Annotated in this window: 42 protein-coding genes; 29 read left to right on the forward strand and 13 right to left on the reverse strand. The window is 41.7% G+C overall.

The features are described from left to right. Nucleotides 1–1,227 (forward strand): BCCT family transporter (locus TY15_RS14885; RefSeq protein WP_042374925.1); only part of this gene is annotated, 1,227 nt, incomplete at its 5' end. A 179-nt stretch (nt 1,228–1,406) separates the two neighbouring features. Here the strand turns inward: TY15_RS14885 and ahpF are convergent. Both ahpF and ahpC read right to left on the reverse strand, forming a co-directional pair. Continuing rightward, complete coding sequence (ahpF, locus tag TY15_RS14890; RefSeq protein ID WP_040206753.1) at nt 1,407–2,936, reverse strand: alkyl hydroperoxide reductase subunit F; 1,530 nt, start codon at nt 2,934–2,936, stop codon at nt 1,407–1,409. Nucleotides 2,937–2,948: 12 nt separating this feature from the next. Continuing rightward, nucleotides 2,949–3,512 (reverse strand): alkyl hydroperoxide reductase subunit C, encoded by a 564-nt coding sequence (ahpC, locus tag TY15_RS14895; RefSeq protein WP_040206754.1) that lies wholly within the window; start codon nt 3,510–3,512, stop codon nt 2,949–2,951. Between the two features lie 518 nt (nt 3,513–4,030). Here ahpC and TY15_RS14900 point away from each other — a divergent pair. The 9 genes from TY15_RS14900 (at nt 4,031) to TY15_RS14940 (ending at nt 13,323) form a co-directional block, all read left to right on the forward strand. Beyond that, the gene (locus tag TY15_RS14900; RefSeq protein ID WP_040206756.1) at nt 4,031–5,605 is read left to right on the forward strand and encodes a histidine kinase N-terminal 7TM domain-containing diguanylate cyclase; all 1,575 of its coding nucleotides are present in this window, start codon (nt 4,031–4,033) and stop codon (nt 5,603–5,605) included. A gap of 190 nt (nt 5,606–5,795) precedes the next feature. Next, a complete protein-coding gene (locus TY15_RS24350) occupies nt 5,796–6,122 on the forward strand; it encodes a hypothetical protein (RefSeq protein ID WP_040206758.1) in 327 nt (108 codons plus the stop codon). Continuing rightward, nucleotides 6,068–6,883, forward strand: a complete 816-nt coding sequence (locus TY15_RS14910; protein WP_074432823.1) for a GerAB/ArcD/ProY family transporter — start codon at nt 6,068–6,070, stop codon at nt 6,881–6,883. Before TY15_RS24350 ends, TY15_RS14910 begins: the two co-directional genes overlap by 55 nt. Next, complete coding sequence (locus TY15_RS14915; RefSeq protein ID WP_040206760.1) at nt 6,880–8,301, forward strand: spore germination protein; 1,422 nt, start codon at nt 6,880–6,882, stop codon at nt 8,299–8,301. The genes TY15_RS14910 and TY15_RS14915 overlap by 4 nt, the downstream gene beginning before the upstream one ends. Nucleotides 8,302–8,313: 12 nt before the next feature. Then, complete coding sequence (locus TY15_RS14920; RefSeq protein WP_244440941.1) at nt 8,314–9,465, forward strand: Ger(x)C family spore germination protein; 1,152 nt, start codon at nt 8,314–8,316, stop codon at nt 9,463–9,465. Nucleotides 9,466–9,532: 67 nt separating this feature from the next. Continuing rightward, a complete protein-coding gene (locus TY15_RS14925; protein WP_040206763.1) occupies nt 9,533–10,543 on the forward strand; it encodes a glycosyltransferase in 1,011 nt (336 codons plus the stop codon). 354 nt (nt 10,544–10,897) lie between these two features. Next, nucleotides 10,898–11,449 (forward strand): CcdC protein domain-containing protein, encoded by a 552-nt coding sequence (locus TY15_RS23240; RefSeq protein ID WP_052353799.1) that lies wholly within the window; start codon nt 10,898–10,900, stop codon nt 11,447–11,449. A gap of 18 nt (nt 11,450–11,467) precedes the next feature. Beyond that, nucleotides 11,468–12,646: a sensor histidine kinase gene (locus tag TY15_RS14935; protein ID WP_052353800.1), complete on the forward strand. Its 1,179-nt coding sequence runs from the start codon at nt 11,468–11,470 to the stop codon at nt 12,644–12,646. A gap of 2 nt (nt 12,647–12,648) precedes the next feature. After that, nucleotides 12,649–13,323 (forward strand): response regulator, encoded by a 675-nt coding sequence (locus tag TY15_RS14940; protein ID WP_040206765.1) that lies wholly within the window; start codon nt 12,649–12,651, stop codon nt 13,321–13,323. Nucleotides 13,324–13,364: 41 nt separating this feature from the next. Here the strand turns inward: TY15_RS14940 and TY15_RS14945 are convergent, their stop codons facing one another. The 6 genes from TY15_RS14945 to TY15_RS14970 form a co-directional block, all read right to left on the reverse strand. Then, entirely contained in the window at nt 13,365–14,372 is a 1,008-nt protein-coding gene (locus TY15_RS14945; RefSeq protein ID WP_040206766.1) for an NAD-dependent epimerase, read from the reverse strand. Beyond that, a complete protein-coding gene (locus tag TY15_RS14950) occupies nt 14,369–15,847 on the reverse strand; it encodes a hypothetical protein (RefSeq protein ID WP_244440940.1) in 1,479 nt (492 codons plus the stop codon). The genes TY15_RS14945 and TY15_RS14950 overlap by 4 nt, the downstream gene beginning before the upstream one ends. After that, entirely contained in the window at nt 15,844–16,914 is a 1,071-nt protein-coding gene (locus TY15_RS14955) for a glycosyltransferase (RefSeq protein ID WP_040206769.1), read from the reverse strand. Before TY15_RS14955 ends, TY15_RS14950 begins: the two co-directional genes overlap by 4 nt. Before the next feature lie 178 nt (nt 16,915–17,092). Continuing rightward, on the reverse strand, nt 17,093–18,157 hold the full coding sequence (locus TY15_RS14960) for a Ger(x)C family spore germination protein (protein WP_040206771.1): 1,065 nt from the start codon (nt 18,155–18,157) through the stop codon (nt 17,093–17,095). After that, nucleotides 18,154–19,242 carry a GerAB/ArcD/ProY family transporter gene (locus TY15_RS14965; protein ID WP_040206772.1) on the reverse strand — a complete coding sequence of 363 codons (1,089 nt, stop codon included), beginning with the start codon at nt 19,240–19,242 and terminating at the stop codon, nt 18,154–18,156. Before TY15_RS14965 ends, TY15_RS14960 begins: the two co-directional genes overlap by 4 nt. Before the next feature lie 18 nt (nt 19,243–19,260). Further along, nucleotides 19,261–20,748 carry a spore germination protein gene (locus TY15_RS14970; RefSeq protein ID WP_040206774.1) on the reverse strand — a complete coding sequence of 496 codons (1,488 nt, stop codon included), beginning with the start codon at nt 20,746–20,748 and terminating at the stop codon, nt 19,261–19,263. Between the two features lie 223 nt (nt 20,749–20,971). Between TY15_RS14970 and TY15_RS14975 the strand changes: the two genes are divergently transcribed. Next, nucleotides 20,972–21,283, forward strand: a complete 312-nt coding sequence (locus TY15_RS14975) for an aspartyl-phosphate phosphatase Spo0E family protein (RefSeq protein ID WP_040206775.1) — start codon at nt 20,972–20,974, stop codon at nt 21,281–21,283. Next, complete coding sequence (locus tag TY15_RS14980; protein ID WP_052353801.1) at nt 21,273–23,090, forward strand: putative bifunctional diguanylate cyclase/phosphodiesterase; 1,818 nt, start codon at nt 21,273–21,275, stop codon at nt 23,088–23,090. The genes TY15_RS14975 and TY15_RS14980 overlap by 11 nt, the downstream gene beginning before the upstream one ends. 79 nt (nt 23,091–23,169) lie before the next feature. Here TY15_RS14980 and rluF read toward each other — a convergent pair whose 3' ends face one another. Next, complete coding sequence (gene rluF, locus TY15_RS14985; RefSeq protein WP_040206895.1) at nt 23,170–23,877, reverse strand: 23S rRNA pseudouridine(2604) synthase RluF; 708 nt, start codon at nt 23,875–23,877, stop codon at nt 23,170–23,172. Between the two features lie 229 nt (nt 23,878–24,106). Between rluF and TY15_RS14990 the strand changes: the two genes are divergently transcribed. From TY15_RS14990 to TY15_RS15005, 4 genes are all read left to right on the forward strand, one after another. Then, nucleotides 24,107–26,008: an APC family permease gene (locus tag TY15_RS14990; RefSeq protein ID WP_042374929.1), complete on the forward strand. Its 1,902-nt coding sequence runs from the start codon at nt 24,107–24,109 to the stop codon at nt 26,006–26,008. 128 nt (nt 26,009–26,136) lie between these two features. Continuing rightward, entirely contained in the window at nt 26,137–27,477 is a 1,341-nt protein-coding gene (locus tag TY15_RS25360; protein ID WP_052353802.1) for a L,D-transpeptidase family protein, read from the forward strand. Nucleotides 27,478–27,834: 357 nt separating this feature from the next. Further along, entirely contained in the window at nt 27,835–28,992 is a 1,158-nt protein-coding gene (locus TY15_RS15000; protein WP_040206776.1) for a ParM/StbA family protein, read from the forward strand. 8 nt (nt 28,993–29,000) lie between these two features. Then, nucleotides 29,001–29,600 (forward strand): hypothetical protein, encoded by a 600-nt coding sequence (locus TY15_RS15005; RefSeq protein WP_040206777.1) that lies wholly within the window; start codon nt 29,001–29,003, stop codon nt 29,598–29,600. Nucleotides 29,601–29,663: 63 nt separating this feature from the next. Here the strand turns inward: TY15_RS15005 and TY15_RS23250 are convergent, their stop codons facing one another. Continuing rightward, nucleotides 29,664–29,789 (reverse strand): DUF4023 domain-containing protein, encoded by a 126-nt coding sequence (locus tag TY15_RS23250; RefSeq protein WP_052353803.1) that lies wholly within the window; start codon nt 29,787–29,789, stop codon nt 29,664–29,666. 175 nt (nt 29,790–29,964) lie between these two features. Here TY15_RS23250 and TY15_RS15010 point away from each other — a divergent pair, with 175 nt between their 5' ends. Continuing rightward, nucleotides 29,965–30,912 (forward strand): phosphotransferase, encoded by a 948-nt coding sequence (locus tag TY15_RS15010; RefSeq protein ID WP_040206778.1) that lies wholly within the window; start codon nt 29,965–29,967, stop codon nt 30,910–30,912. Nucleotides 30,913–30,956: 44 nt separating this feature from the next. Here the strand turns inward: TY15_RS15010 and pepT are convergent, their stop codons facing one another. Next, complete coding sequence (pepT, locus tag TY15_RS15015) at nt 30,957–32,189, reverse strand: peptidase T (protein ID WP_040206781.1); 1,233 nt, start codon at nt 32,187–32,189, stop codon at nt 30,957–30,959. A 290-nt stretch (nt 32,190–32,479) separates the two neighbouring features. Beyond that, nucleotides 32,480–33,181, reverse strand: a complete 702-nt coding sequence (locus tag TY15_RS15020) for a hypothetical protein (protein ID WP_052353804.1) — start codon at nt 33,179–33,181, stop codon at nt 32,480–32,482. A gap of 134 nt (nt 33,182–33,315) precedes the next feature. On the opposite strand from TY15_RS15020, the gene TY15_RS15025 reads away from it, so the two are divergent. The 11 genes from TY15_RS15025 (at nt 33,316) to TY15_RS15075 (ending at nt 46,370) form a co-directional block, all read left to right on the forward strand. Next, nucleotides 33,316–34,056 (forward strand): gluconate 2-dehydrogenase subunit 3 family protein, encoded by a 741-nt coding sequence (locus TY15_RS15025; RefSeq protein WP_040206784.1) that lies wholly within the window; start codon nt 33,316–33,318, stop codon nt 34,054–34,056. Nucleotides 34,057–34,121: 65 nt separating this feature from the next. After that, entirely contained in the window at nt 34,122–35,837 is a 1,716-nt protein-coding gene (locus TY15_RS15030; RefSeq protein WP_040206786.1) for a GMC family oxidoreductase, read from the forward strand. Between the two features lie 91 nt (nt 35,838–35,928). Beyond that, nucleotides 35,929–36,282 (forward strand): ASCH domain-containing protein, encoded by a 354-nt coding sequence (locus TY15_RS15035; protein ID WP_040206787.1) that lies wholly within the window; start codon nt 35,929–35,931, stop codon nt 36,280–36,282. A 142-nt stretch (nt 36,283–36,424) separates the two neighbouring features. After that, nucleotides 36,425–38,158, forward strand: coding sequence for an ABC transporter ATP-binding protein (locus tag TY15_RS15040; RefSeq protein ID WP_040206788.1), 1,734 nt, complete (start codon nt 36,425–36,427; stop codon nt 38,156–38,158). Then, nucleotides 38,159–40,006: an ABC transporter ATP-binding protein gene (locus tag TY15_RS15045; RefSeq protein ID WP_040206790.1), complete on the forward strand. Its 1,848-nt coding sequence runs from the start codon at nt 38,159–38,161 to the stop codon at nt 40,004–40,006. Nucleotides 40,007–40,191: 185 nt separating this feature from the next. After that, the gene (locus TY15_RS15050; protein WP_040206793.1) at nt 40,192–41,397 is read left to right on the forward strand and encodes an MFS transporter; all 1,206 of its coding nucleotides are present in this window, start codon (nt 40,192–40,194) and stop codon (nt 41,395–41,397) included. Between the two features lie 317 nt (nt 41,398–41,714). Beyond that, a complete protein-coding gene (locus TY15_RS15055; RefSeq protein WP_040206795.1) occupies nt 41,715–42,893 on the forward strand; it encodes an ABC transporter substrate-binding protein in 1,179 nt (392 codons plus the stop codon). Between the two features lie 146 nt (nt 42,894–43,039). Continuing rightward, the gene (locus TY15_RS15060; protein ID WP_040206798.1) at nt 43,040–43,918 is read left to right on the forward strand and encodes a branched-chain amino acid ABC transporter permease; all 879 of its coding nucleotides are present in this window, start codon (nt 43,040–43,042) and stop codon (nt 43,916–43,918) included. 15 nt (nt 43,919–43,933) lie between these two features. Next, nucleotides 43,934–44,908 (forward strand): branched-chain amino acid ABC transporter permease, encoded by a 975-nt coding sequence (locus TY15_RS15065; protein WP_040206800.1) that lies wholly within the window; start codon nt 43,934–43,936, stop codon nt 44,906–44,908. Further along, on the forward strand, nt 44,883–45,662 hold the full coding sequence (locus tag TY15_RS15070) for an ABC transporter ATP-binding protein (RefSeq protein ID WP_040206803.1): 780 nt from the start codon (nt 44,883–44,885) through the stop codon (nt 45,660–45,662). Before TY15_RS15065 ends, TY15_RS15070 begins: the two co-directional genes overlap by 26 nt. Continuing rightward, nucleotides 45,663–46,370 carry an ABC transporter ATP-binding protein gene (locus TY15_RS15075; protein WP_040206806.1) on the forward strand — a complete coding sequence of 236 codons (708 nt, stop codon included), beginning with the start codon at nt 45,663–45,665 and terminating at the stop codon, nt 46,368–46,370. A gap of 37 nt (nt 46,371–46,407) precedes the next feature. Here TY15_RS15075 and TY15_RS15080 read toward each other — a convergent pair whose 3' ends face one another. Further along, nucleotides 46,408–48,216 (reverse strand): TIGR04190 family B12-binding domain/radical SAM domain protein, encoded by a 1,809-nt coding sequence (locus tag TY15_RS15080; protein WP_040206808.1) that lies wholly within the window; start codon nt 48,214–48,216, stop codon nt 46,408–46,410. Nucleotides 48,217–48,493: 277 nt separating this feature from the next. Between TY15_RS15080 and ybaK the strand changes: the two genes are divergently transcribed. Beyond that, nucleotides 48,494–48,970 carry a Cys-tRNA(Pro) deacylase gene (gene ybaK, locus TY15_RS15085; protein ID WP_040206903.1) on the forward strand — a complete coding sequence of 159 codons (477 nt, stop codon included), beginning with the start codon at nt 48,494–48,496 and terminating at the stop codon, nt 48,968–48,970. The last annotated feature ends 131 nt before the right edge of the window (nt 48,971–49,101 follow it).

A 49,101-nucleotide genomic window follows, 5' to 3' on the forward strand; every position in this document is an offset into this window, starting at 1 on the left:
CCGATTTCTCATTATATTGACCCGCCATACGGAGAGGCGAGGACGCCTGAGGCAGCAAGGCTAGCTATTCGCTATTCATTTTTCCATTGGGGATTACATCCTTGGGCTATTTACACTATCATTTCGTTATCCTTAGCCTATTTCCAATATCGCAAAGGATTGACGGGATTAATTAGTTCCACCTTTTATCCACTGTTGAAGGAAAAAGTAAAAGGACCAATAGGAAAAGCGATCGATATCCTGGCCATAATTGCAACTGTTTTTGGGGTAGCTACATCACTGGGGCTGGGCGCTTTACAAATAAATGGCGGTTTATCACATTTATTTGGTATTCCAACGTCAACCTCCTGGCAAATTATTATCATCATGATCGTTACTGTTCTTTATCTGATTTCTGCCACAACAGGGTTAGACAAAGGGATCTTATTATTGAGTAATGGGAATCTCATTTTGGCGATTGGCTTACTAATCGTTACCTTTATCCTTGGCCCAACATCCTTTTTATTAGATACTTTTACGGTAAGTATCGGGTCCTATATCCAAAATCTCCTGCAGATGAGCTTAAGATTAACGCCATTTCAAGACAATCCATGGATTGGGACATGGACACTATTTTATTGGGCTTGGTGGATTGCATGGGCTCCTTTTGTTGGAATGTTCATTGCCAGGGTGTCAAAAGGAAGAACAATTAAGGAATTTGTTCTAGGGGTCCTGATGATACCAAGTTTATTTAGTTTTATCTGGTTTTCTGTATTTGGAGGAAGTGCCCTGCATCTGCAAATGTTTGAAGGAGGAAAAATAGCGGAGGCTGTACAAAATGATGTTACTTCTGCTTTATTCATAACTCTTGAAGGATTGCCGTTTGGAATGATTATGAGTGTGATTGCAACCCTTTTAATCATAACTTTTTTTATAACGTCGGCCGATTCTGCAACCTTTGTTCTAGGAATGCTATCTTCTAATGGTAATCTTAACCCCTCCAATAAGATTAAAATTTCATGGGGGATTCTTCAATCTTCCATTGCCGTTGTATTGTTATTGAGTGGAGGATTAGATAGTCTGCAAACAGCTTCCATTATTACAGCATTGCCGTTTGGAGTTATAATGGTCTTTATGTGTATCTCCATTTACAAAGCTTTAAATCAAGAGGTTAAAGTGGCAAAAAAGCAAGAAAAAATAAGAAGGAAAAAGATAGAGCAATTGATAAAAGAGATAGCCGAACGTTAACAGAGACTTTTTATAAAAGGCTCTGTTCTCAAAGTTTGGGCTGTATTGAAGTTGGGGGGATTTTCGCTCCAATCTATGCGGAACAGCCTTATAAAAAAAGTCGCTGTACTTAGCTAAGGCTAGTACAGCGACTTTTAAGAGATATTGGGATTACTCTAAAGAGATCGTGATAAGATTGATTAATTTCGGATAAGATAGTCGAAAGCACCTAGGGCAGCATTCGCACCTGATCCCATTGAAATAATAATTTGCTTGAATGGGCTGTTGGTACAGTCTCCTGCAGCAAACACACCAGGAATGGTTGTTGCTCCATGGTTATCCACTACAATCTCTCCGATTCTAGTACGTTCAATGGAGTCTCCTAGCCAATCTGTATTTGGTACAAGGCCAATCTGAACAAACACACCTTGTAATTCAACATGATGTTCTTCACCAGTTTCACGGTCCACGTAAGAAATTCCGTTTACTTTGTCAGTACCTGTAATTTCTTTTGTTTGCGCGTTTTTGATGACTGTTGCATTTGGAAGACTATAAAGACGATCTTGTAAGACAGAATCTGCCTTAAGCTCTGAAGCAAACTCAAGAACGGTTACGTGCTTTACAATTCCAGCAAGGTCAATGGCTGCTTCAATTCCAGAGTTTCCGCCGCCAATAACAGCTACGTGTTTTCCAGCAAATAAAGGACCATCACAATGTGGGCAGTAAGCTACACCCTTATTCTTGAATTCGGCTTCGCCAGGAACGCCAACATTACGCCAGCGAGCTCCAGTTGAAAGGATAACGGTTTTGCTCTTTAAAACAGCACCATTTTCTAGTTCAATTTCGATAAGATCTTTCTTCTCTAAACGTTTCGCACGCTGAAGATTCATGACGTCCACTTCGTACTCTTTTACGTGTTCTTCAAGACTCGCTGCGAGCTTAGGACCTTCAGTATATTTCGTACCGATAAAGTTCTCAATCCCCATGGTGTCCATAATTTGACCACCAAAGCGTTCAGCCACAATACCAGTCCGAATGCCTTTACGTGCCGCATAGATGGCTGCACTGGCACCGGCAGGACCGCCCCCAACAACAAGCACATCATATGGATCCTTATCAGAAAGCTCTGAAGCATCTGGAACATTGCCCATCTTAGCAAGGATTTCTTCTAGTGTCATGCGTCCGCTCCCAAATGCTTCCCCATTAAGGATAACAGTTGGAACAGCCATGATACCTTTGCTTTCTACTTCTTCCTTGAAAGCCGCACCGTCAATCATAGTATGTGTAATACCGGGATTAAGAACGCTCATGACGTTCAATGCCTGTACCACATCAGGACAGTTATGGCAGGTTAGGCTCACATAGGTTTCAAAGTGATAGTCACCCTTGATGCTTTTCACTTGATCGATAACCTTCTGATCCACCTTTGGGGCCCTTCCACTCACTTGTAGCAATGCTAATACAAGTGAAGTGAACTCATGTCCAAGCGGAATTCCAGCAAACGTGATCCCCATATCTTCACCGATACGATTCACACTAAAGCTTGGTGTTCTCTCTAGAGCAGCTGTTTCTACTTTAATTTTTAGTGACATGGTTGCTAGCTCATCAACTAGAGCTAGCATATCTTTTGAAACTCCATCAGAGCCTGCGCTGACTTTAAGCAGGATATCATTTTCCATCAGTTGAAGATATTGATCGAGTTGAGCTTTAATATCTGCATCTAGAATCATTGGTGACACTCCTTAAATTTTTCCAACTAGATCAAGGCTTGGCTTAAGTGTAGTGGAACCTTCTTTCCATTTTGCTGGGCAAACTTCACCAGGATTGTTACGGACATATTGTGCTGCTTTAATTTTGTTAATTAATGTGCTAGCATCACGGCCAATGCCATCTGCATTAATTTCAACGGCTTGGATAATTCCATCCGGATCAATGATAAAAGTACCACGGTCTGCTTGACCTAATTCTTCAACTAATACATCGAAGTTGCGTGAAAGAACATGTGCAGGGTCACCGATCATAGTATAAGTGATTTTACCAATGGCATCTGATGTATCGTGCCATGCTTTATGTGTAAAATGAGAGTCTCTTGATACGGAGAATACTTCAACGCCAAGTTCCTGAAGTGCAGGATATTGATCTTGAAGGTCTTCTAATTCAGTTGGGCAAACGAAGGTAAAGTCAGCTGGATAGAAGCAAACAACGCTCCATTGACCTTTAAAATCTGCATCTGATACTTCGAGAAACTCGCCATTTCTGTAGGCTTGTGCTTTGAACGGTTGTACTTCTTTTCCAATAAGTGACATGTTGTAATTCCTCCAATTATGTTGTTTTTATTATAGATAGCTTGTCCATTTTCGAAGAAAATATTTCAGTTATCTATAATTATTATTAATTTATATTCGTTATTATATCTATTCATTATTGTTTTTGTCAATTAAATTGCAATAATTATTTTAAATAAGTAATAGATATTGAATGGTTTATACTATTGTAGCATTGTTTTATTCGATAGGTTAATTATTATAGATAGTTGGTGCAACCATTGAATACTTGCTGGAAAAGGGATGGACATTACCAAGCAATTAAGCAGCCTGGCTGCGCTAATGGTCGTAAAGATCATATTCAATAAATATTGGTTAATTGAGAATTAGTGAAGTAAATGAAAAGTATTTTTTTTCATTTACTATGTCTAAAGTTTTCAATTCATGTGTTCATAACTTGCATTTACTGCCAGCATACGATTGTTCGATAAACATCCACATTTATTTTGAACTATGCTACATTAAAGTAAACCATGTTTTTTTAAAAGAGGTATCTAATCGTGAGTTCGCAATTGACTGCTTATATTACCCTTATTTGTACATCAGGTGTACTAAATTTGTATTTATGCGTTAACGTTTTTATTAAGCGTCATCATTATCGGAATATCGCTTATTTTTTTATGCTTTATACGACGTCGATCACCATTTATTGTTTTGCTTCTGCCTTTGGCCTAATGGCAACGACACTGGAGTCAATGAAGATTTGGACAACTATCCAATATGTTGGCATGCCGTTTGGTCCGCCCTTAGGATTATTATTTGTCATGCAGTATTTGGGATTGAAAATAACGAGGGCAAGGATTCTGGCTCTTCTTGCTATTCCTTGCGTTAGTTTAGCGATGGTTGCTACGAATGATTCCCATCATTTACATTATCGAGTGTTTGAGGTTGATCCAATCTTGGGGGCTCCTTACATTCATCAAGAGATCGGTATATGGTATATGATTCATGGCGTATACATATTTGCCTGCATGTTTGTCGCCTTTTTACTGATACTTTCTCGTTGGAGAGAGACGGCTAAAGTATATCGTCCACAAATCATTTCGTTAGCGTTCGGTCAACTTGTCCCCATGCTAACCGCTTTTGTTTATTTAATTGGATTCACACCAGTGGGTATCGATCCAGTCCCAATGGTCTTATGGCTTTCATCTCTTTTATATTTATGGTCTATTAACTCTTCACGTATGTTTACGATTATGCCAATTGCTAAGGATACGATATTTAATAGTATAAATGATGGGGTGATGGTACTGGATGAATCCTATCGCTTAATTGAGTTTAACCAAGCGTGTAAGGCCATGTTTCCACCATTAAATAAATCGATGTTTGGGATGGACTTTCAGAAAATCTGGTCTCAATTATCAGGAGACCCATCGCCTTCAAAATTTGAGAATGCCGCCTTCAATCGGGAAATACAGTTAGGTACCGATGATTCGAAACGTATCTTTCAGGTTCGGACTTCATCGTTGCAACATGCGAATAATAGTAAGGGTCTCTTAATTATTTTTACAGATATTACAGAGATAAAAAGGCTTCAGGTAGAATTAGAGCATCAAGCTTATTATGATGAGCTTACCCAAATTTATAATCGGCGAGCATTTTTCCAGAAATGTGAACAAGATTTTGCTGCAGCTACAAAGGCTTTAGTGCCATTTACGGTAATATTAATCGATATTGATTATTTTAAAAAAGTGAATGATACATTTGGCCATTATGTGGGTGATCAATTGCTTGCGCATGTCGTAAAGGTTTGCCAAATGCAACTGAAGGATGGCCTGCTGTTTGCTCGCTATGGTGGTGAGGAGTTTGTGGTTGCACTAAAGGGATATACCCTATTTGAAGGTGAAGTGTTAGCAAATCAGCTTCGCAAGGCTGTTGAGAACCAGCCGCTTATTACAACGGAAGAAGTGATTTCTGTTACATTAAGCAGTGGAGTGGCTGAGGTAGCGAAAGCGGCAGAGGAAACGCTTCATCAGCTTTTGAATAAGGCGGATCAAGCCTTATACTCAGCTAAACGAGCAGGACGTAATCAAGTGCATGTGTATAACCATGAGAAACTTAATTTATTAGAATAAAGAGGATGTATATATAAATAAATTGTGTACTAGCAAATTAAAACACTGCATTTTAGCTGCAGTGTTTTTTCTGCTAGATTGGATTGCCAACCATTTTGTTGAAGTAAAGCTGCTTAAAAGATTATTTTCTGGACCTCTGTGAATAATAAAAAAAGAAAGAAGAATAATAGGAGAAAAAGGAAATTGTGAAATGGAGAATAAGTTAAGATTTATCTCAATTGCGTATGTCATTTTACTGTCTATAGGTCTGTTTGCCCACGTTGAAATTATCCCCTTACTATTAACCATTGTAAAAAGAGATGCTTGGGTCTGTATCCTTTTAACGCTGCCGTTTCTGCCAGTCTGGATCTACCTTCTTTACAAACTTGTCTCCATTATAAATAAAAAATCGATTATTGACTTTTACGTGATCACGGAAGCCCACTCATTTATTCCTTTTTACTTCTCCCATTTGCGTTATACATGCTTGTTAATGCGTTTATTACAGCCAAGGACATTATTTATTGGTCACAATTGAGCTATATGCAGGGATTCAGTAGTTTCTTCCTAGCCCTAGTACTACTCATTTTTTGCTTATTTTGTACGGAATCTGGATTGTTTGCCATTGGTATACTAAGCAGCATTCTCTGTCCTCTTGTTATTCTTCTAGGATACTTTATTTCTTTTGCCAATATGAAGAAAAAACATTATGAACTCTTATTTCCCTTGTTTACGGATGGATACATACCCATTGCGAAGGGTTTCATTTATACTTCATTACCCATCTTAGAGTTATTTATCATTCTTTTCTTAACTCCTGTTTTGCAAAAGGTTGTTTCAAGAAAGCAACTATTCATTGTTGGTGCTATTATTATAGGTTTAATGCTTGGGCCGACAATAGGTGCAATTGTTGAATTTGGTCCAGACCAAGCAGCTACATATCGATACCCTGCCTATGAACAGTGGCGTTTAATTTCCATTGGCAGATATTTTTCCCATACAGACTTTTTTGCTATTTATCAATGGCTGTCAGGTGGAGTTATTAGGATTAGTTTATTCGTATTGATTTCTAGTCGAATTCTGACGAAGGGATTAAAGAAGGTAAAGATAGTAAGAATGATTTACGTCTTCCTTTTTATCAGCTGTGTCTATCCATTTGATCAAGGTCCCTTGTCTGCCTTTGTTTATAACTATGTCAGACCCATATCTTTCTATTTATTAATTATTCAAATGTCACTCTTAACTATTTATGTATGGAAGCATAAAAAAAAGTTGTTAGGTGGGGGAATTGAATCATGAATCAACATCATTTTTCTCTTGAAAACCTTCAGCAGCTCTTCAATCATTCATCAGATATTGAAATAAAGGATCATCGTAGTCAAACGGATTCATGGATTATGGTCTATTGTAAACCGTTAACGGATCCTAGTTTGGTTCAATCCTTTATCCTTCCTTCTTTTGAAATGGATAGCCCGTCTAGTTCTATTTACGATTCCATGAAGCTGGAGATCATTAGTAAACAGGCTACTAGTGCTGAAAAAATCGAAGAAGCTGTTTTTTCGGGGAAACTAATGGTCATTCCTTCTGGTGAGAATGTTTTTTTCTATGATATGAGTAAATTCCCGTCTAGGCAGCCAGATGAGTCTGTTGCCGAGGTCTCGATACGCGGACCAAAGGACGGATTTGTCGAGGATATTTCGACCAATATTGCTTTAATTCGTAAAAGACTGCGTACCTCCTCCTTGGTGATAGAAGATTACACCATCGGTAATAGGACCAATACAAAAGTTTCCTTGCTTTTTATTAAAGACATTATTAACGCGCAGCTATTGAGCGATATCCAAGGTCGGCTGACTTCTATAAATGTTGATATTTTAACAAGTACCTCTATGCTGATGGAGTATTTGATGAACAATAAGTTTTCGCTCATCCCGCTCATCACCTATTCAGGTAGAGCCGATTTTGTAGTCGAATCGATTAACCAAGGAAGATTTGTGATCATTGTGGATGGTGCCCCCACTGCCCTGATTGCACCGACAGATCTTTCTCTGCTATTTAAAACACCTGAAGACGATAATACAAGTTTTTATTTCGCTTCGCTGGAAAGGATATTGCGCTTCATCGGCCTATTTATTACAACATTCCTGCCAGGTTTCTTTACGGCGTTAATCACACATAATGTAGGGCAATTACCATTACCGCTTATCGCAACTATTACGGTTTCCCGACTAGGCTTACCATTTTCACCACTCCTAGAAATGCTACTCATGCTAATTATGTTTGAATTATTTAAAGAAGGCGGGGCTCGATTGCCTAAGGGAATTGGGCAAACTGTGGCTGTCCTTGGCGGATTAATCATTGGTGACGCTGCCATCCGAGGGGGAATTACATCACCTACTACGCTCGTAGTTATTGGAGTCACAGCTATTTCAAGCTTCACACTTGCAAATCAGTCATTATCAGGAAATCTCTTTTTTATCCGAATTTTTGTCCTGTTATTAAGTTACAGTATGGGGATCTATGGCTTTGTTTTAAGTATGATGTTTGTTTTTCTCTATATGTCAAGGCTAAAGTCATTTGGAGTTCCTTTGTTATCCAATATAGCTTCGCCAGATGGAAGGGATATCTTCTACACTTTTATCCGGTTCCCTTTTTCATTCATGAAAAAAAGAGATTCTTCTTTGTTTACAAAAGATGGAACGAGATCAGGTGAATAGATGAGGAAAATGATGATCCTAGCTTATATTCTGCTAATTCTTTCGGGTTGTTCCCATATAAAAGAAATACAATTCCAATCCTATGCGGTGGGATTGGGGATGGATTATAAAGATGATGAATATCATGTGGTGTTACAGTTCCTAGACTTTTCAAATGTAGCTAAAACAGAGCAAGGTAAAAGTGCTGATCCAAGTCCAGTCTGGTTAGCAACTGGAAAAGGAAAAACGATTGAAGAGGCATTTACAAAAATTTATCAAGGTATCCAAATCCCGATTAACTTTGATCAGTTAAGTATCTTTATTTTTGGAAAGTCTTTATTAGAAAATAGGTTATCGAAAACCTTACAGGCCTTAGATACTAATTTCAATGTGCGTTTAACGGGTTCAACATATGGAACGGAGGAATCGATAGAGGAAATTTTTACAACAAAGCTTCCTTTTTATTATGCTTTTTCGAATGCAAGGGTTATGCAGCCTGAACAAATGCAGCAACAGGATTCCGCTGTTCCGGCCATATCCCTGCAGGAATTGCTCTACCAATTCAATGAGAAAACAAAAACCATCCTATTGCCAAATATATCGATTGAGGATGCAATAATAAAAAGGGATTTAAAAAGTTTACCCGTCAGCACGATTAAGGGTGCTTTTATTATGAAGGGTGAAAAAATGAAAGGTCTTTTAAATGAAAAGGACCTTAATGGGTTTGTTAGAATGAACAACAAGGCTGTAAGATCGCCTGTTACACTAAGTGAAGACCAAGTTGGGGAAAAAGAGTTCGTTCAAGTAGAAGTATTAAAACCAAAAGTAAAAAGAACCGTGAAGAAAGAAGGAAGCGATGTACAGATTGGTTTAGATTTAAGAGTGTCAGCTATTATTAGAGAATCAAGCCATGAGATTGATTCCTCCCTAATCAAGAAAAAGATTAAAGAAGAAATAAGAAGTGAGGTGTATACAGCCTATCTGAAAAGCCGAGAATTGGGCGGGGATATTTATCAATTCGAAGATTATCTGTATCGGTTTATGCATGATGACTGGAGGGAATTTCAAAGCAATGGCAATTTCCCAGTTTTAAAAAAGAAAGACATTCAAGTAAAAATAGATCCGCTAAAAAGCATAAATAAAGTTAATTCCACTATTACCCCCCTTTTTAATAAAGTAGATTGATATTATGATTAAAAATAGGAATATTTTTGACGGCAATGTGTGACTTCAATTATGTAAGGTGAGTGCTATGAAAAAAGTTGGGTTAGTCATGAGAAAAATACAATTCGCTGAAGCACATGGACCGCGAATTTATGCGGATCGATTAAAAAATTTGTGTAGCGAGTTTGGCGTAGATATTGTTTTTATATCCCCGGAACGACATGTGAGTGGCTATGATCATCTTCCAGGTTTTGAACATGAAAAGGGTGATCTCGTCAATTATGATATTATTTTGGACAAAATTAATTCCGAAAGAATAGATCATGTGATTTATACTGTTTCCGGATTTACTTATTTAAAGATGTTCATAAAAAACAGTGTGTTATTCCCGCATAGTTTTCCAGATCCTGCCCTGACAGGCTATGAAATGATGAAGCCCTTTTATCAAATGGTCGACAAAGCTATTGTCCAAACGCCCTTTCTAAAACGTGAACTCCACACGAAATTTGGGGTGGACGATGTGACAGTTATTCCAATTGGGTTTGATGAAAGATTAGCCGAGAAGTATTTTGACCCTTCGCAAATCGTGGATAACCGCGTTCTTTGGATTGGAAGAGACGAAGAGAATCGGCAGCCTGAACTTGTCATCGATTATGCCCGTCAAAACCCCGACAAAGAAGTGTATATGGTATTTGGCGGTGAGCGCTATCGCGAAAGTGTGAAGAAATACAATATCCCCGGTAATGTGAAAATAAAATTTGCCCTTTCGCAAGCTGAAATATTTTCTCTTATGAACACTGCAAAAGTATATTGGAATAGTTCTAAATTTGATACGTTTGCGATGCCGTTAACGGAGGCACTGGCGATGGGGAAAATTATTATCAAGCCTGCGCATCCATGTTATGACCATATCAATTCTCGATATGCTTTTTCAGGTAATCAAGAAAACTGGTTTGAGCTTGTCAATATGGCGCTTGCCACACCTAACAAGTTTTCAATAGAAAATCGAATGGCTGCCTTCGAAAGATTCTCCAGTACTGTAATGAAGCAAGGGTATAAAGACTTTTTTGATAAGTGGTTAACGGGTCCTCTTGAATAAAGTAAACCAGCATAAAGTCTTGTTGAAGCGGCGGGTATTGAAATTACTCAATTGAATTTCAAATAAGTTGTTCCTTAGGAAGGAGACCGTGCTAATAGATGGTCTCTTTCTCAATTTATTTAATGATCTTGTGTACAGTGCCCCATTCAGCTAAACCACATGATTTCGGTCAATGAATCGCTCCCACCCCTTCGTTCTAAAACGCCCCCACTCCACCTATCGATAGAGAGCCCTTTGTGCAAAATCAACCTTTGGATAGTCGATGAAAAGAAAGAATGCGGTTAAGATAAGATTATCCGCATAACATATACAATTAAAAGCACATTAGCTTTATAAAATAGGGGGAAATACCATATGAATCAACATTTAATCACAATCATTTTAATCGGTGCACTGATTGTATTTAGTATCTATCGACGTATCAGTCGCATGATTGGCTGGCAGCCGTTAAAGCGAGGCAGGATTCAGTTTAAGCTGGTGTTATTTTTCATCATTGGGCTTATGCTGTTAACGGTGAGTCTATCCCATCCGATCAGTCTGGTGTCAGATATTGTTGGAATTATTTTGGGGAGCATTCTCGCCTATTATGGGGCAGGCTTAACCACCTTTGAACAGCGAAATGGCAAAATCCATTACCGCCCGAACATGTGGATTGGCGGCATTGTGACCGTCTTGTTCCTTGTTCGTTTTACCTATCGTATTTATGGAATGTTTACAACGGGAATATTTACTGGGACTCAGCAGGGGCAAGCTAATAGTTGGCAATCGCTTAGTACGAGCGTGGGCAGTTCCTGGACCGCTGGGTTAATGCTCATCATGTTTGCTTATTATATTTGTTACTATATGATCTTGTTGAAGAAGCAAAAACAATTGTCACATCCAGAAAACAATAACACAGTGCTATAAATCTAGGAGTGAATGAGGATGGTATGGGGAGTAATACAACAAAATCGAAGAAAACTAATCAGTGTCGCAGTCATCTTTTTTCTCATGTGGCTTAATCGCTTGTTTATCGGCCCGTTTCCCAAAATGGGCCTGAACATTTTGATTGGATTAACCTATTCAGCCATCCTATTCCTTCCGAGATCATGGTGGACAAAAACAAAAGTACTCATAACGATATTGATACTAATGGTGGAATCGGCCGCAGGGGTGTACTGGTTTCATGAACTAATGCTGATTTACCTGCTGGCTATCATTATTTTCTCGGCTTCCATTCAATTATCATTGTCGAAATCGCCCAATCCTGCCATGGTGGCCATGTTTATAACTGCGATGTTTTATCGGCAATTTGGCAATGGGACTCTATTTAGTATCCTCTCTTTCATCTGCTTATCGATTGTTCTCTATTTTATGATTCGAATTAGAGTCCAGAGAAACGAAATGATCCAAGTGAATCAACAGCAATTGGTTGAGCTGCAGGAAGCTTACGAACAATTACAGGAAGCCTCGAGCACCGCGATGGAATTTGCCGTAATGGAGGAAAGAACGCGAATTGCCAGAGACATACATGATGCGGTCGGACATAGCTTAACCTCATTAATTGTGCAAATGCAGGCGTTAAAATATATGATAAAAAAAGACCCAGAGGAGGCAGGCAAGTCTCTTGACGGCATGCTGGTGGTGGCCAGACAAGGACTGCAGGATATCCGTACCTCCGTTCATTCGTTAGCAGACCATCAAGCGGGTTCCGGGATGACGCCATTGAAGGCGTTGCTGACAAGGATGGAGGCGTCTGCTGCCATTCAATACGAGTTTCATGCTGATGTCATGAATGAGGAGCTAGATAAGACTATCAATGGCCTCCTGTTCAGGGTGCTTCAAGAAGCGATTACCAATGTAATTCGCCATTCTCAAGCCACAAAGGTAGGGGTTCGTTTACAAAAAGAATCTGGAAAAATCGTCATGCGTATTCGGGATAATGGGCGATTGGACACAAAGCAAGTAGTCAGAGAAGGCTTCGGACTAAAAGTAATGAAGGCAAGAATAGAGGAGCATGGCGGACAACTTAACTATGCCATTTTAGACCCAAACGGCTTTGAAATTACTGCGGAAATCCCAATTGATTATAACAATCAAAATCTGGAATTAAATGAGGGATAACGGTGTTAAAGGAAGAGAAAATCAAAGTAGTCCTCGTCGATGATCAGACGATGATTCGCCAGGGCTTTGGATATGTCATTGGCCTTCAACAGGATATGATTCTGAAGGGAGAAGCATCGAATGGAAAAGAAGCGGTGCAAATGGCCAGTGAAACCCGTCCGGATGTCATCCTGATGGATGTGCAAATGCCAGTCATGTCTGGAATTGAAGCAACGAGAGAAATTATGAACGTATTACCGAAAACAAAAATTGTAATCTTAACTACCTTTGACGATCAAGAATATATTTATCAAGGGATTCGAGCAGGTGCGGTCGGTTATTTGCTGAAGGATGCGGACGTCGAGGATATGCTAGAGACCATTCGAGCTGCCCACCGCGGCGAAGCCATTTATAAAACCAGTTTAGCGGCCCATGTCTTGTCAAAGGTTGCGGCTACCTCCTTTGAACAAGTGGAAAATGAAGCTGCCAAACTGAGTTTAGCAGAGCCTTTAACCGAGCGGGAGCAGGAAATTCTCCAAGAAATGGCCTATGGACTTCGGAATGAAGAGATTGCCCAAAAGTTGGTGATCTCAGAGGGGACGGTTAAGTCGCATGTCCATCGGGTTCTCCAAAAGCTTGGCTGTGCTGATCGCACACATGCAGTCGTCACCGCCCTTCGCAATCGGATGGTGAGATAATTTTCCCTCCACACAAAAAATCCCCTCTAAGCTAGAGGGGATCACTTTTGATAATATTGTTTATACCAATCCACGAATTGGCGTAGCCCCACTTCTAAGGAAGTGATGGGAAGGAAGCCGATCTCCTTCTGTAAATCCGTCATATCAGCATAGGTCATTTGCACATCCCCTGGCTGCATGGGAGAAAATTCCACAATTGCTTTTTGTCCTAGTAGTTTCTCTAATAACTGAATAAAATCCAGTAATCGCACAGGGCTTTTGTTACCGATATTGTACACCTTGTAAGGAGCATAGCTTGAACTTGGATTACGATTTTCTTGATCCCAGTGGGAGTCATACTGGGGTGGATGATCAACGAGTTTGACGATTCCTTCGACAATATCATCGATGTAGGTAAAATCTCTGCTCATATCGCCGTGATTAAATACTTTTATGGGATTCCCATCGATTATATTCTTCGTGAAGGAGAAATACGCCATATCCGGTCTCCCCCACGGGCCATACACGGTAAAGAAGCGGAGACCCGTCGTTGGCAGCTGATATAAATGGCTATACGTATGAGCCATTAATTCATTCGCCTTTTTTGTCGCAGCATATAAACTGACTGGGTGATCGACAGAGTCCTTGGTAGAGAAAGGGATTTTCGAATTGGCTCCATAGACTGAACTCGAGGAGGCATAAATCAAGTGCTTAACTTGATAGTGCCGACACGCCTCCAAAATATTGACAAACCCCGAGAGGTTGGAATGCACATAGGAATGGGGATTGGTCAAACTATAGCGGACTCCTGCCTGTGCAGCTAAATTGATCACGATCGAAATGGAGCGTTCTTCAAAAAGTGTCTTTATAGCTTTTTCATTCGCTATATCAAGTTTGTGGAATTCAAAATTAGCACTTTGTTCGAGAATCTTCAACCTTTCTTCCTTTAAGTGAACGTCATAGTAGTCATTCAGATTATCTACACCAATCACATGGTGATCGTGAGCTAACAAACGCTTAGACAGATGAAAGCCGATAAACCCTGCCGCTCCTGTCACTAAAATGTTCATCTTCGTCGATCCGATTTCTTGCTACGCCCATGGCTGCTTTTATGATTGCGGTCGTCCTTATGGGAGTGGCTGCTTTTATGATCGCGGTCGTCCTTATGGGAGTGGCTGCTTTTATGATCGCGGTCTTCCTTATGGGAGCGGCTGCTTTTATGATCGCGGTCTTCCTTACCAGCGTGATGTCTCTTTTTATCACGCTCATCCTTGTGGTCATGCGCTCGTTTTCGGTCATGCCCCTTTTTACGAGAATGCTCCGTCCTCCGTTTCCGTTCCTTATCACTTGTTTGTTGCGAACCAGATGTTTCAGCTGTCTGAACTGTAATAAGCGGAATAGGTGTTTTTGTCCATTCTGCGTGCGTCTCAGGATCCATCCCCTTCACTTGCTCTAGGAACGTATCCAAGAACCCTCTTTCATAAAGGTTCTGAAATAACTCTAGCGGTCTTTCTTGGACCCGGGAGAACGAATAGACATGATCGACCATTTTAAAGCCATTATTGGTAATAATAATATGCCGTAATGGGGCATCAATTTGCTTAAACCCGGACTTTTTCATGGTGGTTAAGATATCGAGTAATCGTCGTGTGATATCCTCCGATAATGTGGCCTGCTTTTTTAGAAACGTATTCAAATCAGGCCCGAGTAGATATTCCATTAAGACATAATTCTCACCGGTTTCATAAACCTTGGGAATAAAGGATAAGTCTTGACTAGAGAGAAGTACCTCTTTTTCTTGTTTGGCGTGTTCTGGTTTTCCGTAAATTTTCACACATTGATCCTCAGCTACGCGGTAGACCGCCCCCTGATGGCCCTTCCCAATCAACGGTTGGGTAACGGCACTCTCGACCTTTACCCCTTGGCCGGATCCACCCGATGTGACGGGGATATTTCTATAGTCCAAACTGTTTTCAGCAAAATATTTCTCCCATACATCAAACGTCTCTGGCTCCAGCGTTTTCACTCTAGCTAAGAAGGAATCTTTTAATAAAATAATCTTTAAGTCCCGCAAGAGTTTTAGCGGAACGGGATGGATTCGCTTAAAGGCATTTACGTGGTCAATCACTTTAAGCTCTTCATTTTCTAATACAAAAATATGGCGCAGCGGGGCATCAAGCATCGTGAACTTCGCCTGCTTTAATTCTCTTAAAATATCAAGGAGTTTTCTTGCAATCGATTCAGGAATATACGTGCAATTGCGGAGGTACTCCTTTAAGGTCGGGGCATTAAAGTATTCCATCACAATATAGTTTGTCCCGGTTTTAAACACTTTTGGAAAAAAGGACAAGTGTTTGCCCGCTCTTAAGGCTTCGGCTTCCATTTGCGCTTGAAGAGGGTCCGTGTAAATTTTGACACATTGCTCTTCAGAAAGTTTAAAGACGGCCCCTTGTGCCCCCATCCCAATCAATGGATAGTTTGTTGGGTTCACAATTTCTAGAGTTTTAGCTCCCTTGGTTACTTTGATTGAGTGAAAGTCCTTCATACTCCTCCCTCTCCCCTTAACAGTTCATCATAGTATGTGGCTTGAAGCTGGAGCTGTGTTGCAGCATTGAAGGAGAGCTCCACCTTTTGCCGAGCAGCGAGGGTGTAGGTTTCCCAAAGTTGCCGATTGGTTAACATATATTCAATCGCTGCAGATAGTTCGTCCACATTGTTTTCAGGTACTAAATAGCCCTCCTGGTTGTGGGTAATCAATTCAGGGATACCGGCATGAAAGGTTGAGACCACTGGGACACCTGTTGCCATCGCTTCTTTTAGGGTGTTGGGAATTCCCTCCACATCTCCATTGGCCGCTTCAAGACTGGCAGCACAAAATAAATCAGCATTGATCATATGCTCCCGGACTTGTTCCTTAGGCAGATGCTGTAATAAGCGAAAGGAATCGCCTAATTCCAGCTGGGTGGCCAAGGAAGCCAGCTCGTCGTAGAGTTCTCCTCTTCCGATAATCGTTAACGTTGCCTGAGGGAATTTAGCACGGACCTTCTGAAAGGCCCGCATTAAAATATGGTGTCCCTTTTTTTCTACTAATCTACCGACAGATAGGATATTTTGTGCACCTACAAGACTTGGCGGGCGGTACTGGTAGCGGCTTAGGTCGATTCCGCCATAGAGTACCCTGATTTTTTCCTCAGGGCAGCCCCAAGCACGGATACGATCAGCTAAATATTGACATACAGGGAAAAACTGTTCTCCTTGCTCAAAAAGCAACTTCATATTCTCCAAATATGCTACTGGCTGGTCGGCTAAGGTAGCATCGCGGCCTCGAATGCTTGTGACTAAAGGAAGCTTAGTAGCTTCCTTAAAAGGGAGTAATAAAATTCCTAATTGCCCATGGTGAGCATGTAAGAGTGAGATATTATGTTTGGGTGCGAAAGCCTTTGCTGAAAAAATTTCATTGAGGTAATAAACCTTTTCGTTTAGTAGCGACAGATCAATCATATATTTTGGTTGGCGTACTAAATGAATGTAATCATAGCCTGGGACTTCGCGGATTTGGGGGATATATTGGGTGGGGTCAATGCGTAAATTTAAATGGCTGACTGTTGGCAAATAATTCGTCTCCTTTCGACATTGGCACGGAATATTTTCCGTTTTAAGATAAGTTATTCAATACCGAAAGGAGAGGCTTGGACAGTTTGGAACAAAACAGTTAAATTTGCTGATGTTTTTTACATTGGAAAAAGGCAAGGTATTCTTTTGTGCAAAGTCGCTGGGATGCTTTTCCTCGTTATTCAATCACCCCTGATTCTGTAATGGTGACATCCGCTGTGACATGTACTTTTAGATTTTGATAGTCCGTCTCCCATTGTTTAAAGTTAAATTTCCTTGTGCGACTTTTTATAAAATGGCCGAAACCGACAGGATCAATATTTTTTTCTTGAAACTGTTTGGTTAATTTTTCGCACTCAAACTCTATTTTCTTATTTAATTTCTTCTCGATCATTTTGAGTTCCTTCGGCGTTACCTTTATGCCCGAGTATTCATTTAATATTGCATTTACTTTGATATGGACATTTATGGCAGGCGTATTCCTTGAAACTAGCTTCATTTTGTATTTGGAACGGATACTTTCAACGGCTGCTAATTCCTTACCAACCTTCAATTTTAGAGAGCCTTGACTATATTGGTCGACTAGGAGCTTGAAAAAGAACATTTTCTCGGCAGGAATGGTTGTCACCACATGACCATACCTAAAGAAACTGACGCCACTTATTTCAATCTGGTTTTTTTGGATGAGTCTTAACTGGGGGAGATAAGGCGTTTTCCCCCTTTGATTAAAATCAGATAAAAACCGTTGCAGATTGGTTTTAGGCAAGTCCTTTGTTTTCATATTATGGCTAATGAGATTGGAGATATAAATAGCTGTCCCTCGCTTTCCATAATTGCTCTCAATAATTTTCCTGGCTTCCCCTTGTGTCTCAGCAAGGAAAATACCTGCGCCAACACTGGGATCGCGTTGAAAAGAGTCAATTAGGTCAAGAATCCCTTTTTTGCGCGCTAGTTGTTCACCAAATAAAACAATTTTCAAGCTCCCCGTTACGATTGGATCCTGAGACTGCCGCTGGACATCGCTCAGGAAGTCCCTGCTTAACGAAGAATTGGCCGAGTACGTTTTATTTTCGACTGCTTTATCTGGTAAATAGATAGGGACCAATGCGGTTCCACGCAGCTTTCCATTCACATAATCATAGGCAGATCCTGATTCAAGATTGACATCATCAAGGATTTCCTTTTGGACACAACCGCTAAGAGCGAATGCTACAACGATAGACAGAATGAGAGCTTTCCTCATTTTTTCTTCACCTTCTTGACAATCAACATAAGAAAAAATAATGCCGGGATATACCCATAATTAATGACAAAGGAAACTTTTCCGGTATAGTCAATCAAGGTGTTTATTTGCTCCCGGGTCTTAAAAAAATTTATGCCAATTAAGATGACGATTGATAAAATGATCACTCCATATTTTTGCTGGATGTGAAGGACTTTTTTTGTAATCCGACTTGCACACCAGAGAGCAATACAAAAATTGGGTAGGATGATAATGTTCCAATTGGCAATCCCAATGTATTCAAATCTCTCCACGAAAGGCATTTGAACGACCTTCCACATCGTTAAGGTTGCCCAGACATTCTTTTGTAGTTGTCCCTCTGAAAAATAAGCGAATGTAATAATGGTGAGAGCCGTATAAAGAACAGTACTATAAAGGACCCCCAGATGAGCCCATTTCTTTGATTTTTGTGGATCTTTAATATATGGGTAAATAAACAATAGGATTTCATAGCCCAGGTAGGTAAGCGACATTTGATAGGATGCCAGCAAGAGACTCTTTATCGAGTGATCAAAGATAGGCAGTAGATTTCTAAGATCTGCATACGGAATGGCAAAGAAAAAGGTGAAAATTAAGTAGAGCGGAAGAATCACGCCAAAGAATGCCACGCCAGTTACCGTTCTAAAGCCACCAAAAATGATATAAATCGCTAAACCGCAAAATGCCAAAGAATACCAAAAGACACTCATATCCTGAAACATCCATACTTGGATAACCTCGATATACGTTCTTATCAGCGTGATTGCAACAATGGAAAAATAGACAATAAAAGGAAGGGTTATAAGCTTGCCGACAACCCTTCCGAACACGAAGGTATGAGCGTCCATAATATCCCCATCGACGGATTCTAAGATCTTGTACATCATCCATAGGATGATATGGATGCTGAGGCCGGCGATAATAACAGAAATCCAGGCATCATAACCAGCCGTGAGTGCAATGATTCGCTGGAAACCTAATACGCCAATTCCAAGTTGCATGGAGTGGACGAGAAAAAAGACTAAAAAAGGTGATACTTTTGCTTTTTCAGGCACTACTTGTCCCATTGCCGTATCCTCCGGTTCCTATTCGTCAATATCGCCCCTTTTTTTCTTTTTCGTCAGGGTAAAACGAAGAGGCTGTAATGTTCTTAACGTTTGTGGACGCATTGTTTGTTTTCTGAATGGCAGTCTAATCAGGGAATCCTTCATATCCGTCAATCGTGGTGGATAGATAGGTTCCAAGAAAGGCCGATTCAGTGAGGTAAGCCTTAGTAGGTGTGTCATTAACAAACAGAAACAAAAGACAATTCCTAGCAGTCCCCACAGTTCGGCAAAGAACAAAAAGGGAAAGCGTAATAAACGTATTGCGTTGCCCATTTTATAGACAGGCGTGGTAAAAGATGCCAAGGCGGCAAGTGCGACGATAATTAACAATACATTACTCGTTAGCCCTGCTTCTACCGATGCTGTTCCGATAACAATCCCACCTACGATACCAATTGTTTGCCCAACCTTGGTTGGAAGACGAGCTCCAGCCTCTCTCAGCAATTCAATGGTCAGCTCAAGAAAAAGGGCTTCTAGAATAGGAGGGAGAGGTATTTCACGCCGAGAAGTGACCAAGGTATTCATTAAATCCTTTGGAATCAGTTCATAATGGTAGGAAAGAGTCGCGACATAAATGGGTGTGATCAATATAGAAAAGGCAACCGCAAATAAGCGAATTAACCGGAAAAAAGACGACAGAATCCAATTCAGAAAATAATCCTCAAACGAACTAAAAAACTCAACCAGTGTTGTAGGGGTAATCAAGGCTTGAGGTGAACCATCAACGAATATAGCAATTTTCCCTTCTGCCAAAATGGCCGTGACCCTATCAGGCCGCTCCGTATCAAGTAGCTGCGGAAAAGGGGAATTTTTGTTGTCAGAGATTAATTGAACAATATAAGAGCTATCCGTAATGGCATCGAATTTCACGTTTTTAATCCGATCCGTGACGTTTTGAACATTAACAGGATCTGTGATCCCCTCCATATGAAGAATGGCAACTTTTGTTTTGGAAAGTGTTCCGACTGTGTACTCTTCAATTATTAATTCTTTTACAGGCAAGCGCTTGCGAATTAAGTTTAAATTTTGTTCTAACGATTCAATGAAGGCCTCCTTCGGGCCAATGACACTAAATTCGACTTCCGGCTGGGTAATGCTGCGAACGACCTCTTTTTGGGCAGCGATAAAGGCAAAATTTTTCTGGTCTGTTTCTAGTGTTAATAGAACATAACCATTAAAGAGCTTCTGCTCCATTTCGCTCGGATCGCTACTGATTTGCAAGTCAGCAATCGGAATGATTTTCTTAATATCTTCAATCGTTTCAAAGGACTTTTCTAGTAAAAATGGCAGAGCATTTTCTTGTAAAATACTTTCGTCAATCAGTGTAGTGATAAAGGAAAATGAAAATTTTTTGTTTGTATGTTGATTGATATAGGAGACCTGTTTAAAATCATGAGAACGTTGAAGATATTCTTCCAATGATTTTTTTTCGTCTAGCTGCTCGTGCTTTTTTGTGAACCAGCCCATAATCAGTCGTTCACCGCCATACTCTTTTTTATTGTATCGTCTCTGTTAAGTGCTTATGAATACAAAGGTATCATCCTGTTTAGACTAAAATGGAAACAAGTGTTAGTGTATCCATTTTGTAAATACCTATGCATAGCCAATCCTTTAGGAACTGAAAGCTTCCGAATAGGAATATGTTCCCTATTTCGACAGACGGGGAAATAGGGAAGCACTGGTGATTACAATGTTCTCCTGTTTTTTTCATAATGAAGACAAAGGAAATAGTACCAATAAAACGGGGATTGAAGGGATCGCAATGGTGCAGACAATAGGTCGGGAAGAAAGATTACTAGTTAAGATTACACTAATCAGAAAAAGACTGATTGATGCTGCCGCTAAGTTTGGTCTAACCGATGAACGTGTCATTCACTTAAGTCAAGAGTTAGATTTGTTAATTAATGATGTCCAAAAAGGACAGAACGGAACAGTCCCGAACCATATAGCCTATAAATTCGAAGGTTATCAGGCAAAAGGAGGACACATCAGTGAGGGGTAATCCTAAAAGTAAGTCTTTTCGAAGTTCTAGAGTCGCTCCACCCAATAGGAACCTACAACTTGCCCATTTCGATTTGCTTATTACCGAACGGGATTTAGCCGAAAGTAAGTTAAAGGCAAGTGAAGAAAGATTTGAAATGATTTTCAAGAATCTAGATGTAGGAATATGGTCCATGAACTTCCCCTCCATGGAGGTGGTGTTCGCCTCCCCTGCCTTAGAAAAACTGACAGGTTACTCCATCCAGTCCTTTTTAACGGGCGAAATGCCTTGGAGTAAGTTGATTCATCCTGATGATTATAACGAGTACGTCGCTCTTCAACAAAAACTTCAGCATGGTGAGATGATCCAGCATCAATATCGAATCATGGATATCCACGGTACGATTAAGTGGATTGAGGACAAAACTTTTCCGGTATTAAATGAAGACGGTCACTTAATCCGACTGGATGGGATTGTCCAGGATATCAGTGAACGAAAACGTTATGAGGAAAGAATTAATTATTTGGCCTTCCATGATTACTTAACAGAACTTCCGAACCGCAGGTTGTTTGACCAACGGCTAGAGGAGTTAATTTCCAACTATCAAAGTGACAGGGATAAATTTGCCTTGTTTTACTTAGATATGGATCGCTTCAAATTTGTCAATGATACGCTTGGTCATGAAATTGGGGATGCCCTCCTACGGGAAATTTCCCAAAGGCTTTCTTCTATAGCTGGGAATAAAGCAGTATTTAGAGCAGGTGGAGATGAATTCACGATAATTCAATTGAATATTGATGCTATGGACCCGGTTATGTTTGGTCAGGAAGTCATTCATGAAATCGAAAAGCCCTTTGAAATCGAGGGCTATGAGCTTCACATGACCACGAGTATCGGGATTAGTATCTTTCCAGACAATGGAGAAACGTTAAAAATGTTAAAAATGAATGCAGATGCTGCTCTTTTCCGAGCCAAGGAATTAGGGAAAAATAATGTCCAGTTGTTTACGAAATCCTTAAATACGGAGTCTTATAAACGATTTACCTTAGAAAGTGACTTAAGAAAGGCAATACCAAGGGAAGAATTTATTCTCCATTATCAACCTCGTGTTGATACGCTAACGGGAGAAATGGTCGGGGCAGAAGCGTTGATCCGCTGGAATCACCCTAGTTTGGGGCTGGTCTCACCAGGAGAATTTATCCCATTGGCAGAAGAAACAGGTGTAATCCATGACATGAGTGATTGGGTGATAAGACAAGTCTGTCAACAGCTGCAGGAGTGGAAAGAGGCAGGCTATCCACTTGTGCCCATTTCGATCAATCTTTCGGAAAAAACGTTAATGAAGGCGGATATTGTTGAAAAAATTAAACGGAAATTAGCACGGTATTGTATTTCGCCAAGTCTGATCGAAATTGAGATTACCGAGGACTCCTTAATTAAAAATGAAGGGACGGCGTTAGCAACGATTCAGCAGTTGCGGGAGATGGGGCTAGCGATTGCTCTTGATGATTTTGGAACGGGCTACTCTTCTATCGGCTATTTGAAGAAATTTAAGGTTGATTGTATTAAAATTGACCGTTCGTTTATCAAACATATCGATGATAATATTGAGGATTCCACCATCGTCCAATCGATTATTTTATTGGCAAAGGGCTTACGCTTAAAGATTGTTGCGGAAGGCGTAGAAACTCTCGACCAATGGGAGGTGCTGAAATATTTAAATTGCCATTATATTCAAGGCTATTTGTTTAGTAAGCCACTTCCAGCCGAGCGGTTGGCCCAGTTATTACGTCTTGAGAAGCTCCTGCCTGTACCGGATGTAACGTAAATAAAAAAGCCTTACCCGATGGTAAAGGCTTTTTTTATATGTTTGTCAGACAATGTAATTGAAGGGTATGGCCGTTCCCTTACCACTCTTTTGGCGTATAATCCAGGTCAGCAAATAATTGTGCTTTTTCCTTTTTCGTTAAATCACGCCATTGTCCAATCGGTAAGTTGCCTAGATGGATATTCATGATCCTTGTTCGCTGCAGTAGCACTACTTCGTAACCAAGGGCTGAGCACATGCGCCGGATTTGCCGATTCAGACCTTGTGTTAAGATGATTTGAAATACATATTTTGAAAGCTGGTTGACTTTGCAAGGAAGTGTTTTCGTATTCAAAATTTCGACCCCGGCTGCCATCCTTTTTAAAAACTCTTCGGTGATTGGCTTGTCCACTGTGACAATATATTCTTTTTCATGCTTGTTTTCGGCACGGAGGATTTCATTGACAATGTCCCCGTCATTCGTAAGTAAAATGAGGCCATCAGAATCTTTATCTAATCGACCAATGTGGAAGATACGCAATGGATGATTGACAAAATCAACGATATTTCCTTTCACATGCCTCTCCGTTGTGCTCGTGATCCCGACCGGTTTATTTAAGGCAATATAGACATACTGACTGGTAACCTTAATCGGACTGCCATCGATGCGAACCTGATCACCTGGCTCCACTTGGCTGCCAATCTGGGCAACCTTGCCATTAATCGTCACCCTGCCCTCACTAATTAACTTATCCGCCCCTCTTCGCGACGACTTCCCCGACTCACTAATAAACTTATTAATTCGAATGATAACCACAACCTTAAGTGGAATAATATGATTAAGAATAACCCAAACCCTCTAACCTTTTCAAGCTGGTGAATATGTGAAAAAATTCACATGGGGTCTGACCCCCAACGACATAAATAGTTCACATAAATTGGAATAAAGTGGGTTGTTTTTTTTGCCTATAGCACTATAATGATTTTAATTTAACTGAATTCCACTGATGCGCAATAATGAGGAAGGAGTCTTTTTTATGATCCATTGGGTGAAGTGGCTTGAATGGGCTTTCGGAGTTTTTGCAGTGGCTGCCATTTGGTATTCAGTACATAATTTTAAAAGCATAAAAAAAATTTTAGTTGGCCGCCCGTTAAGAACCGCAGAACTAAAGAGCCAGCATACCAAACTAGTATGGTTGATTGCTCTCCCCATTTTATCTGCAGATTTGTACTCGTCTGTCTCATACGGACCGGAATCAGGTTTAACCGAATTGGCCTCTCTTGGGGAGGATGCAAAGTGGTTGATCATTCCGATTACCCTCGCAACTATTTTTCTTTTAGGAATACTTATCTTATCTTATATCATGGGAATATTGGCCTATCCGAATGGCGGAGGGGCGTATGCGATTGCAAAGGATAACTTTAAAACAAAATGGCCTGCCCTTATTGCTTCAAGTGCCTTACTGATAGATTACATTCTTACAGTCGCCGTCTCCATATCAGCTGCGATGGAGGCGATTGTCTCAGCCTATCCTAACGTTGAACCCTACGAGACACTTTTGGCGATTGGTTGTGTTTTGCTCCTCGTGTTAATTAATTTACGTGGGGTAGCTGAATCCGCAAGAGTACTGGCTTGGCCGACGATTGGCTTCATAATTTGTATGTTGTTTATTATTGGCACAGGATTTATCGATGGATTTAAGGAGGGCTTTACCAAGTCCACTACTCCGAGTATCGGAATCATCCCAGAGGGACTATCGACATTGTTACTTTTAAAGGCATTTAGTTCTGCTTGCTCGGCATTGACGGGAATTGAGACCATTTCAAATTCGGTTCCTGTTTTTCGCGCACCACAAAAGAAAAATGCTATAAAAACCTATATTGCTTTAGGGATCATAACTTCCATCACGTTAATTGGATTTTCCTTTCACTTATTTATAAATGGAATTTCAGTTAAGCCCCATAATACAATGTTGTCGCAATTAACTGGATTGTATTTTGGAAATGGTTTGATCTATCAAGTGATTATCTGGTTTACGTTTATCGTGTTAATTTTAGCAGCCAATTCTACCTTTAATGGCTTTTCACAGTTAGGGGCCATTGTCGCCGCCGATGGGTTCTTACCGAGGGCATTATTACATCGAGGTGACCGGCTTGGCTATTCGAATGGGATTATCGTTTTAGCAGCTTGCGCAAGCTTGCTCATTATTGGTTTCAAAGCCCACACCAATGCCTTGATTCCTTTATATGCGATCGGTGTCTTTCTCTCGTTTTCGATTGCCCAATTTGGGTTAATCCACAGATGGTTAAAGGTGAAAGGTACCCATTGGCATTGGAAGCTGGCAATCAATACGGTAGGAGCAATCATCACTACTGCCGTCGCTATTATTTTTTCCATAACAAAATTTAGTGGTGGTGCCTGGATTGTGCTAGTTATTTTGCCGATATTCGTCCTTTGTTCCTTAGCTATTCATCGTCATTATGAAGAAATCGTCGTCGAACTGAAACTTGAACCTGGAATTGTTCCTGTGGCAAGGAAGGTCCTTTCTATTGTACTAATTTCAGGTGTTCACCAGGTTGTCAATCATACTTTATCTTTTGCAAAGGGATTGAATGGGGACGTAATCGCTGTCTATATAGGGTTTGATGATGAAGCAATACATGAGATGGAAGAGAGATGGTCAGAATGGGGCAGCCCTTGTCGATTGGTCTGTCTGAAGAGTAAATATCGCTCCCTTATTGAGCCGTTAGCTAGATTAATAAAAGTTCTTGAAGAAAAGCAAGAGGAAAGGATGATTCATATCCTTATCCCACAGTTTATCCCCGTAAAATGGTGGCATAATTTATTACACAACCATAGCGCATTAGTGTTACGGGTTTGGTTTTTGCAACATAAAGATATCGCGGTCACGACTGTGCCCTACCATTTAAAAAAATAGTTTGTCAAAGAAATGCGACCAATCTACCAAATTTATATAAAAATACCAATTTTATCGCCAAAATATGACGAAATATTTGGGAAATCCATGCTATTTTATTGATAATAAACATAGATGGAGAGATTGGTATGAAAAAATTAGCAGCGAGTATCATCCTTTTGGTAAGTCTCTTTTTTTTCACAAATCACACAGAAGCAACGGGAAGTTCACAGTTAATTATCATTAACAAAACAACAAATACGCTGGCTTTTTACAATGGTGGTGCTTTAGTAAAGACATTTAACGTTGCTACCGGTAGAGCCATTTCCTATACACCAGAAGGGACGTTTAAGATCGTCAATAAGATTAAAAATCGCCCCTATTATACAGAAAATATCCCGGGTGGTGATCCTCGTAATCCGCTCGGGGACCGTTGGCTCGGCCTTGAAGCAAGGGGAACATATGGGACCACCTATGCCATTCATGGGAACAATAATGAAAGCTCGATTGGGAAGTATGCCAGTTCCGGCTGTGTAAGGATGCATAATCAAGAAGTTCGCTGGCTGTTTGACCAGGTCTCGGTATCTACACCTGTCATCATCACCCGGTCGAACAGCAGCTTTGAGGCAATTGCCAAGGCTAATGGCTATGAGGTAAGTGACGCCGTTAATGTCGGCGGTGTCGTTAATGCGCCTAAGAACGAAAATGGCTGGGTCGGATCTGCTAATCAAAAGTATTACTATACTAATGGCGTTGCGAAAACAGGCTGGCAAACGATCGAGGGAAAACGATACTTTTTCGCTAGTACTGGGGTGATGAAGACGGGCTGGCTGACGAGCGATGGAAAAAAATATTACCTGAATCAAAGTGGCGTCATGCAAACGAAGTGGCTGACGATCAGTGACAAGAAATATTATTTGGATGCTAATGGGGTAATGCAATTAGGCTGGATGGAACTGGACGGAAAGAAATACTTTTTTGAAAAAAACGGTGTGATGAAGAGCGGTTGGCTCGAGATCGATGGCAGAAAATATTTCTTTGAAAATAGTGGGGTGATGAAGACAGGCTGGATGTCTGAAGGGGATAAACGGTTTTATTTAGATGCCAATGGGGTGGTGACCACCGGCTGGCATGAAGCAGACGGCAAGAAATATTATTTTGATACTGCTGGAGTGATGAAAACGGACTGGGTGAGTGTGGTAGGAAAATGGTATTATTTTGACAACTTAGGTGTGATGAAGACAGGTTGGATTAATGATCAGGGCCGCTGGTACTTTCTCAATTCTAGCGGTGGCATGGAGGCTGCATGGAAGACTACTGACGATGTAATGTCGGTGGAAAAGACCCCCGACTTCTGGAAACACTATTTTTCTAATCTATCCGAAGTCTGGGTACCTGGCTGGCTAAAATACAAAAATGAATGGTATTATCTCAATGTTAATAAGGATATGGCGATAACCGCTATAAAGGATGAACAGTTAAGCAGCTAACTAGTGGGTGGATCTGAGAAAATTCAGGTCCTTTTTTTGACCTATATCTGTAAACATTTTTGTTTACGTCTTGTCTACGTCTTGTTTACGATTTTGTTTACTTGTATGCAATTCTGTATACGACAAGTATACAAAGTTGTATACACCAAGTGGTGGAGGGTTGTATACAACTTTGTGGTGTTTGTTTACAAAAGATGTATACATTCTGGAAAAGTTTACAACTTGTTTACTCTTTTACACTTTCATATCTTTTCTGCCAGAGCCATTGTATAATCTAGCAAACTTCGCTAGCCTTAATAGAAAGCAGCTATGTACATAGCTTACTCAAACTATTAAATGAAAAGGAATGATGTGTAGATGACGAAATCTAGAGTTGCCGCTATTGATGTAGGAAATGACTCGATCAAGGCCATTTTCGGAGAATTAGAGTATGAATTAAATATTCCTAACATTATTGCTCGTGACACAGAAGACCGTCCCGTTATCGGGATTGAAGAGCTTGATAGCAAGAATCCTCTTGATGGCATCCACGTCAAAGTGCACTCCCCTGCCCTAAAAGAGAACAATGTCATTTATCGCGTGGGCCATTTAGCGACCAAAAGTAATAACGCAACCGAACTTGACCCTGGCAGCAGTAAGTCAGAGGAAGATCAAACCTTGATTATGCTGTTCACTACATTGGCCTTAGATGCCGTGAAACAAGAGAATTTTCCACAGGTGAAAAATGTGATCGATGCCAGTTATACATTAGGGACGGGTCTCCCCCTTCGTGAAGTAAAGGAAGGTAAGGATGCTGGCTATCGCTCGAAATTAGTGGGTTCAGTGCATCAGGTTGAATTTTTAGTGACACCTAAATACCAAGGGCTGAAGGTTAATATTAAGTTTAATGAGGTGAAGGTGTATCCAGAGGGCTTCGCGGCTTACATCAACCTCGTTATGGATAACGATTTAAAAATTATTAATAAAGATTTGATTGATAAGCGGATTTTGATTCAAGATATCGGGGGCTTATCAACTGATATTGCTGTTATTAAGAATCGTAATGTTGATGACGATAAGGCCCAAGGATTTAATCTAGGAGTTTCTGAATCATTAGAAGCGATTCGCGAGGAAATTAGAACAAAGCATGGCGTGGAGCTGGACAGCCGCCGCGATGTGGTTGAAATCATCACTAGAAAAAATGATCGCAATCATATTATGGTCAAAGGGAGCAGGACAAGCGTCCATGACATTACCGACCGCATATTGCTGGATTTAGCGAAAAAGCAATATCGCTTATTACGTAATGTATGGCAAAAGAATTCGCAAACGGAAATCTGCTATTTTGTTGGGGGCGGCGCCCATGTTTTAAAGGATTATTTGAAGACATTAAATAATAATTTAGACGGCTACAATATCGAATTTTTTGAAGATGATAAGGAAAGCATTTGGATGATGGCCAATGCCTATTATAAGCTCATCATGGATTTTGTCAGAAAGACGGAGAAACCAAAAGAACCAGTCAAGACTAAATAGGTGATTATATGAATAAAACTTCGTCCAATGAAATTAAGCGAGGCCAAGCGCTATCCTTTCGTGTCCCCGCTGATACACCTGACCATGTCATTAAGCAGTTGCAAAAATTGAAAGAAACAGAGCGGCGGAATTTTTCGAGTAAAATAGCAGAGTTTGTCATGCAAGGGGTGAGCCACTCCCTTTCCCGGGAAAAGGAAACGATCACGATTCCCCTCCCCCAGAAATTAACGAAAGCCCAGCGTAACTGGTTAAAGCATGAGCACTCTGAAGCCCTGCTGGGGAGTATTCTTTATCAGTTAATTACTGATCCAGTTCGCTCAACGGCATTGCTTGCTTCGTTAAATAGCCATTCGGTAGATATTGATGAAGCCCTATACCTTCAAGAAGAAGTATATCCCGAGGAACTTCAACAAGATGACAGCTATCAGCAGATAGCTGCAACGAAGGAAGATTCTTCCTTCCCACTCGATTTAGATGATATGGAAGATGATCTCGAAGGATTTGATTGGGAAAGTGCGCGATCAAAGGAGCCGGTTAAAGAGGAAGCTGAAATAGAAGAAGATATTGATGACTTACTTGGTGGTTTTCTTGCGAATATGAATAAGTAATCAAAAGGGCCTGACCTCAAATGCCGCCTGCATGCGGCTAGAGGTTGGGCCCCTTCTTATGAGTTAGTGCTGTTTATTCGGCATTCGTTGGCTTTTTTGACTTGTAGCTTGCCGTTGTTTATTTTTCTGATCCTTTTCCTGCCTTTCATGCAGCTTTTCAACAAATTCATGTGTGCTTTCTTGATCCATTAGCGAGACCTCCTTCAAAATTGAACCAATGTTATTGTGACCATCCAGCTTAGAAATATGTGGAAGGATCGTCGGAAAATAACTATTTTCTAAATTGGTTTTAATCATTATCATTGTACATATGTATTTAATTGTGAATGTGATGAATGAAAATATGAAAGGTGGTGGGAAATGAATGGATTTGCCCGCTAATCTTGTCCTTCAAGACGGTACATTAAACGAGCAGTTGATTCTAAAAAGGGAAACTCTCTATCAAGGGATGAACGGAAGGCTGATTGAACGATTTTATTTGAACCCGACCACAAGCCTTATTTTTAAACCGTTAACCAATAATGGTCAAATCGGCAAAGAAGTATGGATTAATGAACAAGTCCTCCCCTTACTCCCTGCGATATACCCAAAAATATTCTCCTATTCTATTCATGAGGATCCCAATCTAAATTGGATGATTCTTGAGGATCTTGGAAAACTACTTCATGAGTTTCATGAGGAGCTTGTTTTACGTGTGGCAAGGTCGGCCGCAGGGTGGCACTCCCTCTCGCTTGAAAAACTCATAGGTGTTCCTGAAATAGGACTGAAGCCGCCATTTGTCGACGTGGTGGCTGAGATAAGAAGCAGGAAAGAAGAGCTTCTGTTGCTTGTGCCGCTTCTCAATCTCAAGGAGGAAGACCTCCACCAACTGTATGCCCTCCTGGATCAAGTCGTTTTTTCAGATAGGCTTGTTTTGTCACATGGCGATTTACATGTGGGTAACTTTGCGGTGGTGCGAGATCAATTGATGATTTTGGACTGGGAGCATGCGCATTTATCCATGCCGTACTGGGATTTGTATCATTTAATTGATATGTCCCATCCGCTTTTTCCGAAAAAAGTGACGAGCGCGCTGCGTGAGAATGCCTTGAATGCCTACCTTGATCGGGTTGACTTTGTGGTCGATCGGGATATGTTTAGCCAAGAGTATTATCTATTTTCTGCGGTGTTCTCTATGTGGATGCTATTGTTGATTCAGAAGGATTTGCAGGGAAATGGCGGGAAATGGTCTATCGAGCAACTGAAGGCCCAGTTTCAGGAAACAGCCGCAAGTCTAGGGCAGTGCCTCGAGGCTTTATCGAAAAAAAGCTAACCCGCGTGGGTTAGCTTTTTTGAATGGAGTGCTAGCACTAATCTTTATGCCTTCTGTTCGGTTAACTTGATGATTTCAATGACTGTTTGCGTGGCTTTAATCATATTATCAACCGAGATAAATTCAAATTTACCGTGGAAGTTTTCGCCGCCAGTAAAAATATTCGGAGTCGGCAGCCCCATATAGGATAGCTGGGAGCCGTCCGTACCGCCACGAATGGGTCTAGTAATCGGCTCGATGCCCAAGCTCACCATCGCTTCATGAGCAATGTCGACAATTTCAATGACCGGCTCAATTTTTTCCTTCATGTTGTAATACTGATCTTTCAGCTCCAGGACAATCTTATCTGCCCCATATTTCGCTTGCAGTTCGTGCACGATGGCCTCTAGGGTTGCCTTACGGGCATTGAAAATCTTCCGGTCGTGATCACGAATGATGTACTGAAGATTTGTTTGCTCGACATCTCCAGTAAAAGCGAGCAGATGGAAGAAGCCTTCGTATCCTTCGGTATATTCAGGCGCTTCTTGTGCTGGTAGCTTGCTATGTAATTCCATCGCTATTTTTATGGAATTGACCATTTTATCCTTCGCAGAGCCTGGGTGAATATTGCTGCCTTTTATCGTGATCTTGGCACCTGCCGCATTAAAGCTTTCGTACTCTAACTCCCCAAGCGGCCCGCCGTCAACCGTGTAGGCATAGTCGGCCTTGAAGGCTGCAACGTCGAACTTATGGGGGCCTCTGCCGATTTCTTCATCTGGGGTGAACGCAACGCGGACCCTACCGTGTTTAATTTCCGGATGGTTAATCAGATAGGCCATGGCAGTCATGATTTCAGTGACACCAGCTTTGTTGTCGGCCCCAAGCAGTGTCGTACCGTCTGTCGTAATGAGGGTATGACCCTTGTATCCAGGGAGGTTTGGGAAGTCCTGTACTGACATGACTACTTTTAAGGCATCATTTAGGACAATGTCGCCGCCATCATAGTTTTCAACGACCTGAGGGTTGACGTTTTTTCCGGTGAAGTCGGTGGCTGTGTCAACATGGGCAAGAAAGCCAATGGTCGGTACGGCCTTTTCGGTGTTTGCCTCTAGGGTTGCCATAACGTAGCCATTGTCATCAATGCTGACTTCTTCCATGCCAATTTGTTTCAGTTCTTCAACCAGCATGCGCAGGAGGGTCCATTGCCCTTCAGTCGATGGACAGGTTTCGCTATTTTCATTTGACTGTGTGTCGACTTTTACATAGGAAGTAAAGCGTTCCATGAGTTCGTTTTTCACTTTTATGACACTCCCCTTTATTTGTTATAATCATAATTATCATATCACTTCGTGAAGACGGATACATCTATTTCAGCAGGTAACTTGGTGGTGGAGCGGTTGGAATCATGTGCATGATCATACACTCCGATGAGTCATCCTAAACAATCCTTGTTGACCGTATCGGTTGTCCTTGTCTTTATTCTACTTTCTGGGGATGTTCAGTGAAATGACTGATGAAAAGTGGAGCGTTTTTTGACACAAAAATAAGGCGGAAGCTCTGTACATAGGGGCTTCCGCTTTTCTATTACCTATTTTTCTCTTGCCATTTTGACTAGGGTCGTCATATCGCTTGAGAGCGTGGTGAAATTGGGTGAGTCTGATTTAATATTGGCTTTTATGCCATCAATAAGTGGCAAGGCCTTTGGGTTTGTGATGGTTAATATTTGAACTTGATTGTTAAAGGCCTTCTCCATTATCTCCTTTGCTCGATCTAAATTATCATCATTATTTAGTTTTGAAGGGTCTACGCCATCAATATCCCCTTTTCCAGAAGCTCCCGCCGTGTTCTTCAAGACTTGACTTTGCATCTCATCATACCGGGTCGATGTGGCTTCATTTTGGGCACGTGCGAGAATAATCGTATCATCTAATACAAAAACCTTAATCCCCGGTATTCCTTCTCCGGAAAGCCTTGATTCTAAATGGGAGGAGATCCCGCCATCGTGGAGACTGGAGCTGCCAATGAGACTATAAACATTTGTCCCCATCCCATTCGTCGTTTGCTGCTGCTTATTTGTCGTTTGTTTTTTGGACCGGTCAATACTAGGAATCACATTTGGATTGTTAGTATGGCCTTCTACATGTCCATTCCCTTTTGTGTTTAAAGACTTGTCATCGAGGGTTGTTGCCGCCCCTACCTTGTTTTCCCCTTGCTGCGCTGAGCAGCCACCAGACAGAATTAGCAATGCAGTCATGAAAGGTACAAAAGAAACTAACCGTAATCTTTTCATAAAAATTTCCTCCTTTTCTTATCATGCTCCCCATTTTTTTTTTAAGTATGAGTGGATTATTTTGGGAACATAATAAGGCGAAGTAATTAAACATGTAATTTTTAGGACAATGAAAAAATCTGGAGGTGCACACATTGGCTGAACAAAACAAAGAAAATCCAGAATCATTATCACGAAGGAAGTTTATTCAAAACGCCGGTTTTACGGTGGGTGGGCTAGCGGTTGGTGGGATCATCGGCAGCTTGATTCCAAAAGAAAAAAAGACAGAAACAAAAGTATCTCAGCAGAAATCGGAGGACTTTAACCAAGCCCTGATGTATTTCACCCCTGAACAATATCAGGTGGTTGATGCGGCCACAGAACGGATTTTTCCTGAGGATGATCATGGTCCAGGTGCAAAGGCGTTAGGAGTAGCCTTCTTTATAGATCACCAATTATCGGGTAATTGGGGCTTTAATGCCAGGGAATATATGCAGGCCCCCTTCTTCCGTGGTGAAAAAGTACAAGGCTATCAAGGCCGCTTGAACCGAAGAGATATTTTCGATATTGGCATCCGGGAAATGCAGAACCATAGTCAGGCTGTCTATAAGAAGGATTTTACTGAACTGAGTGGAGATGAACAGGACGCCGTTCTCAAGGACTTTGAGGCCGACAAAGTGGATATCACCACCATTTCACCGAATGGCTTTTTTCAAATGCTTCGCAGTGTCACGTTAGAAGGGGCCTACAGCGATCCCCTTTATGGTGGAAATAAAAATATGGATGGCTGGAAAATGAAGAATTACCCAGGCAGCCAAATGGCTTATGCCGATATTATTGACAAGGACTTTAAAGTAGTGAAGCCACAAAGTTTAAAAAGTCATATGACTCATTAGTAGCTGAGACATAAATAGAGGAATCCCTAGAAAAGGAACTATTTTTTAAAGAAGAAGGTGGAAGTATGGCAAGAAAGTTGCCAAAAGTTGATGTGGTCATAATTGGAGTTGGTTGGGCAGGTGGAATTATCGCCTCGGAACTAACAAAAAAGGGCCTGAAGGTAGTAGGATTGGAACGAGGAAAAGAAAGAAAAACAGAAGATTATTTCATGGTTCATGATGAACTGCGCTATGCCCTGCGCTACGAGCTCATGCAGGATCTTTCGAAAGAGACAATAACTTTCCGGGGCAACGAAAAGGTCCGAGCTCTGCCAATGCGGCAATATGGCTCCTTTTTACTTGGGGATGGCCTCGGCGGTTCAGGGGTCCACTGGAATGGGCAGACCTTCCGCTTTCTCCCCTATGATTTTGAAATCTATAGTAAGACCGTGGAACGGTATGGAAAAAATAAAATCCCTGCCGATATGGCCCTGCAAGATTGGGGCATTAAGTATGATCAATTAGAGCCCTATTATGATCGGTTCGAAAAACTGGCTGGCATCTCCGGTGAGGAAAACCCGCTCGCCGGAAAACGGTCCGATAAATATCCAACTCCGCCGATGAAAAAGTCACCGGCAATGGAAATGTTTGAGAAGGTCACGAAACAAATGAAGCTCCATCCGTATATGATGCCATCTGCCAATCTGTCTGAGTCCTATAAAAATCCGGATGGAATCCAGCGGGCCGCCTGTCAATATTGCGGTTATTGTGAGCGCTTTGGCTGTGAATATGGGGCAAAGGCTGATCCCGTCGTCACCGTTATTCCTGTTGCCAATAAAACGGGTAACTTTGAAATTAGAACTCATTCCAATGTGAGACGGATCTTAAAAACGGGCGATAAAGTTACAGGGGTCATGTATACAGATGTGACAACGGGTGAGGATATTGAACAACCGGCCGATATTGTTGTCTTAACAAGCTATGTGTTCAACAATATCCGCCTCCTCCTCATGTCTGACGTAGGCAAGCCGTATGACCCTAACACCGGGACTGGTGTGATTGGGAAAAACTATGCCTATCAAGTGATTAAAGGAAATGCCGTCGGCTTTTTTGATGATAAAGAATTTAATACGTTTGCCGGTGCGGGGGCGCTTGGTATGGTGGTTGATGATTATAATGGCGATAATTTTGACCATAGCAATCTGAACTTCATCCATGGCGGGATGATTTCCCTTTCGCAAACAGGCTTACGTCCGATTCAAAATAATCCGGTTCCCGGCGGAAAACCAACCTGGGGTAAGGAATTCAAGGCCAATTCTGTAAAATATGCCAATCGCTTTCTATCGGTGGCGTCTCAAGGTTCGTCGATGCCGTTCAAGCGCCACTATCTTGACTTGGATCCTAGCTATAAAGATGCATACGGCGACCCACTCATTCGGATTACCTTTGATTTTGAAGAGCAAGACCGGCAAATGGCCAAGTTCCTAGCGACAAAATGTACGGATATCCTGAAGGGAATGGGTCCAAATCATATTGATTCGATGAAAGACTTGGGTCCTTATGATATTACTACCTATCAATCGACCCACAATACCGGCGGGGTCATTATGGGGGCGGATCCAGCCACCTCAGCTGTCAATAATTATTTGCAAATGTGGGACGTCGATAATCTGTTTGTCGTCGGGGCATCAGCTTTCCCGCATAACTCTGGCTATAATCCGACAGATACAGTGGGGGCCTTAGCCTACCGTGCTGCGGAAGGAATTTTGAAGTATCGGGATCAGGGTGGTCAAGTGGTATAAGTTGTTTGCTTTTTAGAATCCGCTTACAATGGATTTAACTATAGGGATAGTGTTAATATAGAAAAAGTAAACGGGAAAGGGAGAGACTGAAATGACAACACAAAATGAAAACGAGACATTACCGCCAAAAACATGTTCCGTTGAACGACTGGTAACGGTGAAAACGGATATAGAGAAAGTTCTTTTAGGTCAAAAAACAGCTACACGCCGGAATGGCAGATATGCAGATCCAGGTGAGATCATGACCCTTGAAGGCCGCCAGTTTATCGTAGAAAAAGTTTATTCGCAAAGCTTAGGTGAACTGACAGATGAGGATGCTCGCCGCGAGGGCTTCGAAACGGTGGAAGAGTATAAGCAATCCATTCTTTCGTATCATCCCGGCATGCCGTGGCTGCCGCAAATGCGCGTCTGGGTGCATGAATTCCGCCCTGTTTTAGCTGAATAATTGAGTAGTGAGAATGGTCCATTAATGAGATGGACCATTTTTATATTTACATAGACGCCTTGCAATCGAATTAATTGTTTTATTTAGCTAAACGAAATTATAATAGCTGTAGTAGATTTGGCTGACAGTTTGGGGTGGGAACATGAAATTTTTAGGGAAATACGCGAAAAAATATTGGAAATCTTTTAGCATTGCGGTCTTATTTCTCACCTTTGAGGCAATAAGCGATTTGATGCAGCCAACCATTATGGCAAAAATTATTGATAACGGCGTCGTGAATAGAGACATCCACTATGTCCTGAAAATGGGTGGTCTGATGCTACTGATTACCGCCTGCGGTGCGGTCAGTGCCTCAACAAGAAGTGTCCTTGCCAGCATTGTTTCACAAAATTTTGGCACCGAGCTTCGCTCCGATTTGTTCAAAAGGGTCCAAACCCTTTCATTTAAAAATCTTGATAAATTTGACCGGGCTTCGTTAATCACGCGCCTGACCAATGACGTAACCCAAGTCCAAGTCTTTGTAAATGGACTAATGCGTATTTTTGTGAAGGCCCCGTTACTTGCGATCGGCGGCCTCGTGATGGCGACGCGACTAAACTTGCATTTATCCGTCGTCTTAGCGGTAGTGGTTCCGATTGTCGCACTGTTAATCATTTTGAATTTGCGCATGGGCTTTCCTCTCTTCTCGAAAGTGCAGCAGGCTTTAGATCGGGTTAACTCTGTCATAAGGGAATACTTATCAGGGGTTCGCGTCGTCAAGGCCTTTAATCGCTTTGATGTCGAAATTGGCAAATTTTCCAAAGCAAACGATCATTTTAAAAACCAATCGATCGCCGCAGGGCGCCTTATGGCCACCTTTAGCCCAGCGATTATGCTCACGGTGAACCTTGGCATCGTTGTCGTCCTCTGGATGGGCGGTCTTGGCGTTGAATCGGGCGAGATTCAAGTAGGTCACATCATTGCTTTTACCAATTATATGACGCAAATCTTATTCTCCTTGATGATGATCTCGATGGTTTTCAATATGTTTGTCAGGGCAAAGGCATCAGCGGGAAGAATTGATGAGGTGTTTATACAGGAGGATTCCTTTACGTGGGAAAAAGAGACCGTGCCGCCGTCACACCAATCGGAAAAAGGAAGAATTGATTTTGAACACGTCTCCTTTTCCTATGAAGGTACAAGTGGTGAGCCGATCCTGAAAAATATCAATCTGACGATTTTACCCGGTGAAACCGTGGGTATTATCGGCTCGACCGGTGCAGGGAAAAGCACCTTAGTCGGGTTAATTCCCCGTTTCTATGATGTCGCGAGCGGCTCTATTAAAGTAAATGGTCAAGATATTAAACAAGTGGATCCGCAAAAGCTCCGCGATAAAATTGCGATTGTCCCGCAAAAAAATATTTTGTTCACCGGCAGTGTGGCTGAGAATATCCGCTGGGGCAAAGAGGATGCCACGGATGAGGAAGTGATCACAGCCGCAACGATTGCCGGGGCAGATGACTTTATTAGCGCCTCTCCCGAAGGCTATCAAACAGGCATTGGTCAGGGTGGCGTTAATTTTTCCGGAGGCCAAAAGCAGCGGATTTCGATTGCCAGGGCTTTAGTGAAAAAGCCGGAAATTTTGATTTTAGATGATAGTACAAGTGCGGTCGACGTCGCTACTGAGGCAAAGATCAAGGCGGCATTGAAAAAATATGCCCAAGGCCTAACCTGCCTGCTGATTGCTCAGCGGGTTACCTCGATTATCGATGCCGATAAAATCGTTGTCCTTGATCATGGGGAACTTGTCGGTGTGGGAACGCACCAACAATTAATCGATGAATGCCAAGTGTATCAAGAAATTTATCAATCACAGATGGGTAAGGAGGTTTTGTAAGTGTCAAAAGGAGCAGAACAGTCTCAAACTACCCCTCCTCCCCTCCGGCCTGGCGGTGCCCATCATCTTCGAGGACCTGTAGTAAAACCTAAAAATTTTAAAGGTACCTTAAAGCGGCTTTGGCAATACTTTGGAAATGAACGAAAAATGCTGGCACTCATCTTTTTCTTTATTATCCTTGATGCGGTATTAATGCTGCTGGCACCCTTCTTAATCGGGAAGGCCGTCGATGCCATGAGCTTAAACCATGGCAAGGTTGATTTTCACTTTTTAGAAATCATGGTAATTGTTTTGACCTGTGCCTATGTGGCCGATGCCACGCTTACGTTTTTACAGGGATGGCTGATGGCTGGGGTCGCTCAGCGCGTGGTCAAACGCCTACGGGATGCCTTGTTTAAGAAGCTGCAAAAGCTGCCCGTGTCCTTTTTCGATGCGCGCGCACATGGGGAACTGATGAGCCGGCTCTCAAACGATGTCGACAATGTGAGTAATACGATTTCCCAGTCGACCACGCAACTCATGTCCGGGTTAATTGTGATTATTGGCTCGTTAATCATGATGGTCATTTTAAGTCCGGTGTTAACTATTGCAAGCTTGATTACCGTCCCGCTTGTGTATGTACTGACACGGACGATCGCAAAAAGAACGAGTGTCTTATTTAAAAATCAACAAGTCCAACTGGGCAAATTGAATGGCCATATCGAGGAAACCGTCTCGGGGATTGAGGTCGTGAAGGCCTTTAATCACGAAGAAAAGGTGATCGAGGAGTTCGAAGTGGTTAATACGAGGCTGCGTGATGTCGGCCTTAAGGCGCAAATTTGGTCTGGCTTTTTGATGCCAATTATGAACGTAATTAATAATCTTGGCTTTGCGATTGTTGCCGTTATCGGGGGCATTCTTGCCGTCAAGAGCCTGATTACGGTCGGGGCAATTGCCAGTTTCATCACCTATTCGAGACAATTTGTCCGCCCGCTGAATGATCTTGCCAATATTTTTAACATCCTTCAGTCTGGTGTTGCCGGTGCGGAGCGCGTCTTTGAAGTTATGGATGAACAGGAAGAGGCGAAGGACCAGCCGGATGCCGTGCCGTTGGAAAAACCTAAAGGCCATGTCGTGTTTGAAAACGTCAGCTTTGGCTATCGTCCCGATGTCCTTATTTTAAAAGATGTTAGTTTTGAGGCAGAGGTTGGCAGCAGTACCGCCTTGGTGGGACCAACCGGTGCCGGAAAAACGACAATCGTGAACCTGCTGACGAGATTTTACGATGTGACCGAGGGGAGAATCTTGCTCGACGGTCGTGATATTCGTGAGTACACAAGGGACAGTTTACGGCGCTGTTTTGGGTTTGTCCTCCAGGATACGTATTTATTTTCCGGAACGATTAAGGAAAATATTAAATATGGTAAGCCTGATGCCACGGATGAAGATGTGGAGCAGGCGGCCCGAATGGCGAATGCCGATGTGTTTATTAAGCGTCTTCCTAACCAGTATGAAACAGTTTTGTCTGAAAATGGCGGGAATTTAAGCCAGGGGCAACGGCAGCTGCTCGCCATTGCCAGGGTCATTTTAGCAAAACCGGCATTGCTCATTTTAGACGAGGCGACAAGTAGTATCGATACAAGAACGGAGCTTCATATTCAGGAGGCACTGCTGAAATTAATGGCTGAGCGAACGAGCTTTATCATTGCCCACCGCTTAAATACGATTCGCGATGCCGATACGATTATGGTCATTGATAGCGGGCATATCATTGAACAAGGCAAACACGATCAGTTAATGGATGCCCAGGGCCGCTATTATCAAATGTTTTTTAATCAGTTTAAAAATGTCGAAAGTGCACTTGAATAAGAAGTTGTTATTAAGAGGGGTGGCCTGCTAATTAAAGCAGCCACCCCTCTTTTTTTAAAATTAAGTGGTGACAAGTGTAAAGACAACTGATAGAATACTTTATGTTTGAAGGATGAGTCTTGTTATCTAATAAGTGCCATTTAGGGAATAATGTAAATAACTGTGACAAACATAGGGGGTTCAGAATGAAACAGAAAAAGGAAATATCAGGTCGAAAATTACTGGGCATTGCCGGAATGGGCTGGATGTTTGATGCCATGGATGTCGGCATGCTCAGCTTTATTATTGCGGCCTTACAGGTAGAATGGAATTTATCACCGGGACAAATGGGCTGGATTGGGAGCGTAAACTCGATTGGAATGGCCGTAGGGGCTCTTGTGTTTGGCTTAATGGCGGACCGAATTGGCAGGAAGAATGTTTTTATCATCACCTTATTATTATTTTCCGTTGGTAGTGGCCTTTCTGCTTTAACGACGAGCCTAGCAGCCTTTTTAGTATTGAGATTTTTTATCGGGGCAGGTTTAGGCGGCGAGCTGCCGGTAGCCTCGACACTTGTATCGGAAACGGTTCCTGCAGACAAGCGTGGTCGAATTGTCGTTTTACTGGAAAGCTTTTGGGCAGGCGGCTGGTTAGTAGCTGCCGTCATTTCCTATTTTATTATTCCAAAATTCGGCTGGCAAATTGCCTTGCTTATTAGTGCTATTCCTGCTTTATATGCCTTATATCTTCGGATGGGGCTGCCTGATTCACCACGGTTTACGGCGGTTAAGGGGAAGGAGAAAGTCACTGCCCTACAAGGTTTGAAGAAGCTATGGTCAAAGGATTATAGTCGCCAAACCGCGATGTTGTGGATTGTTTGGTTTTGCGTGGTCTTTTCCTATTATGGAATGTTCCTCTGGCTGCCGAGTGTCATGGTGATGAAAGGGTTCAGCATGATTAAAAGCTTTGAATACGTGCTCATCATGACATTGGCTCAGCTGCCGGGCTATTTTACAGCTGCTTGGTGCATCGAAAGATTTGGCCGGAAATTTGTGTTAGTCGTCTATTTACTTGGGACTGCAGTAAGTGCCTATTTCTTCGGTACGGCAGAATCAACTGCCTTGTTAATGACGGCAGGGATCTTGCTTTCATTCTTCAATCTTGGTGCTTGGGGTGGACTCTATGCCTATACGCCTGAACAGTATCCGACGATTATTCGTGGAACTGGCTCGGGTATGGCGGCAGCCGTTGGGCGAATTGGCGGCGTGCTAGGACCATTATTGGTTGGGAATCTGGTTGCCAAGGAAGTTTCCATTTCGCTGATCTTTACGATCTTCTGTATTTCTGTTTTAATTGGAGCGATTGCTGTGTTCAGCTTGGGAAAAGAAACAAAGAGCAAAGAATTAGTATAATAATTAACGAAAGAGATTCCGTAATCCGGGGTCTCTTTTCTTCATTTTCAGCCCGAAGAAACATATACAACCAAAGTATTTATAAATGTTTATACATTGCATTTAAAAGTATTTCACTATTCGCTTTACTGTAATAAAGCTTTACAATCCTGCAGGTGGATAATTATTATTATTTTCTAAATTATTTTAAAATAATTTAGAAATAGACTAGACGAACCCCCAAATATTATGTACAATGTTTTCAGAATATTATATTTTTTAAAAAGAATTAGACTAATTCGTTGGGGAAATTTTTAAAGAAAATAGGGGGTAAATCCATGAGGAAGAAAAAAGTAGCTGGAATCTTTATGTCGTTTATGGTTGCAGCAGGGGTATTGGCAGGATGTAATTCTAGTGCAAGTGGAGACGGAGACAGTGAAAAGAGCGGCACGATTAAGATTGGTGCCAACTTAGAACTATCTGGCGGCGTAGCTTCATATGGACAATCGGCAAAAGAGGGTATTGAGCTAGCCATTGAGGAAATCAACAAAGAAGGTATTGATGGTAAAAAATTAAAGCTTGTTACAGTCGATAATAAATCAGATGCAGCCGAAGCGACGAGTGGCGCCCTTAAGCTTGCTACCCAAGATAAGGTTGTTGCCATGATTGGTGCAGCAACAAGTACAAACACACTTGCACAGGTTCAAATTGCTCAAGATAACAATATCCCATTAATTACTCCAACTGGTACAAACCCGACGATTACAAATAAAGACGGCAAATTAAGCGACTATGTTTTCCGTACTTGCTTTATCGACCCATTCCAAGGGACGGTGGCAGCGAACTTCGCATCGAATGATTTAAAGGTGAAAAATGCAGCAATTTTAATTGACAGCTCAAGTGACTATGCAAAAGGCCTAGCAGCGGCCTTCAAGGAGTCCTTTAAGAAAAACGGCGGTAAAATTGTTGCCGAAGAGGCCTATGTACAAAAGGATACGGACTTCCATGCAACATTAACTCGTATCAAAGCAGCTAATCCAGAATATGTCTTCCTTCCTGGTTACTATGAAGAAGTCGGTTTAATCATCAAACAAGCTCGTGAACTTGGCTTAGATGTTCCATTCATGGGTGGAGATGGCTGGGATTCTCCTAAACTAGTAGAAATTGCTGGTGCTGATCCATTAAAGAATACGTATATTACTAACCACTATTCTTCTGGTGATGATGATAAAAAGGTTCAAGACTTTGTATCGGCATTCAAAGCGAAATATGATGGGAAGTCTCCAGATGCTTTTACAGCCTTAGGATATGATACGGTTTATTTCCTTGCTGACGCCATTAAGCGAGCTGGAAGCAGTGATCCGAAGAAAATTCAAAAGGCACTTGAGGAAACTGACGGACTTGAGCTTGTCTCTGGAAACATGAAACTAGATAAAAATCATGATCCAATCAAAGCAGCCGTTATCCTCGAGTACGTAAACGGGGAACAAAAATTTAAAACAAAGGTAAATCCATAAAAAGGAAAATTGTATAGCTTCAAACTGGATAGGGAGCGCGGTCTCCCTATTCCAATTTATACGAGAAGAACGTGTTTTTCACATTGAAAAGCTTGTTAACCTGTTTGAATCGTAGATGAAGTCTTGTCCGAAGGAGTGTAAAACATATGGAAATCGTACAGCAGCTAGTAAATGGAATATCCTTGGGAAGTATTTATGCCCTGATCGCTCTGGGATATACAATGGTATATGGTATTGTCAAACTGATTAACTTTGCCCATGGTGATGTATTCATGGTCGGTGCCTTTATTGGCTTTTATTCAATCACTGTCCTTGATATCGGCTTTTTCCCTGCCTTATTAATATCAATGGTCGCATGTGCCATCTTTGGTGTATTAATCGAACGAATTGCTTATAAGCCCTTACGGAATGCCACAAGAATCGCCGCCCTGATTACGGCAATTGGCGTATCGTTGTTTATCGAGTACGGAACCATTTATATCCGTGGTGCTCAACCGGAAGCCTATCCAAGTGGTTTAGTTCCATTAAAAAGCATCGAGCTTTTTGGGGTGAAGATCAGCGGACAATCGATCCTCATTCTAGGAACATCACTTGTCTTAATGGTGCTTCTGCAATTTATTGTTCATAAAACAAAAATCGGCAAGGCGATGCGCGCTGTTTCCCATGATATGGATGCTGCAAGACTAATGGGAATCAACGTGAATAATACAATCTCAGCAACGTTTGCGATTGGCTCTGCGCTTGCAGGTGCCGCTGGGGTCATTTTTGGGATGTATTACACGAAAATTGAACCGCTCATGGGCATCATTCCAGGGCTGAAAGCCTTCGTTGCGGCTGTATTAGGCGGGATTGGAATTATCCCAGGCGCCATGACTGGCGGGATCGTATTAGGCGTCATTGAAGCCCTTGTTAGTGCAGCAGGCTACTCACTATGGCGTGATGGCGTGGCGTTTGTGGTCCTAATCTTAATTTTAATTTTCCGACCTGCAGGGTTATTTGGTAAAAATGTCAGGGAAAAGGTTTAGGGGGTGGCTTCTGCGATGAATATTTTTAAACAAGCAAAGTTTTTCTGGACATCGATCGTGTTAGCCGTAGTTTTTGCAGTCATTATGCAATTCTTGATCGTAGGTGGAACGTTAAATCAATTTTATGTAAATACCCTGTTTTTTATAGGGATTAATATTATTCTAGCGGTTAGTCTTCATTTAATTATTGGCGTTACCGGGCAGTTTTCGATTGGACATGCTGGCTTTCTTGCCGTCGGGGCCTACGCTTCTGCTATTATAACAATGAAATTATCGTTGCCCTTCCCCGTTGCCTTGCTAGTAGGTGGATTAGCCGCAGCTGTTGCTGGCCTTATTATTGGGATTCCAACCTTAAGGCTTAAAGGTGATTATCTAGCGATTGCCACACTTGGTTTTGGTGAGATTGTGAGAATTGTCTTTTTAAATATTGATTATGTTGGTGGCGCAAGCGGGATGACCGTCACCCATTTAACAACATGGCCGTGGCTGATTGGCTGTGTCGTGTTAACGGTTTTAGTCATTGTTAATTTTACGAACTCAACGCATGGACGCGCCTGTATTTCGATTAGGGAAAATGAAATTGCCGCCGATGCGATGGGGATTAATACCACTTATTATAAGGTAGCTGCCTTTGCAATTGGCGCCTTCTTTGCTGGAATTGCCGGGGCCTTGTATGCACACAACTTTTATATTATCCAGCCAACCAACTTCGGCTTTTTGAAATCATTCGATATTTTAATATTTGTCGTACTTGGAGGCTTAGGCAGTTTGTCAGGTGCAGTGATTGCGGCAATCCTGTTGACAATTATCTCTACTTATCTGCAAAGCTATCCTGAAATTAGGATGGTCATCTATAGCTTAGTTCTGATCGTGATGATGCTTTATCGCCCACAAGGCTTGCTGGGCACAAAAGAGATTACCTCATTCTTTAAAGGTGGTAAGTCCGCTAAAGGAGGAGTACAGCATGGCAGCAAAAACACAGTTGCTTAAGGTTGAGAATGCCGGTATCCGCTTTGGCGGTTTGAAGGCGGTCTCGGATGTCAATTTGGAATTAAAACAAGGTGAACTTGTTGGTTTAATTGGCCCAAACGGTGCCGGCAAGACGACATTCTTTAACCTATTAACAGGGGTTTATGTTCCTACAGAAGGAAGCATCTCCTTAGATGGTGAAAAACTAAATGGCTTAGCACCCTATAAAATTACCAAAAAGGGAATTAGTCGAACCTTTCAAAACATCCGTTTGTTTGATGAATTATCTGTTCTCGATAACGTAAAGGTGGCTTATCACTCGCTGGCAAAGCATTCCATCTTTAGTTCAATCTTCCGCCTCCCTTCTCACTTTTCAGGTGAGCGGGAAATGGAGGAAAAGGCGATTGAGTTCTTGAAAATCTTCAAATTGGAAGGTTCCTTACATGAAAAAGCGAAGAACTTACCGTACGGTCAGCAGCGCCGCCTAGAAATTGCCCGGGCATTAGCGGCGAATCCAAAATTATTGCTGCTTGATGAGCCAGCAGCGGGGATGAACCCACAGGAAACGGAAGAGTTAATGAATTTGATTGCCTTAATTCGCGAAAAGTTTGACCTGACAATTCTCTTAATTGAACATGATATGCTTCTTGTAATGGGCGTATGTGAACGAATCTATGTGTTAGACCATGGTCAATTGATTGCCAATGGCACGCCAGAGCAAATCAGAAATAATCCAAAAGTCATCGAAGCGTATCTTGGCGAGGAGGTCTCTTAAATGCTTAAAATTAATGATATCAACGTTTATTACGGTAATATTCACGCCTTGAAGGGCGTGTCCCTTGAGATCAATCAAGGGGAAATTGTCACCTTGATTGGGGCAAATGGTGCGGGAAAAAGTACGTTATTAAAAACCATTTCAGGGTTATTAAAACCGAAAAATGGCGAGATATTATTTGAAAATGAACAGGTCGCCGGTAAGGTGGCTCAATCAATTGTGAAGCGCGGGATTTCCCAGGTTCCAGAGGGCCGCCGCGTCTTCTCAAACATGTCGGTGGAGGAGAATTTAGAGTTAGGTGCCTATTTACGAAAGGATAAAAAGGGAATCAAGGAGGATTTTGAAAAGGTCTATCAGCTCTTCCCACGCCTTGAGGAGCGGCGCAAGCAGCAATCGGGTACATTATCTGGAGGAGAACAGCAAATGCTCGCTATGGGCCGTGCCTTAATGGCTAGACCACGACTGCTGTTATTGGACGAGCCTTCGATGGGGTTAGCCCCACTATTGGTTAAAACGATTTTCCGGATTATTGAGGAAATCAACCAAACAGGAACAACGATTTTGCTTGTCGAACAGAATGCCAATATGGCCCTATCGATTGCGGATCGTGCATATGTCATTGAAACGGGAAAAATTGTCGCTGCCGGGACGGCTGCAGAGCTTAGCCAAAGCGATCAAATCAGAGCTGCCTATCTTGGTGGACATTAAAAGGTGCTGGGCCATTGCCCAACACCTTTTTCAATTTTTACATCTTCATCTTCCGTCGTTCAGGGTCAAGCTGGAATTGCTGGCGTCGTTGCGGACTAATGAGATGTTTAATTTTATTGGAGTAATCCTCATACAATTGTTCCATTCCGACTAAGGCCAATGAAAAGAAGTTGGCGTAATTCTTTTGAACCTCCCACTTTAACTCATTCTTCCCGCAGATACTGTATTTGTTTAACTCCTCAATTTCCTTTTGAATCTTCGCTAATTCCCCTGCTTGTTCCTCTTCCGGAAGTGCAAGGACATGATCAATTTTAATAATATAGTCCTGTGATTTACTAATTTTATCTTTGATATCAAAATAGCCTGCTTGATCGATAAGCTTGTATTTCAACTTAAAGTCATTCAACCGTTCCGCCGCTTCATAGGTGGAATTGACAATGTCATCGCGAGTCATATCCTTTGTTTCATAGCTGAGCATATGCTTCCAGGATGGCTGGGTGATCGCCTTGCGGTGGTCCTCAAGGGTATGGCAGTACTTCTTATAGCCATGGATTTCAGGATGCTCAAAGGCTGGGCTCGCTGGATCAAGGAACGGTGCGAGCGGTGCAACAAAGTAAAAGATTCGTGGATCCTGCCCACAGGCTAAATGAATGGTTTCACAAAAATCAATATTATCGACGGCACTTTGATAGGTTTGCCCTGGTATGCCCACCATAAAGAATAGATCAATTTTTTTACAGCCATGCTTTAGAGCAAAATTTAGCGTATCAATAACCTTTTGGTTAGTACAACTAAACTTCCCATTGTAGCGCCTGATTTTTTCATCATGCGTTTCAAGGGTAATTTCAATGCTGTATTTTGGCACACTATCATTCATCAATTGGAAAAATTCTTCATCCGCATATTGGAATAGCTCGAAAACAATTTCATTTTTCAAGTTGAGTTTTTTCAACCGGTTGAAAAATTCATGATAATACTCTCGCCCCCCTTGGCGCAGGTCATGGAGAATAAAGATCGGTGCCCGGCTAAAACGGGAAATAAATTGGATATCCTCAATCAGCTTTTTCGGCGACCGGAGTGCAAGTGAATTCCGGTTACAGTTTTGGTCGTAGGCATCGCGTGAACCACCACAAATGAGACAGTTCTGGGTACAGCCCCTGGCCGTTAGCAGCGCGGTGTTTGGATATTGTAGCCAGCCATTGTAGGGAAGTGGATCAAGGAAGTTCCGATACTTAAAAACGGATCGAATCGTATAGCGATAACCAGGGACATCGACATCATCTAAATCCTTTGGTACATAGGTGATAGGGTTGAAGCCACACTCGCTCCCCTTTTTCCAAGTTAAATTCGGAATGTCCGCATAATGCGTACTGCCTGTTTCAATCTTATTCATTAATAGTAACATCAGCTTTTCCGTAGAATCACCGCGCATAACAAAGTCGATAAATGGATAGTCAATCAATTCTTTGTGATAGTAGGTAGCCGATAATCCCCCAAAGATGATCGGTGTTTTCGGATGGAGGTTCTTAACTAGTTTGGCGAGCTCAATACTGCCGTGGGCATGCGGCAGCCAATGGAGATCGATCCCGAACGCCTTCGTTTTGATTTTGCGAAGTTTCGCCTCGACATCGAACTTTTCACTCATCAACATTCGGTTCGCAATATTGATGATCTTCACGCGCAGCCCGTATCTTTCTAAGTAGTCAGCAATACTTGTCAGGCCGATAGGGTACATCTCGAATACGGGCGAGGATGGGACGACATCACTAATTGGACCAGCTAGCAAAGAGTTTTTTCTAAAATCATAAACACTTGGAGCATGTAATAACACTAAATCGTATTTCATTGCTTTCACCTCAGGTTCATTTGTGGAAAATATATAAAAAAAATGAGTTTACAAAGGGTAGATTTGTTTGTGAAGTAAATCACATATAGATGTGTGAAATGGTGATAATCCCCATCTTTTGTGGATGATTTCCTGTCAAATTTAGTGTACTATAATACGGGTTTAATAGAGTGACAAATGGGTGACAGATTATGGGTGATTTTGTGTAATTTTTAGAGAATCTGCTATGATTATTCAAAAAGCTGTTACATTTATTTTTTTGGAGGGAGTTGGGTCTATGGCACAGGTAAAAACCAATGCTATGCGCATTCTTGATGCACAAAAGGTTCGTTATGATATGCTGACCTATGATAATAAAGATGGGAAAATTGATGGAATTTCGGTCGCAGAGAAAATCGGTAAGGACCCGAAGGAAGTATATAAAACACTTGTCGCTCAAGGCGCGAGTAAGAGCATTTTTGTTTTTGTGATTCCGGTAGCTGAAGAGCTGGATCTGAAAAAAGCAGCCCAGGTGACTGGTGAAAAAAAGGTCGAAATGCTACCGGTCAAGGATATTCAAAAATGGACGGGCTATATTCGCGGTGGCTGCTCTCCGATTGGGATGAAGAAGGAATATAAAACCTTATTGGATGAAAGCTGCAGGCTGCTTGAGACGATGGTCGTCAGTGCCGGAAAAATTGGTATCCAGATTGTCATCGCCCCCAGCGATTTACAGGAGCTGACGAAGGCAGAATTTAGGGACGTCATTAAATAGTTAGGTTTTTTCCCATGGGCACTCACCTATAACCCATCAGTGCATAGGATAGGGTGAAAGCTGTCGCCTCCAAAACCAACAGGGGTAGCTGAGGCGTAGTTGAACTCTTAAGAGGAGTGTTGAGGAGTGGC

It is taken from the genome of Neobacillus jeddahensis (assembly GCF_000612625.1).
GTDB lineage: Bacteria > Bacillota > Bacilli > Bacillales > Cytobacillaceae > Neobacillus > Neobacillus jeddahensis.

Coding starts and splice junctions, on each gene's coding strand:
- ahpF (WP_040206753.1), bottom strand. CDS start 2,936: ATGATTCTAGATGCAGATATTAAAGCTCAACTCGATCAATATCTTCAA.
- TY15_RS24350 (WP_040206758.1), top strand. CDS start 5,796: ATGGAGAATAAGTTAAGATTTATCTCAATTGCGTATGTCATTTTACTG.
- TY15_RS14910 (WP_074432823.1), top strand. CDS start 6,068: ATGCTTGTTAATGCGTTTATTACAGCCAAGGACATTATTTATTGGTCA.
- TY15_RS14970 (WP_040206774.1), bottom strand. CDS start 20,748: ATGGGCTGGTTCACAAAAAAGCACGAGCAGCTAGACGAAAAAAAATCA.
- TY15_RS15055 (WP_040206795.1), top strand. CDS start 41,715: ATGAGGAAGAAAAAAGTAGCTGGAATCTTTATGTCGTTTATGGTTGCA.
- TY15_RS15060 (WP_040206798.1), top strand. CDS start 43,040: ATGGAAATCGTACAGCAGCTAGTAAATGGAATATCCTTGGGAAGTATT.
- TY15_RS14945 (WP_040206766.1), bottom strand. CDS start 14,372: ATGAACATTTTAGTGACAGGAGCGGCAGGGTTTATCGGCTTTCATCTG.
- TY15_RS15070 (WP_040206803.1), top strand. CDS start 44,883: ATGGCAGCAAAAACACAGTTGCTTAAGGTTGAGAATGCCGGTATCCGC.
- TY15_RS15035 (WP_040206787.1), top strand. CDS start 35,929: ATGACAACACAAAATGAAAACGAGACATTACCGCCAAAAACATGTTCC.
- TY15_RS14975 (WP_040206775.1), top strand. CDS start 20,972: ATGTTCTCCTGTTTTTTTCATAATGAAGACAAAGGAAATAGTACCAAT.
- TY15_RS23240 (WP_052353799.1), top strand. CDS start 10,898: ATGAATCAACATTTAATCACAATCATTTTAATCGGTGCACTGATTGTA.
- TY15_RS14915 (WP_040206760.1), top strand. CDS start 6,880: ATGAATCAACATCATTTTTCTCTTGAAAACCTTCAGCAGCTCTTCAAT.
- TY15_RS15005 (WP_040206777.1), top strand. CDS start 29,001: ATGAATAAAACTTCGTCCAATGAAATTAAGCGAGGCCAAGCGCTATCC.
- TY15_RS14965 (WP_040206772.1), bottom strand. CDS start 19,242: ATGGGACAAGTAGTGCCTGAAAAAGCAAAAGTATCACCTTTTTTAGTC.
- TY15_RS15010 (WP_040206778.1), top strand. CDS start 29,965: ATGGATTTGCCCGCTAATCTTGTCCTTCAAGACGGTACATTAAACGAG.
- TY15_RS23250 (WP_052353803.1), bottom strand. CDS start 29,789: ATGGATCAAGAAAGCACACATGAATTTGTTGAAAAGCTGCATGAAAGG.
- TY15_RS14960 (WP_040206771.1), bottom strand. CDS start 18,157: ATGAGGAAAGCTCTCATTCTGTCTATCGTTGTAGCATTCGCTCTTAGC.
- TY15_RS15050 (WP_040206793.1), top strand. CDS start 40,192: ATGAAACAGAAAAAGGAAATATCAGGTCGAAAATTACTGGGCATTGCC.
- TY15_RS15030 (WP_040206786.1), top strand. CDS start 34,122: ATGGCAAGAAAGTTGCCAAAAGTTGATGTGGTCATAATTGGAGTTGGT.
- TY15_RS15075 (WP_040206806.1), top strand. CDS start 45,663: ATGCTTAAAATTAATGATATCAACGTTTATTACGGTAATATTCACGCC.
- TY15_RS15040 (WP_040206788.1), top strand. CDS start 36,425: ATGAAATTTTTAGGGAAATACGCGAAAAAATATTGGAAATCTTTTAGC.
- TY15_RS14950 (WP_244440940.1), bottom strand. CDS start 15,847: ATGAAGGACTTTCACTCAATCAAAGTAACCAAGGGAGCTAAAACTCTA.
- TY15_RS15080 (WP_040206808.1), bottom strand. CDS start 48,216: ATGAAATACGATTTAGTGTTATTACATGCTCCAAGTGTTTATGATTTT.
- TY15_RS14920 (WP_244440941.1), top strand. CDS start 8,314: ATGATCCTAGCTTATATTCTGCTAATTCTTTCGGGTTGTTCCCATATA.
- TY15_RS14935 (WP_052353800.1), top strand. CDS start 11,468: ATGGTATGGGGAGTAATACAACAAAATCGAAGAAAACTAATCAGTGTC.
- ybaK (WP_040206903.1), top strand. CDS start 48,494: ATGGCACAGGTAAAAACCAATGCTATGCGCATTCTTGATGCACAAAAG.
- TY15_RS15065 (WP_040206800.1), top strand. CDS start 43,934: ATGAATATTTTTAAACAAGCAAAGTTTTTCTGGACATCGATCGTGTTA.
- TY15_RS15020 (WP_052353804.1), bottom strand. CDS start 33,181: ATGAAAAGATTACGGTTAGTTTCTTTTGTACCTTTCATGACTGCATTG.
- TY15_RS14990 (WP_042374929.1), top strand. CDS start 24,107: ATGATCCATTGGGTGAAGTGGCTTGAATGGGCTTTCGGAGTTTTTGCA.
- TY15_RS25360 (WP_052353802.1), top strand. CDS start 26,137: ATGAAAAAATTAGCAGCGAGTATCATCCTTTTGGTAAGTCTCTTTTTT.
- TY15_RS15000 (WP_040206776.1), top strand. CDS start 27,835: ATGACGAAATCTAGAGTTGCCGCTATTGATGTAGGAAATGACTCGATC.
- TY15_RS14925 (WP_040206763.1), top strand. CDS start 9,533: ATGAAAAAAGTTGGGTTAGTCATGAGAAAAATACAATTCGCTGAAGCA.
- ahpC (WP_040206754.1), bottom strand. CDS start 3,512: ATGTCACTTATTGGAAAAGAAGTACAACCGTTCAAAGCACAAGCCTAC.